56 protein-coding genes and 1 riboswitch (1 of these 57 only partly in view) are annotated in these 55125 nt (G+C 68.8%); of the genes, 31 read left to right on the top strand and 25 right to left on the bottom strand.

What is annotated here, in order from left to right:
- From GVV86_RS16375 to GVV86_RS16360, 4 genes are all read right to left on the bottom strand, one after another.
- Positions 1-793, bottom strand: partial view of a hypothetical protein gene (locus tag GVV86_RS16375; protein ID WP_159803408.1) — the 5' portion only. Its footprint begins 170 nt before the window's first position; the window shows 793 of its 963 coding nt (coding positions 1-793); its start codon is at positions 791-793; its stop codon lies beyond the left edge, outside the window.
- A 29-nt stretch (positions 794-822) separates the two neighbouring features.
- The gene (locus GVV86_RS16370) at positions 823-1452 is read right to left on the bottom strand and encodes a MerR family transcriptional regulator (RefSeq protein WP_159803407.1); all 630 of its coding nucleotides are present in this window, start codon (positions 1450-1452) and stop codon (positions 823-825) included.
- A 69-nt stretch (positions 1453-1521) separates the two neighbouring features.
- Positions 1522-1893: a DUF1801 domain-containing protein gene (locus GVV86_RS16365; RefSeq protein WP_159803406.1), complete on the bottom strand. Its 372-nt coding sequence runs from the start codon at positions 1891-1893 to the stop codon at positions 1522-1524.
- On the bottom strand, positions 1893-2276 hold the full coding sequence (locus tag GVV86_RS16360; RefSeq protein ID WP_201291489.1) for a DUF1801 domain-containing protein: 384 nt from the start codon (positions 2274-2276) through the stop codon (positions 1893-1895). Before GVV86_RS16360 ends, GVV86_RS16365 begins: the two co-directional genes overlap by 1 nt.
- 232 nt (positions 2277-2508) lie before the next feature.
- On the opposite strand from GVV86_RS16360, the gene GVV86_RS16355 reads away from it, so the two are divergent.
- A complete protein-coding gene (locus GVV86_RS16355) occupies positions 2509-3192 on the top strand; it encodes a hypothetical protein (protein ID WP_159803405.1) in 684 nt (227 codons plus the stop codon).
- 799 nt (positions 3193-3991) lie between these two features.
- Positions 3992-5260, top strand: a complete 1269-nt coding sequence (locus GVV86_RS16345) for a hypothetical protein (RefSeq protein ID WP_159803404.1) — start codon at positions 3992-3994, stop codon at positions 5258-5260.
- Between the two features lie 40 nt (positions 5261-5300).
- Here GVV86_RS16345 and GVV86_RS16340 read toward each other — a convergent pair whose 3' ends face one another.
- Positions 5301-6008, bottom strand: coding sequence for an SOS response-associated peptidase (locus tag GVV86_RS16340; protein ID WP_159803403.1), 708 nt, complete (start codon positions 6006-6008; stop codon positions 5301-5303).
- 155 nt (positions 6009-6163) lie between these two features.
- Between GVV86_RS16340 and GVV86_RS16335 the strand changes: the two genes are divergently transcribed.
- From GVV86_RS16335 to GVV86_RS16325, 3 genes are all read left to right on the top strand, one after another.
- The gene (locus tag GVV86_RS16335; RefSeq protein ID WP_159803402.1) at positions 6164-7159 is read left to right on the top strand and encodes a GmrSD restriction endonuclease domain-containing protein; all 996 of its coding nucleotides are present in this window, start codon (positions 6164-6166) and stop codon (positions 7157-7159) included.
- A 416-nt stretch (positions 7160-7575) separates the two neighbouring features.
- On the top strand, positions 7576-7923 hold the full coding sequence (locus GVV86_RS16330; protein WP_159803401.1) for a hypothetical protein: 348 nt from the start codon (positions 7576-7578) through the stop codon (positions 7921-7923).
- Between the two features lie 74 nt (positions 7924-7997).
- Positions 7998-10574: an AMP-binding protein gene (locus GVV86_RS16325; RefSeq protein WP_159803400.1), complete on the top strand. Its 2577-nt coding sequence runs from the start codon at positions 7998-8000 to the stop codon at positions 10572-10574.
- 3 nt (positions 10575-10577) lie between these two features.
- On the opposite strand, the gene GVV86_RS16320 is transcribed toward GVV86_RS16325, so the two are convergent.
- On the bottom strand, positions 10578-11408 hold the full coding sequence (locus tag GVV86_RS16320; protein WP_159803399.1) for a DUF1684 domain-containing protein: 831 nt from the start codon (positions 11406-11408) through the stop codon (positions 10578-10580).
- A 150-nt stretch (positions 11409-11558) separates the two neighbouring features.
- On the opposite strand from GVV86_RS16320, the gene GVV86_RS16315 reads away from it, so the two are divergent.
- The 4 genes from GVV86_RS16315 (at position 11559) to GVV86_RS16300 (ending at position 16544) form a co-directional block, all read left to right on the top strand.
- Positions 11559-12008, top strand: a complete 450-nt coding sequence (locus GVV86_RS16315) for a nuclear transport factor 2 family protein (RefSeq protein ID WP_201291488.1) — start codon at positions 11559-11561, stop codon at positions 12006-12008.
- 223 nt (positions 12009-12231) lie between these two features.
- Positions 12232-14565, top strand: coding sequence for a coiled-coil domain-containing protein (locus GVV86_RS16310; RefSeq protein ID WP_159803398.1), 2334 nt, complete (start codon positions 12232-12234; stop codon positions 14563-14565).
- Positions 14566-14808: 243 nt separating this feature from the next.
- Positions 14809-15957 (top strand): zinc-dependent alcohol dehydrogenase, encoded by a 1149-nt coding sequence (locus tag GVV86_RS16305; protein WP_159619362.1) that lies wholly within the window; start codon positions 14809-14811, stop codon positions 15955-15957.
- A gap of 11 nt (positions 15958-15968) precedes the next feature.
- On the top strand, positions 15969-16544 hold the full coding sequence (locus GVV86_RS16300; RefSeq protein WP_159619361.1) for a hypothetical protein: 576 nt from the start codon (positions 15969-15971) through the stop codon (positions 16542-16544).
- Between the two features lie 49 nt (positions 16545-16593).
- Here the strand turns inward: GVV86_RS16300 and GVV86_RS16295 are convergent, their stop codons facing one another.
- Positions 16594-16854 (bottom strand): GlsB/YeaQ/YmgE family stress response membrane protein, encoded by a 261-nt coding sequence (locus tag GVV86_RS16295; protein WP_159803397.1) that lies wholly within the window; start codon positions 16852-16854, stop codon positions 16594-16596.
- A 218-nt stretch (positions 16855-17072) separates the two neighbouring features.
- Positions 17073-17486 carry a nuclear transport factor 2 family protein gene (locus tag GVV86_RS16290; RefSeq protein ID WP_159803396.1) on the bottom strand — a complete coding sequence of 138 codons (414 nt, stop codon included), beginning with the start codon at positions 17484-17486 and terminating at the stop codon, positions 17073-17075.
- Positions 17487-17711: 225 nt separating this feature from the next.
- Between GVV86_RS16290 and GVV86_RS16285 the strand changes: the two genes are divergently transcribed.
- Positions 17712-18302, top strand: a complete 591-nt coding sequence (locus tag GVV86_RS16285) for a TetR/AcrR family transcriptional regulator (protein WP_246670021.1) — start codon at positions 17712-17714, stop codon at positions 18300-18302.
- Positions 18303-18338: 36 nt separating this feature from the next.
- Here the strand turns inward: GVV86_RS16285 and GVV86_RS16280 are convergent, their stop codons facing one another.
- From GVV86_RS16280 to GVV86_RS16270, 3 genes are all read right to left on the bottom strand, one after another.
- Positions 18339-20276, bottom strand: a complete 1938-nt coding sequence (locus GVV86_RS16280) for a PKD domain-containing protein (RefSeq protein ID WP_159803395.1) — start codon at positions 20274-20276, stop codon at positions 18339-18341.
- A 104-nt stretch (positions 20277-20380) separates the two neighbouring features.
- Positions 20381-21223, bottom strand: a complete 843-nt coding sequence (locus GVV86_RS16275; protein ID WP_159803394.1) for an HNH endonuclease — start codon at positions 21221-21223, stop codon at positions 20381-20383.
- A 50-nt stretch (positions 21224-21273) separates the two neighbouring features.
- Positions 21274-21780 carry a metallophosphoesterase family protein gene (locus tag GVV86_RS16270; protein ID WP_159803393.1) on the bottom strand — a complete coding sequence of 169 codons (507 nt, stop codon included), beginning with the start codon at positions 21778-21780 and terminating at the stop codon, positions 21274-21276.
- 141 nt (positions 21781-21921) lie between these two features.
- Here GVV86_RS16270 and GVV86_RS16265 point away from each other — a divergent pair, with 141 nt between their 5' ends.
- Positions 21922-22125, top strand: a complete 204-nt coding sequence (locus tag GVV86_RS16265) for a hypothetical protein (RefSeq protein ID WP_159803392.1) — start codon at positions 21922-21924, stop codon at positions 22123-22125.
- A gap of 69 nt (positions 22126-22194) precedes the next feature.
- A complete protein-coding gene (locus GVV86_RS16260) occupies positions 22195-22572 on the top strand; it encodes a hypothetical protein (RefSeq protein WP_159803391.1) in 378 nt (125 codons plus the stop codon).
- A 207-nt stretch (positions 22573-22779) separates the two neighbouring features.
- Here the strand turns inward: GVV86_RS16260 and GVV86_RS16255 are convergent, their stop codons facing one another.
- Together GVV86_RS16255 and GVV86_RS18525 are read right to left on the bottom strand one after the other, a co-directional pair.
- A complete protein-coding gene (locus tag GVV86_RS16255) occupies positions 22780-23937 on the bottom strand; it encodes a baeRF2 domain-containing protein (RefSeq protein WP_159803390.1) in 1158 nt (385 codons plus the stop codon).
- 173 nt (positions 23938-24110) lie between these two features.
- Positions 24111-24275, bottom strand: a complete 165-nt coding sequence (locus GVV86_RS18525) for a hypothetical protein (RefSeq protein WP_201291487.1) — start codon at positions 24273-24275, stop codon at positions 24111-24113.
- Between the two features lie 206 nt (positions 24276-24481).
- Here GVV86_RS18525 and GVV86_RS16250 point away from each other — a divergent pair, with 206 nt between their 5' ends.
- A complete protein-coding gene (locus GVV86_RS16250; protein ID WP_120169891.1) occupies positions 24482-24898 on the top strand; it encodes a CBS domain-containing protein in 417 nt (138 codons plus the stop codon).
- A 144-nt stretch (positions 24899-25042) separates the two neighbouring features.
- Here the strand turns inward: GVV86_RS16250 and GVV86_RS16245 are convergent, their stop codons facing one another.
- The 3 genes from GVV86_RS16245 to GVV86_RS16235 all read right to left on the bottom strand — a co-directional run bounded on the left by GVV86_RS16245 (position 25043) and on the right by GVV86_RS16235 (position 27404).
- Entirely contained in the window at positions 25043-25459 is a 417-nt protein-coding gene (locus tag GVV86_RS16245) for a hypothetical protein (RefSeq protein ID WP_159803389.1), read from the bottom strand.
- An 86-nt stretch (positions 25460-25545) separates the two neighbouring features.
- Complete coding sequence (locus GVV86_RS16240) at positions 25546-26400, bottom strand: NAD-dependent epimerase/dehydratase family protein (protein ID WP_159803388.1); 855 nt, start codon at positions 26398-26400, stop codon at positions 25546-25548.
- Positions 26400-27404: an aldo/keto reductase family protein gene (locus GVV86_RS16235; protein ID WP_159803387.1), complete on the bottom strand. Its 1005-nt coding sequence runs from the start codon at positions 27402-27404 to the stop codon at positions 26400-26402. The genes GVV86_RS16240 and GVV86_RS16235 overlap by 1 nt, the downstream gene beginning before the upstream one ends.
- A 157-nt stretch (positions 27405-27561) precedes the next feature.
- Here GVV86_RS16235 and GVV86_RS16230 point away from each other — a divergent pair, with 157 nt between their 5' ends.
- Positions 27562-28635, top strand: coding sequence for a lipid II:glycine glycyltransferase FemX (locus tag GVV86_RS16230; protein WP_159803386.1), 1074 nt, complete (start codon positions 27562-27564; stop codon positions 28633-28635).
- 40 nt (positions 28636-28675) lie between these two features.
- On the top strand, positions 28676-30409 hold the full coding sequence (locus GVV86_RS16225) for a threonine/serine exporter family protein (RefSeq protein ID WP_246199832.1): 1734 nt from the start codon (positions 28676-28678) through the stop codon (positions 30407-30409).
- Positions 30410-30411: 2 nt separating this feature from the next.
- On the opposite strand, the gene GVV86_RS16220 is transcribed toward GVV86_RS16225, so the two are convergent.
- A complete protein-coding gene (locus GVV86_RS16220; protein WP_159803385.1) occupies positions 30412-31182 on the bottom strand; it encodes a uracil-DNA glycosylase in 771 nt (256 codons plus the stop codon).
- Positions 31183-31307: 125 nt separating this feature from the next.
- On the opposite strand from GVV86_RS16220, the gene GVV86_RS16215 reads away from it, so the two are divergent.
- Complete coding sequence (locus GVV86_RS16215; RefSeq protein WP_120169905.1) at positions 31308-31604, top strand: DUF3263 domain-containing protein; 297 nt, start codon at positions 31308-31310, stop codon at positions 31602-31604.
- A 24-nt stretch (positions 31605-31628) separates the two neighbouring features.
- Positions 31629-32264, top strand: a complete 636-nt coding sequence (locus tag GVV86_RS16210) for a LytR C-terminal domain-containing protein (protein WP_159803384.1) — start codon at positions 31629-31631, stop codon at positions 32262-32264.
- A gap of 44 nt (positions 32265-32308) precedes the next feature.
- Here the strand turns inward: GVV86_RS16210 and GVV86_RS18790 are convergent, their stop codons facing one another.
- Positions 32309-33025 carry a TM2 domain-containing protein gene (locus GVV86_RS18790; protein ID WP_246670020.1) on the bottom strand — a complete coding sequence of 239 codons (717 nt, stop codon included), beginning with the start codon at positions 33023-33025 and terminating at the stop codon, positions 32309-32311.
- Positions 33026-33370: 345 nt separating this feature from the next.
- On the opposite strand from GVV86_RS18790, the gene groL reads away from it, so the two are divergent.
- On the top strand, positions 33371-34999 hold the full coding sequence (gene groL, locus GVV86_RS16200) for a chaperonin GroEL (protein WP_120169909.1): 1629 nt from the start codon (positions 33371-33373) through the stop codon (positions 34997-34999).
- A 134-nt stretch (positions 35000-35133) separates the two neighbouring features.
- On the opposite strand, the gene GVV86_RS16195 is transcribed toward groL, so the two are convergent.
- From GVV86_RS16195 to GVV86_RS16170, 6 genes are all read right to left on the bottom strand, one after another.
- Entirely contained in the window at positions 35134-35424 is a 291-nt protein-coding gene (locus GVV86_RS16195; protein WP_159619332.1) for a WXG100 family type VII secretion target, read from the bottom strand.
- Between the two features lie 106 nt (positions 35425-35530).
- On the bottom strand, positions 35531-36943 hold the full coding sequence (locus GVV86_RS16190; protein WP_159619330.1) for a sensor histidine kinase: 1413 nt from the start codon (positions 36941-36943) through the stop codon (positions 35531-35533).
- 63 nt (positions 36944-37006) lie between these two features.
- Positions 37007-37726 (bottom strand): response regulator transcription factor, encoded by a 720-nt coding sequence (locus GVV86_RS16185; protein ID WP_159619328.1) that lies wholly within the window; start codon positions 37724-37726, stop codon positions 37007-37009.
- Positions 37727-37802: 76 nt separating this feature from the next.
- Positions 37803-39443, bottom strand: a complete 1641-nt coding sequence (locus tag GVV86_RS16180) for a DNA repair helicase XPB (protein WP_159803383.1) — start codon at positions 39441-39443, stop codon at positions 37803-37805.
- Entirely contained in the window at positions 39436-41904 is a 2469-nt protein-coding gene (locus GVV86_RS16175; protein WP_159803382.1) for a helicase-associated domain-containing protein, read from the bottom strand. The genes GVV86_RS16180 and GVV86_RS16175 overlap by 8 nt, the downstream gene beginning before the upstream one ends.
- Positions 41905-41969: 65 nt before the next feature.
- Positions 41970-42218 (bottom strand): hypothetical protein, encoded by a 249-nt coding sequence (locus tag GVV86_RS16170; protein ID WP_159619322.1) that lies wholly within the window; start codon positions 42216-42218, stop codon positions 41970-41972.
- Between the two features lie 171 nt (positions 42219-42389).
- Here GVV86_RS16170 and GVV86_RS16165 point away from each other — a divergent pair, with 171 nt between their 5' ends.
- From GVV86_RS16165 to GVV86_RS16155, 3 genes are read left to right on the top strand one after another with little or no spacing between them, the layout of a single operon-like run.
- Positions 42390-42773, top strand: a complete 384-nt coding sequence (locus GVV86_RS16165) for a cold-shock protein (RefSeq protein WP_120169921.1) — start codon at positions 42390-42392, stop codon at positions 42771-42773.
- Positions 42774-42779: 6 nt separating this feature from the next.
- Entirely contained in the window at positions 42780-43583 is an 804-nt protein-coding gene (locus GVV86_RS16160; RefSeq protein ID WP_246199830.1) for a DUF3027 domain-containing protein, read from the top strand.
- Positions 43584-43625: 42 nt separating this feature from the next.
- Positions 43626-44900 carry an MFS transporter gene (locus tag GVV86_RS16155; RefSeq protein WP_159619320.1) on the top strand — a complete coding sequence of 425 codons (1275 nt, stop codon included), beginning with the start codon at positions 43626-43628 and terminating at the stop codon, positions 44898-44900.
- Between the two features lie 24 nt (positions 44901-44924).
- Here the strand turns inward: GVV86_RS16155 and serC are convergent, their stop codons facing one another.
- Positions 44925-46061, bottom strand: coding sequence for a phosphoserine transaminase (gene serC, locus GVV86_RS16150; protein ID WP_159619491.1), 1137 nt, complete (start codon positions 46059-46061; stop codon positions 44925-44927).
- 257 nt (positions 46062-46318) lie between these two features.
- Here serC and GVV86_RS16145 point away from each other — a divergent pair, with 257 nt between their 5' ends.
- The 10 genes from GVV86_RS16145 to GVV86_RS16105 all read left to right on the top strand — a co-directional run bounded on the left by GVV86_RS16145 (position 46319) and on the right by GVV86_RS16105 (position 54943).
- On the top strand, positions 46319-47014 hold the full coding sequence (locus GVV86_RS16145; RefSeq protein WP_159619319.1) for an iron-dependent transcriptional repressor DtxR: 696 nt from the start codon (positions 46319-46321) through the stop codon (positions 47012-47014).
- A gap of 365 nt (positions 47015-47379) precedes the next feature.
- Entirely contained in the window at positions 47380-48144 is a 765-nt protein-coding gene (locus GVV86_RS16140) for a M23 family metallopeptidase (RefSeq protein ID WP_159803381.1), read from the top strand.
- Positions 48145-48267: 123 nt separating this feature from the next.
- Positions 48268-48419, top strand: a riboswitch (cyclic di-AMP (ydaO/yuaA leader).
- A gap of 53 nt (positions 48420-48472) precedes the next feature.
- A complete protein-coding gene (locus GVV86_RS16135; protein WP_246670019.1) occupies positions 48473-49210 on the top strand; it encodes an NlpC/P60 family protein in 738 nt (245 codons plus the stop codon).
- A gap of 33 nt (positions 49211-49243) precedes the next feature.
- On the top strand, positions 49244-50065 hold the full coding sequence (locus GVV86_RS16130) for an NlpC/P60 family protein (protein ID WP_159619315.1): 822 nt from the start codon (positions 49244-49246) through the stop codon (positions 50063-50065).
- Between the two features lie 240 nt (positions 50066-50305).
- Positions 50306-50803, top strand: coding sequence for an HNH endonuclease (locus tag GVV86_RS16125; protein ID WP_159619314.1), 498 nt, complete (start codon positions 50306-50308; stop codon positions 50801-50803).
- Positions 50800-51420, top strand: a complete 621-nt coding sequence (gene mobA, locus GVV86_RS16120; RefSeq protein ID WP_246199828.1) for a molybdenum cofactor guanylyltransferase — start codon at positions 50800-50802, stop codon at positions 51418-51420. Before GVV86_RS16125 ends, mobA begins: the two co-directional genes overlap by 4 nt.
- A 20-nt stretch (positions 51421-51440) precedes the next feature.
- Positions 51441-51716 carry a DUF6457 domain-containing protein gene (locus tag GVV86_RS18785; RefSeq protein ID WP_246199827.1) on the top strand — a complete coding sequence of 92 codons (276 nt, stop codon included), beginning with the start codon at positions 51441-51443 and terminating at the stop codon, positions 51714-51716.
- Positions 51713-52969: a molybdopterin molybdotransferase MoeA gene (locus GVV86_RS16115; protein WP_159619313.1), complete on the top strand. Its 1257-nt coding sequence runs from the start codon at positions 51713-51715 to the stop codon at positions 52967-52969. Before GVV86_RS18785 ends, GVV86_RS16115 begins: the two co-directional genes overlap by 4 nt.
- Before the next feature lie 41 nt (positions 52970-53010).
- Positions 53011-53907 carry a formate dehydrogenase accessory sulfurtransferase FdhD gene (gene fdhD / locus GVV86_RS16110; RefSeq protein ID WP_159619312.1) on the top strand — a complete coding sequence of 299 codons (897 nt, stop codon included), beginning with the start codon at positions 53011-53013 and terminating at the stop codon, positions 53905-53907.
- A 4-nt stretch (positions 53908-53911) separates the two neighbouring features.
- Positions 53912-54943, top strand: coding sequence for an LLM class flavin-dependent oxidoreductase (locus GVV86_RS16105; RefSeq protein ID WP_159803379.1), 1032 nt, complete (start codon positions 53912-53914; stop codon positions 54941-54943).
- Positions 54944-55125: the final 182 nt, after the last annotated feature.

Raw genomic sequence — 55125 nt, 5'->3', positions numbered from 1 at the left:
GCAGCGACAGGACGATGACGATACCCATCCGAACCACCTCAGGCCGGAGCGCCGGAAGCCTGCGGGCAGCCCATGCCAGCGCGAGCGCGGCGATCGGCAGCAGCTGCAGGGCGTGCATTCCCACAAAGTGCGGGACCCGCAGGTCGCCGCCCACGGTGCTCCATCCCAGCAGGAACAGCCCGGGACCGCCGTCGGGCACCCCGACGGTGTGGGCTCCGGCGACCCCCTGGAAGTCCTCGAGCTGGGCGCTGGTCGGTGAGGTCATGAAGTACGCAACACCCATGCCGGCCAGGCCGAGGACGACCCCGGCGCGGACCGCCCACGAGACCGCGCGGTCGCCGAGCCGGCTGAGGGCCAGGAGGACGCCGACGATCAATGTGGCAAGCCAGACCACCACGATCGAAAGGGCCATCACGCCCCACAGGGTGGCGTGAAGCGGAGTCGAGACGTTGAAGTGGCTCGTGGTACCGAACAGCACAGCGCCGACAATGACCACCATTTCAATGCCAAGGGCGGCGGCCGCCACGGTGGCCACCCACCAGGCAAGTCTCCGTCCGCGGGTGAGAAGGCCCGTGAGCCAGGCGAGGGTGAGGGCGTAGATGAAAATCGAGAGGGCGAACTTCAGCGGTTTGGCCCACGCCGGAGCGCCCGTGATTTCGCGGGGATCGAAGATCAGGCCGAGCAGGCTGATGACGGCAAGCAGGGCCATGGCCCCGGCGAGGAGAAGCAGCGGACGGTGCCACGTCAGCGAGGCACGGGTTGGACGCTGGGAATCCGGGATGAGCAGTTCCATGATGTCTCCAAGGTGATCAGGGAGATGCGTTAGGGAGCGGTTTCGGTGCTCCCGGAGGGGTAGCGCTGGCTGGAAAAGTGCTCCTGCGCAGCGCGTCGAAGGGCGGCGAGGAGGGCATCGCCGAGCACGGTGCCGATTACGACGGTCTCGGCTTTGGCCAGCCGGCCCTCCCGGCGGTCAATCAGGTCGATGTCGGCTTCGCCGATGATTTCGGCCGCTTTGCGGTAGCTTTCCCGCCACGCACCGTCGGCCTCGAGCCCGGCCTCGGCCATGGCCCGGAGTGTTTGCGCCACTCCGAAACGGCCGGGGCCGTCGTGGTAGGTCAGGCCGGCGAGAAAATCATCGGCACGGGCAAGATCGGCGTCGCTGAGATCGGTTCCGTCGACGTCGGGCGAGGCGGCGCGCTGGGCGAGGCCGAAGGTCCAGTTCAGCGGCAGGTCGGAGTCGATGGCGTCTAGGACGGTTTTGGCCGAAGCGACGGAGAGCCCGCCCACCTGGGTGAGCGTGCGGATGATCCCGAGGCGCCGCACATGGGCTTCCGAGTAGGTCGCCTGATTGGCATGGGTCTTGGCCCCCGGTGGAAGGAGGCCCTCGCGCAGGTACAGCTTGATCGTGGGCTGGGAGACACCACTGGCGACACTCAGCTGCGAGATCTTCATAATGGATAGTCTAAGTATCTATAGTGGTAGTGTCCATATTTTTCGGCACCGAATCGGCTGGCCCGCGCTTTACTTGGCGGTACCGTGAAGGGCTTCGCCCAGAAGTATCGCGGAGTCAAGGAACTCCACGATTCTGCTTTTCGTCCCATCGTCCCGCGCCGAAATGGGAAGGGACCGCACCTGGCGGCCGTCGCCGATGAGGGAACCGTCCGGGTCGGGCAGCAGGGCGCCCTGCTCGAAGGTCAGCAGCAGGCCCGTCGGCCGCGGAAACAGGCCGCAGACGTATCCGGCTCCGGCATGGACGAACCCGATGGCCTGCCACCCCTGGTACACCCGCTGCTCAAGCCCCGGAGCCGCCTCGAGCAGCACGCCGCGGACCCAGAGCGCCAGCTCGGCGGCGTCGGGGTGGTGCTGGCGGAGATAGTCCGCGGCGGAGTCCACTACACCCTCATCCAGCGGTCGACGAGCCTCAGGAAGTCTTCCCGCTTCTTCTCGGCGTCGTCGGCGCTGGCGAAGGATACGGTTCCCCGGTCCCGAGCCAGCCATTGCACCAGTCCCGACTCATCGGCGAACTGGAAGCCCGCGACGTCTGCGCGCACTTTCGCGCCCCGGTGCAGGACAATCTGGAGGCGATCCGTCGGGCGGAGGTTCATGGTCACCCGGTCCGTTCCCGCGAAACCGAAACTTGGCGCCTTCCACTTAATCTGCTCGGTGATGCCGGGATCAAGAGCGAGGATCTCCGACCGAAGCACCCCGATGACCTCCTTGAAGGGGTGGCGAAGATCGCGCAGAAAGGCTGTCACGGCCGGTGATTGGTTCTCCATCGTCGTCCTCATCTCCAGACGGTACGTCGCTCCAGCGGAGGGCGTGTAGCGCAGCCTCGTGGCGGCGTGGCGCGCAACCATTCTCGCCCCACCTGCCGCCGGGCGGTAGGCCTGGGACCGTGGTGCCACCCCGGCTATCAGGACGGCACCTCGGCCCTATGCCGCGGCGTCCGGCACTTCCTAGTCTCGAAGAGGAAGCCCAGCCGGGCTCCCGACGAGAAAGGAACCTCCGATGACTTCTCCCTATCTCACCCGCTGGGTCGGCGCCGGACTGATCGCCCTGCCCGTCTCCGCGTTGGTGACCGCCTTGTCCACGCTCAAACCCCAGCCAGACCAGGAGAAGGACCCCCAGGCGTGGGCGGAATTCGTCACTACGCCGACATACCTGACCAGTCACCTGATCGGCAGCACGGGCGGCACCATCCTGGGGATCTTCGGATTCCTCGCCCTGGGTATTTACCTGGCCGGCGGGAGGGCTGCCCGGATCGCGGTGCCCGCAATGGTCATCGCGGTCTTCGCCCAGACCCTGCTGCTGGTGCCTTCGGTGATTTCAACGTTCGTCACGCCGGCAGTAGGCCACGCCTACCTGGCGGGGATACCGGAGGTCATGGAGCTTGAATTCCCTGCTTCAATGATGGCCACGTTCTTGCTCGGCCTCCTGCTCGCCTTCGCCGGGCAGGTGCTCCTCGGGGTAGCCGTGTGGCGCTCGACCGTCCTCCCCAAGTGGGCCGGGGCCCTGTGGATCGCCGCCACGGTGATCTTCTACCCGCTGGGGGTCGTGCTCGGGATGGTGACCACCGGCAGCAGCCTGCCCACCCAGCCGGTCGGCGCCCTCCTTGCGGCCGTTGCCGGCGGCTGGATTGCCTGGACCGCTGTGCATGGTCCTCGACAGCAAGGCCGGCATCCGCGTGGATGAGGCCTGCCGGGTCGACCCGTGGGCGTTGGGCCCTGGGCGGAGGGCTTTCCCTCCGGGAAACCCCGCCAGGAGCGCTGCGGCGACGCGTCTTCGCCGCCGGCACCGAAGACGACCTGCGGCATCCGAAGCGGCTGAAGATTCTCGCCATCGTCGCTGCTCACCTCAGACCCGGCCACCACCGGCAGATCGGCGTAGGGGCCGCGGGTCATTGCTGCCTCCTCGATTGATCGGGAACTAGGAGTGCTCGTCTACGGGGCTGCCCGGTTCCGGCTGCCCGGTCCGTCGATGGCGGTCCGGCCGGACTGCGGGCCGCCATCCTCACAGTGCCGCAATCCCGGCTGAATGCCCCTCGTCCACGGCCTATTTGACGCGCTGCTGCGGCGCGGCACCGGCACCGGCATGCCGGTGCCGGTGGCTAACCGTCCGGCTTCCGGCAGGCGCGGTGAGTCATCGGCGTGATTCGGGACCGATAACCATTTGGCCACAGGATCTACCGGTAACTTTTCGGCTACCCGTGAATCCGATACGCTCCGGTGATCAGGTTTAACACGGGGGGAATTGGGATGACAAAATCATCGTTTGGCGTGGAAACTTCACCGCCGACCGCTTTGAGTGGGTAATTACTTTCCCGCACTGCCCTTCCTGGAACAGCCCGGCGGCTAACCGCCTGCGGCACACGGAAGCGGCCCTTCCGCAACGAACCTCCGCTGACTCCAGTGCTCTGCCCGCGTGTTTTGTCGCGCGCCCCGGCGGTGCTCCCTGCGGTAATTCCTCCCCCCACTTTGCGCACAAGGAATCTATGAACACACGATCCGCAGGGCTGCGGACCATCGCCGCGGTACTTGCCGCAGCCGGCATACTGGGCGGCGGCCTCCTCGTACAGGCACCCCCGGCGCAGGCCGACATCCGGGAGGCCGTCCAGGAGACGAACCCCTGCGAACGCTTGAACTCAGGCCAGGTGCTGTATCCGGGGTACGGAGCAACTAGGGTCACCTTCGCGACCACGGCCCACCGAAGCAGCAGTGATGCCCTGGTCACCACCTGCGTGAGGTCGGGTCCGCGCTACGTGCAGGACTGGCAGAACCCCGGAAATGTGGGGCGCAATGGGTTTCGAGCCCCCGGTATTCCAAGCGGCCACACGGCGGCGGAGTATTCCCCGACGGGTTCCTACTCGGTCACCGAAGGCTTTGGGCTGTGGAACCCGGGCACCCGGCTCCGGTTCCGGATTCTTAACAGTCTGTCCCGCTGGGGCGGCGGGGGAGAGTATTCGGCCGATTACAACAGATATTTCGAATCGAGCTCCCATGACTTCCCCGACGAAGACATGTGGGAGTTCGCGACGCGCGCGACCGGAGATTACCGGCAGGGCGTGGTCCTGAATTACAACAGGCTCCCGGATTCTCCCATCCGGGAGGGCGCGGGATTCGCAATTTTTATGCATTCGAATCCGGCGCCGACGGCGGGATGCATTGCACTGCCTGAGGCTCTGGTTACCCGCTACCTCAAGGATGCGGTGCCCGGCGACCGGGTGATCATGGGCGCGGTGGGTGATGTCTTCACCCCCTACTCCGCCGCCCCGACCGGTCCGATCACCAGCAAGTTCACGGTGGCCGGCGGGCGGGTGGCGTTGGGCGGGCCCGTGGGCAATGAGGTCACGGGGTTGACGCGTGGCGGAAGGTCCCAGGATTTCGAGCGAGGGACCATCCGGTGGTCACCGGACGGCGGAGCGCACGTCATCCGGGGTGCGATCCGGGGTGCCTATGACCGGGCGGGCCGGGAGCAGGGAGCTCTGGGGTATCCCACGTCGGATGAGACGGGCGGAAACGGCGGGGTTTTCCAGACCTTCGAGGGCGGGGCGGTCTACTACTCCCGTGCGACCGGAGCCCGGATCTCCACGGGCCTGGTCCACGACCTCTATCTGGAAGCGGAGGCCCGGGCGGGCCGGCTGGGCTATCCGACGTCCAATCCCACTCCAATTCGAGGCGGAGTTCGGCAGGCCTTTCAGGGCGGGTCGATCACCTGGTCCCTAACCTCAGGGATCCGGGTGGAACGGCTGCCTGCCCGGTAGCTTCACGGGGCAACAGGGAACGGGCAGGCGGCGGGCGGGGCTATTCGGCCGGTTCGATGAGGTGCGGCCCGTCATTGCGGACCGATCCCACGTCCTTGCCCACGACGCGGGGGACCAGGACGGGTTCCGGGATCGCGTCGATCAGTGCCAGGACGTCCTGCTTCGCGGTGACCGCCGGATCGAGCCAGTCCGAATGGAGGTCCTTCGGGACGATCAGCGGGGAGCGGTCGTGGATGTGCCCGAGGCTGTCGGTGGCGTCGGTGGTCAGGATGGTCGCCGTGGTCAGCCACTTCTCCGGATCTCCGTCCGCCTTCTGAGGATCCGGCCAGAACTCATACAGGGCGGCGAAGGCGATCAGGTCGTCCTCCCGCTCGGGGTGGAGGTAGGTGGGAGTCTTCGTTCCGTCGGGATTCTTCTGCCATTCGTAGTACCCATTAGCGGGAACCAGGGCCCGGCGTTTGGCGGCCGCGGTGCGGAAGGAGGGCTTGTCGAGGACCGATTCGGCGCGGGCATTGATCATCCGGGCGCCGATCTTGGGGTCCTTCGCCCACACGGGGACAAGGCCCCAGCGGGCAATGTCGAGCCGGCGGGTCAGGGTGCCATCGCTGAGCCGTTCCGAGACGAAGGGGATCCCGGTCATCGGGGCAACGTTCCAGGACGGGTTCATTTCGTCCTCGAACGACTCGTCCACATTGAACGCATCGAGCATTGCCGCCTTGTTTCCCGCGATCACGAAACGTCCGCACATGCTGCCATTGTGCCGCACTCCCCGCCCGGAGTCCGCTTCCTTCCGCGGGCGTCGGGACCGAACCGTTAGCCGTACGGCGGGCCGCCGATGAGCGGGCGTGCCCGGACGGTAGGGTCGAGGCTGAGCAATTCCGCACCACCACACCCCTGGGAACCATGCACCTTTGCACCACGAGAGCCGCCGTCCTGCTCGGGGCCGCCCTGGCCGCCGGGGTCGTCGGCTGCTCGCCCGCCCTGCAGGGCGCCCCGGCGCCCGTGCCGTCGGTGGCTCCCGCCCCGTCGACCGCCCCGACGGTCGAGGTGCCGGACGAACCCGCAGCTCCTGTCCCGGACGCGTCGATGCCGGCCGCCCCGGCGCCGCCGGCCGGGACGGCGCTCGCCGGCCTCGAAGCGCTCGCCGTCAAGGGGCGGGCGCCGAAAACCGGATACGAGCGGGAGAAGTTCGGGCCGGCCTGGGCCGACGTCGATCGGAACGGCTGCGATACCCGCAACGACATCCTTGCCAAGGACCTCTCGGAGGAAACCTTCAAACCCGGCACCCGGAACTGCGTGGTGCAGGCCGGTGTCCTGAAGGACCCGTACACGGCGGTGAGCGTATCGTTCGTCAAGGGCGGGGACGCCCTTGTCGACATCGATCATGTCGTCGCGCTGGGCAATGCCTGGGAGACGGGCGCCCAGCAGCTTTCGGACCAGGACCGGCTGCGCTTCGCCAATGACCCGCTGAACCTCCTCGCCGTCGACGGCCCGGCCAACCGGCAGAAGGGGGACGCCGATGCCGCGACCTGGCTGCCGCCGAACACGTCGTACCGGTGCGACTACGTGGCCCGGCAGACCGCGGTCAAGCTCAAGTACCGTCTGTGGGTGACGGCCGCCGAACGAGGCGCCATCGAGCGGATTCTCAGGTCCTGCCCGGGCCAGCCGCTTCCCGGCGCGACCACCGCTCCGCCCGCCGGCGCCCCGGCCGGGACGCCCGGGGAAATCCCGCCCACGGGCGGACCGGGGGGACGGGAGAGCGTGCCGCCAACCGGGGAGGTGACCTACGGGAACTGCTCGGACGTCGAGGCGGCCGGCGCCGCGCCGATCACTCCGGCGGATCCGGGGTGGGCTGCCTCGTTCGACCGGGACGGCGACGGTATTGGGTGCCAGTCCTAGGCCGGTTCCGAACGATTAGCGCGCTTTCAGCCCCTCCGGACACGCCCACGGTTGCCGTTTTTCGAATTGCGTGCGACGCGGAAATTGCATGTTACGCTCCGGTAATGTCGCCAACTTTATCGGCCGACTAATGCGCCACAGACGCATTAAAGGGACGTGGAGCCGGGGCCTGCGAGGGCAGGTCGGCCGCCGAACAGCGAGGGTCTCACCATGCCATGTGCACACCACGGGTTCGCCCCTGTCGCGGCGGACGCCGCACAAACCGGCCTTCGGGCCGCCCGCTCCACACGCTTGAGGCGCACCGCGTGAGTGCAGCTCCAGGCTACGGTCCCGGGTCCGGAGCCCTTTCGGGCCGGAACGCGCTTCGGTATCGAAGCGGCGCTGAGCGCGACCCCGAAAAGTGGACGGGGAACCTCGTGGATTGCGATGCGGGCATCGCGAAGGCCAATTTTCCAGCCCAGGGAGCCTCCGGCAGCCCTTCCCTTCTCGACGTGGTGCTTGATACCGCCGACCCCGGCCCGGACGAGCTGCTTTCGGCGATCAAGGGGCTGGCGGCAGAGCTCGATTACTGCATCGTCCGCCTCGCGCAGTCTTCATCGGCAGGAATTGCCGACCGGGACCTGCGGGTTGCCAACAGTTCGGCGGCGGAGTGGGTGCGGCGGACCCTCGAGGACATCATTGCCACCTCCGCGGGAATCCGCTTCGCGGGCCGGGATCAGGTTCAGTCCTCCCCGGCGAGGGAAGGCCTTTCCGCAGCCGGCTGAACGGGCCGGTCCGGCCCCGGCGACCGACGCGGTGCCATTTTTACTTAGGTAACCCTTCCTCATAAGGTTACGCAGTGACCTCCAACCTGTTCCTCACGCGTGCCTCCTTCGCCGCCGATCTCGCCCACCACGGGGACCGCCCTGCTGTGCTGATCGATGGTTCGACCCTCAGCTACCGTGAACTGGCCGGCCGCGTTGAGGCCTTCGCCGCCCGCCTGGGCGCCCAGCGGCGGTTGGTGGCGCTCGCGGCCGCCAACGATCTCGATTCGCTTATCGCCTACCTCGCGGCGCTCACCGCCGGCCACCCCCTCATCCTCGTTCCTGCCGACAAGCCGGCCGCCCTCGAATCCATCGTGGCGGCGTACGACCCCGACGTCGTCCTGCGCTCCGGCGATTTCCTCTCCTTCGAGGAGCGGCGCCCCGGCACTGCGCATGAGCTGCACCCCGAGCTTGCCCTGCTGGTCAGCACCTCCGGCTCAACCGGTTCCCCCAAACTGGTGAGGCTCTCCCACGAGAACCTCCAGTCCAACGCCGAGGCGATTGCCGGGTACCTTGCGATCGGGCCCGAGGACCGTGCCGCGACGACGCTTCCCCTGTCCTACTGCTACGGACTGTCGGTGATCAACAGCCACCTGCTGCAGGGGGCGGGCCTGGTGCTGACAGACCTGTCCGTCGTCGACCCCTGCTTCTGGGAGCTGGTCCGCACCCACGGGGTGAGCTCCTTCGCAGCTGTGCCCTACACCTTCGAACTCCTTGAACGGGTGGGGTTCGCCGACCTTGAGCTTCCTTCCCTGCGGTACATCACCCAGGCCGGGGGGCGGCTCGCGCCCGAGCAGGTGCGCCGGTACGCCGCGCTCGGCGCTGAGCGCGGCTGGGACCTGTTCGTCATGTACGGCGCCACGGAGGCCACCGCCCGGATGGCCTACCTCCCTCCGGATCTGGCGACCGCGCACCCGGGCACCATCGGCGTCGCGGTGCCGGGCGGAGCCTTCCGCATCGACCTGGTGCCCGGGCTCGACGACGGCGAACTCGTGTACACCGGCCCGAACGTCATGCTCGGCTACGCCGAGGCGCCGGCCGACCTGGCGCTGGGCCGGACGGTTCAGGAACTGCGCACCGGGGATCTGGCGCGCCGGCACCCCAACGGCCTGTACGAGGTGGTGGGGAGGCGCAGCCGGTTCCTCAAGATCGTCGGACTGCGGGTCGACCTCGGCCAGGTTGAGCGGATTCTCGACGGCCTCGGCGTGCGGGCGATCAGTACCGGCACCGATGAGCGGCTCGTGGTCGCGATCGAGGGCGGAGCCGATGTGCGCCTGCTCGGCAAGGTCCTCGCCCAGCAGCTGGGCCTGCCCCGGGCCGCCGTCCAGGTCCACGGCGTCGACCGGCTCCCGCGCCTGTCCAGCGGCAAACCCGACTACCAGGCCGTGCTCGCCTTGGCCGCAACACGGGCAGGGGCGGTGTCCGAGGAAGCCCCCGCCGGGGATGGCCCGGAGGACCTGCGGAGGATCTACGCGGAACACCTTGAGTGCGGCGCCGTCCGGGACGATGACACCTTTGTCTCCCTCGGCGGGGATTCGTTGTCCTATGTGGCGCTGTCGGTGCGGCTCGAAAAGGTCCTTGGCTCCCTTCCGGCCGACTGGCACCTGATGCGGGTCGGGGACCTCGCTCGGCCGGCCCGGAAGGCGCGCCCGGCCCGGCGCTTCCTCGCCCCGCTCGAAACGAGCATCGTCCTGCGGGCCGTCGCCATCATCTTCATCATCAGCACCCACGTGGGCCTGTTCACGTGGCCGGGTACCGCCCACGTGCTGATGGCCGTGGCCGGTTACAACTTCGCCCGGTTTCAGCTCGCGGGGGAGGGGGTTGCCCGCCTGAGGCGCCAGGTACGGAGCCTCGGACGGATCGTGGTGCCGAGCGTGGCCTTTATCGCTTTCGCCTACCTGGTGACCGACCGGTACTCCCTGGCGAACATCGCGCTCCTGAACTCGCTGATCGGGCCCCGGCACGTGACCGCGGAGTGGCAATTCTGGTTCGTCGAAGTGCTCGTGTATGTCCTGATCTTCCTGTTGGCGCTCCTCGCGGTTCCGTGGGTGGACCGGGCCGAGCGGGGCGCACCGTTTGTCTTCCCGCTCGCTCTGACCGCCCTCGGCATGCTGGGCCGCTACGACATCCCGCACATCAGCGTGCCGCACACCGCACCCGTGCTATGGCTTGTTGGCCTGGGGTGGTTGATGGCCCGGTCGCGGACCGCCCTCCAGCGGTCAGTGGTGACGGCCATTGCGGCGCTAAGCGTGCCCGGCTTCTTCGACGACGCCGCCCGGGAAGCGACCCTGCTCGGAGGGCTCCTGCTGCTGGCCTGGCTTCCTGCCATCCCGCTCCCGCGCGGGCTCCACCGGCCGGTCGGGGTGCTCGCCAGTTCCTCGCTGTACGCGTACCTCACCCACTGGCTGGTTTTTCCCCTGCTGGAGCCGTTCAGCCCTGCGCTCGCGGTGGGCGCCTCGTTGGTTGCCGGCGTGTCGTACTGGGCGCTGACACAACGCGTCGCCGGCGTCGCCGGTCGGATAAGGGCCCGCCGCGCACGGCAGACTCTCAAGGTCCCCGCAACGGAAACGGCGTCCGCCCGCCACGGGGTGGACGCCGTCCGGCCGGGATGACCCTCAGCCGGCAGGCTGGATGTCGAAGGCCTTTTCTCCGGCCTCGATCTTCACATCAAGGCTGTTGTTCCTCACCGGCATGGCGCAGGTGCCGTAGGGGGTGAAGGCGCTTGGATAGTTGATCGCACGGTTGAAATCGAGGACCACTGTGCCGTCGGGGCGGGGCCGGCCGGTCTCCACCTTCCGCCAGTCGTCCGTCGTTGCGCCGTTGGTCTTGTCGTGGAACGTGACGGTCAGGCCGCCGAGTTTCCCTTCCTCGGCCTGCAGTCGATACTCGTGGTCGATGCCGGGAAGCCGGAACACGAGCTCACCGGCGCTGCGGTGCACCCCGTCCACGAGTGGGTTGGCGGTTCCGATCGGCATCTCGACCGGCTCCGGGTAACGCTCGAAGCGGGCAAGGACGGCGAGTTCCGGGCTGTAGTCGAACGTTGGAACTCCCTCAAACTCGGTGAACACCGGGGAGAGCGAATCGCGGGTGCGGATGGCATACTTGTTGCCGCGGACGGCAAGCTCGACCACCACGCGCCGTCCATCCTCGCCGCCGAAGGCGACCCACATGAGCGATTCCTCATTGTCGAGGCTGGCGGTGACGGTTCCTTCGACGGGGTCGCCCGTCTCTCCAAGAATCAACCCGTCGGCGGCAGCGGCCGTCAGGACCGCCTTCGTGCCGTCCGTCGACCACAGCCCAGGAACCAGCTCCATCGGGGAGGGCTCGGCCGGGAGCCACTGCAGCGACGTGAGCGTCAGCCAGCCGTGCTCCTTGGCCAGAGCGGTGTTCCGGCTGTTGCGAAATCGAAGCCATCGCTCCAGCTGGGCTTTTTCGGGGGTGCTCATACTTCCTCCAGGGATAGGTGACTACCTTCTATCAACCGCATGCCGGGGTCGGGAATTCCCCGTACGCAGGCGGGAGGCGGTCCCCGGGTGCTGCGTCCAGGCGGCATCGACCTCTGGCTGTTCACGGCCGTCCGGCGTAGCATGACCGCCATGGCTGAGCCTGAAATCGGGACTCTCATCCGGCGGGCGATGGACACCGGTGACGCATCGATGATGCGCGAGGCGTTCCTGCGCCTGGTCGGCGGTGGTCATGACTCGCTCTCGCCCGAGGCCGAATACGAACTGCGGCATCCCGATTACGTCATGGAAATGCCGCAGTCCGGGGAACGGATCCGCGGGCGGGACGCCATGCGCTCCATGGAGGAGCAGTTCCCCGCGCCGCCCGACATCACCGTCCGGCGGGTCACCGGCACCGGGACGGTCTGGGTGATCGAGGGAGTCAACGATTACGGCGGTGGAGAGCTCTGGAACGTCGTCGTGATCCTCGAGTTCGACGGGCAGGGCCGGATCCTGCGCGACACCCGCTACTACGCCAAGCCCTTCGACCCTCCCGCCTGGCGGGCCGGCCTCGTGGAGCAGATGGGTGAGTCGAGCCAATAGCGTCCGGATCGCCGGCCGCCTCCCGGCACGCCGGTGTCCGCACCGCCCCGGCACCCGGGTGAAGCTGCTGTGCATTCCCCGCGAAAGGCCAGCAGGTAGTTCAGCGCCCGCTGACCAAGTAGTCCTAACGGCTTTCGAGTAGTCGGTACTGTGTCCCGACGCAACCAATGTCCATAGATTCCTTGAGGCAACCAAATCATGTTTTTCGGTCTCAGGAGTAATCATGCGCGACTCAAACGCGACATCCGTCCTCGCCCGCCGTGTTGCAAGCGCAGTGATCCTGCCCGGCATCCTCGCAAGCGTGCTGGTGTTCGCCCCGCAGGCCTCGGCCACGACCGGCCCGACATCGGGCATCTGCAACGGGGTGGTCAACCAGCAGGCGCACCGCGGGGGCGTGCAGGAAAACCTGCTCCGGGCCGCAGCCAAGAAGAACGCGGAGCAGATCTCCAAGCTGCAGGCCGAGCGGACCGCGCTCCAGGCGACCGCCACCTCCCTCACCACCCAGATCGCTGATGCGGAGAAGGCGATCGCCGCCCTCGACGCCGAGGCCGCGCAGCTGGACATCGATGTGAAGGACGCCGAGGCGGAACTCGCAACGCTGACGGCGGACCAGGCGAGTGCCGCCACGTCGATCGAGGAAGCCAAGACGGCGCTGACCGACCTCAACGTGCAGCAGGCCGACACCATTGCGAAACTCGCGCCCCTTCAGGAACAGCTGACCGCCGCGCAGGCCGACTCCGAGAGCCTGGCGAAGCAGGCCGCAGACGTGGACGCAGACCTGGCGGCCCACCAGGAAGTGCTGAACACCGCCACCGGGGAGCTGGCCCTGCTTGACGCAGCGGCCGCCAACACCTCAGGTGCCCTGGCCGCGCAGAACGACGCGGTCGCCGCCGCCGAGACCGCGCTTGTTTCGCTGACCACGACTGCGGAGGATGCCGCCGCCGCGGTGACCGCCGCTGAGCAGGCCGTCTCCGGATCCGAGGTCGAGCTTCAGCGCCTCGTCGACTCCGGTATTGCCGCGCAGGCCGAGCTCGATGCCCAGGCGGTCCGGATCGAGGAGGCGAAGACACTCCTCGCCGCACGCCACGCCGATGCCCAGAAGGCTGCGGATGCCGTCACCGCGAAGAACGCCGAGATCACCACCGCACAGGGCGAACTTGGCGTACTTCAGGCCGATGCCATGAAGGCTGCGGACGCCGTCGCCGCGAAGCACACGCAGATCGCTGCCGCCCAGAATCAGCTCCCGTCCCTGAATGCCGACGCGACCAAGGCCGCCGACGCCGTCGCTGCCAACGCCGCAGCCGTCACCTCGATCAACGGGCAGATCACGACGCTGCAGAATGACATTGCGGCTCTGGGCACCACGATCTCGACGAAGCAGGCCCAGCTCTCGGCGGCTCAGGCCGATCGGGCGGCGCTGCAGACCCGGCAGACCCAGCTGCAGAACGACATCAGCGCCCTCAACGCCGAGATCGACGCCATCAAGGGCAATGGCAAGAAGAAGGAGGAGCTGATCGCGCTTCGTAACACCAAGCAGGCCGAGCTCACCTCCGTGACGAACCAGATCACCCAGAAGTCCGGCACCATTGCCGGCCTTTCGGGCGACCTCACTACCCTGCAGAACCAGGTCAACGCACTCAACGCCCAGCTCGTTGCGAAGCAGGGCGAAAGCAGCGCCCTGCAGCGCCAGGCTGCCCCGCTGCAGGCCGCGCTGACCGCGGCGCAGGGCGCGGTTGCCACCAAGGAGGCTGAGATCCTGGGCCTCCAAGGCCAGCTGCCCGCCCTTGGAACGGCGCTGACCGAGGCCAACGCCGCGGTGGCCACGAAGCAGGGAGAACTGACTGCCCTCCAGGGGAAGCTGCCGGCCCTCGAGGACGCCGCAGCCGCAGCCGCCGGTGCGGTGGGCGCCCAGGAGAAGGTTGTCGCCGACCTCGAAGCCGGCCTGCCGGCCCTCACCGAGGGTGTTGCGGAGGCCGAGGCGGCCATCACCGCCGAGCGGGCGGTGCTCGAGGAACTGCAGGGTAACCTTGCGGACGCCGAGGACGCGCGCGCAGCTGCGGAGGCGGCCGTGGACGCCAAGAACGCGGAGCTGACGGGCCTGCAGGATCGGCTGCCGGCACTGCAGGCAGCCGCCGACAGCGCGGCCGCGGCTGCCGCTGCCACGCGGGTCGAAATCACCAAGCTTAACGCCGATGTGGACAAGCTGGTGGCGGATCTCTCCGCGCTGAACGGGCAGATCGCTGCCAAGGAGGCCGCGGTCCTCGGGCTGCAGAACCAGGTGGCGCCGCTGCTGACCCAGCTCAATAGCCTCAACGGGGAAATCAGCGCTACGGAAGCGGCCCTCAAAACCCTCCAGGGCCAGCTGACCACCCTCGACAAGCAGGTCACCGACGCCCAGGCGGTCCTTCGGAACCTTGAGGCGCAGAAGAAGACAAACAAGGCGGCCGTCGCCGCGCAGAAGGCCACGGTCCTCTCGCTTGAAGACCAGCTCGGAGCCGTCCAGCTCAAGATCCGCTCCATCGACGGCCAGATCGCCCTCGGCGGCTGCGTGGCCTGATACCAGGGCAGCACTCAACTGAAGAAGGCCGCTGTCGGATCCATCGATCCGGCAGCGGCCTTCTTCGAGTGTCTCCCGTCGTGCCGTGCAGGGTCCGGGCAGGGCAGGCGGGCGGCCCGGGCCCGCTAGCATCAACCCGGCCATCATGCTCGGTGCGGTGCGTCCAACAAAATTCTTGACCCTCTTTCCGCGGCCGTGGAACGCTACCAACCAGCCCTCGAACTGCCCTGAAAGGCGGCGCTGATGCGAGCAATGGTGTACCGCGGACCGTACAAGATCAGGGTTGAGGAAAAGGACATCCCACCGATCGAGCACCCCAATGACGCGATCGTCCGGGTGACAACTGCGGCCATTTGCGGGTCGGATCTCCACCTCTTCCACGGCATGATGCCCGACACGCGGGTGGGAATGACCTTCGGCCACGAGTTCGTCGGCGTCGTCGAGCAGGTCGGCTCCTCGGTGCAGAACCTTAAACCCGGCGACCGGGTGATGGTTCCGTTCAACGTCTACTGCGGCACCTGCTATTTCTGCGCACGCGGGCTGTACTCCAACTGCCACAACGTCAACGCCAACGCCACCGCGGTCGGCGGCATCTACGGGTACTCGCACACCTGCGGCGGGTACGACGGCGGCCAGGCCGAATACGTCCGCGTGCCGTTCGCGGATATCGGGCCGAGCATCATTCCCGGGTGGATGGACGAAGAGGACGCCGTCCTGCTCACCGATGCCCTCGCCACCGGCTACTTCGGCGCCCAGCTCGGGGACATCGTCGAGGGGGACACCGTCGTGGTCTTCGGTGCCGGGCCGGTAGGCCTTTTTGCCGCGAAGTCCGCCTGGCTGATGGGGGCCGGCCGGGTTCTTGTGATCGACCATCTCGAGTACCGGTTGGAGAAGGCGCGCACCTTCGCCCACGCGGAGACCTACAACTTCGCCGAGTACGACGACATCGTCGTCGAGATGAAGAAGGCAACCGACTACCTGGGCGCCGACGTCGTTATCGACGCCGTTGGGGCCGAGGCCGACGGCAACTTTCTGCAGCACGTCACTTCCTCGAAATTCAAGCTGCAGGGCGGCTCTCCGATCGCGCTGAACTGGGCGATCGATGCGGTGCGCAAGGGGGGAACCGTCTCGGTGGTCGGAGCCTACGGCCCAATGTTCAGTGCGGTGAAGTTCGGTGACGCCTTGAACAAGGGGCTCACCCTCCGGATGAACCAGGCTCCCGTGAAGCGGCAGTGGCCGCGCCTGTTCGACCATATCCGCAACGGTTACCTTAAGCCGAGCGATATTGTGACGCACCGGATCCCGCTCGAGCACATCGCCGAGGGATACCACATCTTCTCGGCCAAGCTCGATAACTGCATCAAGCCGTTGATTCTCCCCGCGGCCAGCTGAAGGGAAGGACCGTGCCGTACACAGCAAAGAAGCCTACCCGCGCGAGGTCGAGCGAGGAGCTGCGCGCCGCGATTCCCGGCTGGGGCGCGGACCTCGACCCGAAAGACCGCCCCTCGGTGCCGAAGGAACAGTTCGACCCGACCCTCAACGGTGCGCGCTGGGAATTCCCCGAGCGGCAGGAAGAAAAGTGGCCCCGGGAACGCTCGATCGAGCACAAGTTCCTGACCCCGGTCTTCGGGACCTCGGTGAGGCCCAAGGGGCTGTCAGGGATGATGCGCAAATACGCCTACCGCACCTTCAGCGAAGGACGGGCCGCGCACTGGGTGATCCTGCTCGCCTCCGACCGGGTCGACGCCTGGGAGAGCCATCTGGCCTCGTTCGGAACACTGCGCCCCGACAACCCGATCACCCAGACGGGGGTCCTCAGCGAATTCTCCCGCCATCCGATCGCCTCACGTACCGGGACCAAACGCGTCGACCTCAGGCACCAGTGGATCGATCCGATTCTTGTCGGCGGGCCATGGGTCCTTGCCGGCGGGCTGAGCGTCGCCGTGGCGCGGCGGCTGCTGAGGCTCCGCCGCGCCTGACCGGGACACCGGCTCGGCGCCGGTCGCTCCTACTAACGGGTGACGCGGCTCAGCGGGTGACGCGGCGGCGCCCGGCCATGGCTTCGGCGACGCCGATCAGCAGGACGGCGGCGATGACCGAGACAATGAAGCCGAGGACATTGAGCTCAAAAATGCCCCCGGTGCCCAGGAGGCTGGCGATCGAACCCCCGATGACCGAGCCAACGAGGCCCAGCAGCAGGGTGGCGAGCAGACCGAGGTTCTGCTTGCCCGGCTTGATCAGCCGCGCGAGTGCGCCGATGATGAGTCCGGCAATGATGAATCCAATCACTGTTGCGTACCTTCCTTGCTGACGTACCCCGCTGGTGCGGGGCGCGCTGCCTGATGCAACGCCGTTCTCCTCGATCCTATGGCCCCGGCGGACCGGTGGCCGGAACGGGAGGGGTGCGCACTATCACTCGCCCCGGTTGCTGATGGTGGTGTACAGGCACTGGAGAGGAGCACTCGCCCGGGCCCGGGCCCGGGGCCCAGGTGAGCGGCGGAGGCGGCTCAGTCGAAGAACGCCTTGGACACAGCCTCGGTGTCTTCGGAGAGATGCATCCGAACGAACCTGCCGTCGGCGGCAACGAGGTGGAGGACGGCTGGGGTCACCCAGGAGCGGCCGGTGCTGCGGGCTGTATGCGCGAAGGTTGCGAAGATGACGGCGTCCTCGCCCGAGAGGACGAGCTTGTCGAGTTGGACACTGCTCTTATCAGAGTCGAAGTGCGGCCACATCGTGGTGAAGTACTCAGCGACCTGGGATCCCTTGGATCGCCTGCCCGTCCACGGCAGGTCCGGGTGGCCAGGGACGTACCAGTCGATGTCATCGGCGAACAGGGCTTCGACGCCTTCGGCGTCCTTGCTGCCCAGGGCCTGAAGGAAACGGGTGACGAGGCTCTCGAGGGATGAATCGTTATTTACCATACATTCAAGAATAACGTTTCTTGACCTTATCGTCAAATAACGCCCTATTCCTGCCTGCGGCCGGCCCCTCAAGCCGGGCACCCTGAACCTCGGGCCCCCGGGAGGTCGAGGTGGTGCCGGCCCCCCGGCGCGAGCGGTGGTCCATGGGAGAATTGAGTGGAATCACGGCTGCGGCTCGTCCGTTGATTTCCACGGACGCGTTCGATGGCAGGAGGGTGAAGGCTGATGGCGGCTCGAGGCAGGCCCCGCGAGTTTGATGTCAATGAGGCCCTTGAGCGCGCGGTCGACGTCTTCTGGCGCCAGGGGTATGAGGGCACGACCCTTGAGGACCTCACGAACGCGATGAGCATCAGCCGCCCCAGTCTGTACGCGGCCTTCGGCAACAAGGAAGGCACCTTCCGGCAGGCGATCGGCAGGTACTCACGCGTCGAGATGTCCTACGTCGATGCAGCCCTTGCCATGCCCACCGCCCGGGCGGTCGCGGAGCATTACCTGCGCTCGAACGTTGTCTCGATTACGCTGCCTGATCGACCCCGTGGGTGCCTTTCAATCCAGGGCGGGCTCTCGGGCCATCCCACCGATCAGCGGATTGTCGATTTCCTGAACGAGAGCCGCGGCGCCGGCGAGGCCCGGTTTGTCCGCCGCTTCCAGCAGGCCATTGACGAGGGCGATCTTCCCGCATCCGAGGACCCTGCCGAGCTGGCCCGGTATCTTGCCACGGTCACCGCTGGGCTTGCCGTTCAGGCCTCGGCCGGGGCGTCCCGTCCCGATCTGGCCCGGATGGCAGAACGCGCACTGGCCGCCTTTCCCCGGTGACCCTACCGGCAGCACCGGTAGGGTCGGGCGGCGGTGCTATTCCGCGAGGGTGCCCGTGATCTCCTCGAACTGGACGGTGACCGGGGCGTTGGTCGCCCCCGATGAGAGGTAGGTGTTGATACCGGCGGCCCCGGGGGTCTGGAGCCCGGGGGCGGAATCCCGGGTGTCGATCTGCCATTCCGAGGGTTCAGGTTCTCCCGACTTCCATACCTTCGCACGCAGGGTTGTCGGGCTCGTACCGGTGGCCTGGGCCCGCACATTGACGATCTCCCCTCCGGCGACCGTGAGGTCGGGGACTGGAACTTCAGGTCCGATCCGCACCTCCGCGCCGTCCCTGTTGACCCGGTCGATGAGGAAGGAAAGCTCGCCCTCAGGCGAGAATTTGAGGACCGTTCGGTAGGCTCCGGCGCGGTCGGTCTGGCGGGTGATCAGGCGCAGATACAGGCTTCCTCCGGCCGGGCGCCGATCCACCCCGAGGGCGGCACGCAGGTCCATCCTGGAGCTGTTCACCGCTTCCAGGGACGCGGCCGCTCCCGACGCGGGGGTGGCCAGCTGCATGATCCCGCTCCCGTCCGCCACAAGAAAGGCGCCCGGTTCCCCGCTGTCGGTCCAGACCCCGCCTTCCTCGGCGTCGCCCCAGCCGGTGTCCGTGGTGCGCTCGAACGGGTCCGAGAAGGTCGAGGTGGCCTCGTCACCTTCGGTCACCGAAACCCGTTTGGAGGCGGTTTCAGTGCCTGCCTTGTCCTTGACGGTCAGCGAGATCTCATAGTCCCCCGGAGCGTCATAGGTGATGGTCGGCCGGACCCCGGTGGCGGTTTCGCCGTTGCCGAAGTCCCACGTGTAGGTGCGGTTCCCCTGCGCGGGCAGGGGCGTGGAGGCGTCCAGGGCGCAGCCAAGACCCGCGCAGTCCTCGGTGAAGGAGGCCTCGCCATCCCGGCCTCCTGCTTTCCCCCGAATGGTGAAGGAGTCATCGAAGGTTCCGCCGGCCGCCTTGACGAACTCGGCCGAGATTGAGCGTTCGGTGACGGAGACATCGAGCAGACCGTGGGTGGGATTGGCGTTGGTGGCCGTGTGGGCCGCGAAGTAACCGGCCTCCGGGTCGGCGGGGTCGGCGTCGCGCAGGCCGATTCCACCGGTGCCGATGGTCGCGAACACCGTGCCCGAGCCCTGGGCGAGCGAACTGTCGGTATCGGTGATGCACTCCTCATTGAAGGCGTCGGGGACGATTTCGGCGCAGCCCTCCCCGTGCCCGATCTGGTAGGTGCGTTGGTACAGGTGCTCGTGGCCGTTGAGCACAAGATCGACCTTCTTGCTGATCAGCAGGTTGGTGAGCTCTTCGCCCGCCGAGCAGCTGTATTCGCCCAGCGATAGGCACGGCATGTGGTTCCCAACGATCACCCACGGGATGCCGCTGTCGCGGGCACCGTCGATCGCCGACTCCGTCCAGGCGTAGTGGTCCGAGCCGGGACGGTAATCCCAGGACGTTTCACTCTCGGGAAAGACCAAACCCGGGGAGATCATCACGAAGCGGGCGATCGGGTCCTCCGCCGGCACGTCGACGTACCACTCACGCCCGTAGGTCCCCACCAGCCCGGGCAGCCGGTTGGGAAGGCAGGCGGAGAAGTCATTGATATTCCCGTCACTGCCATCGCTCTCATGGTTGCCGGCGATCAGCTGGAAGGGAAAGGCCGTACCCACCTTGCTCGTGACGAAGTCACACCATTCCTGTTCCCCGCCCGGACGGCCGTAGGACAGATCCCCCAGTGCCAGGGTGAATTCCGGGGACAGTGAGGCATTCTTGGTCAGGACGGCCGCTGCCTCCTCCGAGGCGGCGAAGTCCCCCGCCGCGGTGAAGTGGATTGCGGCCGCCGGCTTGCGCTCACCGTCCTCTTCGCCGTTGAGCAGAAGGAAGCCCACAACTAGAAGGGCGAGAGCGGCGATCACTGCCGCCGCTATCCCGAAGACACGGACCATCGTTACCTCTTGTCATTGAAGGGGCCCCAGCACCAGCCTTCGACAATCGGCTCGTGACGTATCCGCAGTATATGAGGGCTTCCGCGGATCTGACCACGGCCCTCCTAGCGGGCTCCCAGGATCCGCACAGCGTCAGCCTGGGCCGTCAGCTGCTCCGCGCTGAGGGCTGTCCCCGGCAAAAACCCTGCGGCGGACCGCAGAGCGCGCAGTTCGGCCGGCGAGTAGGGGTCCGGGAGACGCCGGTGTGCCATGGAGTGGCAGTTGGGGCACAGCGGGATCAGGTCGGCGATCGGATCGAGTTCGTAGCCCGCCCCCAGCCGGGTGGCCGGGACGAGGTGGTGCACGTGCACGAAGTCCCGACCGGGCGGCCCGAAGGCCTCCTCGAAGGAAAAGCCGCAGACCGCGCAGGAGGTCCCGTGGTGACCCAGGCAGACGCGGCGGGCGGAGGGGTCCCTTTCGTACCGGTTCACCCGGGCCTGGGCCAGCGCGCCCGGGGGGAAAGTTCCGGGGGGAGGAAGAAGGGGATCTGCCTCCTCGAGGGTGCTCGTTTCAGCCCACAGGGTCCGCAGCGCCGGCCCGGCCGCGGCTGGGATCCGGCGGGAGGGACGGTTCACCCCCCAGGCGATGCCCGGGACACGCAGGGTCAGGAGGTCCAGGAGAATTGAATCTCCCCGGGGCCTCAGTGCATCGAACTCGACGAAGCCCGGAGACCCGCCCGGGCCGGCCGGTTGGGCGTCGGGGGACGAGACAACCCTGCCGTGGCCCAGAACACCGCGGTCGCCGCCTCCCTGGCTGAACAGCCACACCTCGGTTCCTGCCGTTGCCTGGCGGGGAGGAAGCACCCACCTGCAGCGGAAAAGCCCGGCCGCGGCGACCTCGTCCACAGCCGACCGGTACCCGCCAAAGGGATCAGCTCCCCGGTCGGGATTCCAGCCAAGCAGGATCATAGGGCCAGTGTGCCATGCCGGTGAGCGCTTGCGGAGGCCCGTCCGGCGGGTCAGGCCCGAACCGGCAGGAGGTGGAGGTCGACGTCGAGCCGGTGGCCGTCAATGGTCGCCGTGAGATACGAGCAGTGCGGCTGCCGCCGTCGATCGGTCGGGGATCCCGGGTTCAGCAGCCGCATGCCGGCGCCGGTGACGGTATCCCACGGAATGTGGCTGTGACCGAAGACCAGCACATCCGTGTCGGGGAATTCGCGGTCCATCCGCTGCTCCCTTCCGGTCTTGGCGCCCGTCTCATGGACGACAGCGAACCGGAGGCCCTCAATCTGTTCCCGTGCCACCAGCGGCAGCCGGGCCCGCAGGGCGTCGCCGTCGTTGTTGCCATAGCAGCCCAGGAGCCGCCGGGAACGGCGGCGGAGTTCTTCGAAGAACGAATTGTCCGCCCAATCACCGGCGTGAACCACGATGTCGGCGCTTTCGACGGCGGGCCAGAGGGCTTCGGGGAGGGTTTTCGCGCGGGAGGGGATGTGCGTGTCCGAAAGGATCAGCAGGGAGGTCGGCATGACAGGAATTGTGCCAGCTTCAACGGGTGGCCGTCCGTGACAATCAGCAGGTGGTGTGTAATGCTCTCAGTAAGCGTGCTTAGTATTTCAGTTTTGTCGAACCGGCATCCAAGGTCTGGACGTCCGAGCCACGGAGGAACTATGAACATTGATAAATCGCAGATCATTGAGTTGTTAAAGTCGCAGGGTAATTCCGATAAGGCGGATAAGGCCGAGTCCGAGCTACCCGACACTGTAGACACCGAGCAGCACGCGGGACTTCTCGCCAAGCTCGGCATCAATCCGCAGGACCTGCTGGGCAAGCTGCCCGGCGGTCTTGGCGGGCTTGGCGGCCTCGGGGGCTAATCCGCGGGGACTCAGCACATTGAAGAAGGCACCCCGCACGTCAAAGGCGACAGGGAAGGTGAACGGGCAGTGGAGACAAGTCAACTGATCTGGATCATTGTTGGGATCATCGTCGTGCTGGCGGTGATCGGAGTGGTGATAGCGCTGAGCCGGAAACGCCGGCAGGCCCACTCTGAGCGGCAGAAGGAAAAGGGCCGCCGGCAGGCAGCCGAGATTCGGGAGAAGGCCCAGGAGACTGAACTTGAGGCTCGTGAACGCGAAGCCAAGGCAGCCATGGCCGAGGCCGAGGCGCAGCGTGCCGAGGTCGAGGCCGAGCGGCTTCGCCGCCAGGCCTCAGAGCGTCAGTCGGACGCCCAGGGCCTGAGGGAAGAAACGATGAATCATGCCCGCAAGGCCGATGAGCTCGATCCCGACGTCGACACCCGCCGCCGCGACAGCGGCAGTTAGGTTCCGCCGCGACAGCGGCAGTTAGGTTCCGCCGCGACAGCGGCAGTTAGGTTCCGCCGCGACAGCGGCAGTTAGGTTCCGCCGCGACAGCGGCAGTTAGGTTCCGCCGCGACAGCGGCAGTTAGGCGTCTGGCAACCACCGCCGGAGCCCACGAAGCGGGACTCCCCAGCCTCGGCTGGGGAGTCCCGCTCTGTGTTCCTTGGGTCCTACGTCGCCGCCGGAACGGTGGGGCCGGTGGGCCAGCGCAGCAGGGCGGCGATAGGTCTTGAATCAAGCGCCCCCGGCGGATAGAGCACTGTCTCGGCGTCGGTCAGCGCAGCCGCACGCAGGATCGCGGCGAGCGCAGGGACGCTGCCAAGTGGGCCCGCTCCGGCAGTGGCTTCCTCGTCCGCGGCGATCCAGGGCGGGGCGTCGAGAGCGAGCAGCGTCCTGTCTCCCCAGGCCGTGGATTCGAGGAGCAGGGTTTCGACCTGTGCCTGCTGCAGCGCGGTGACAACCGCGCCCAGGCCGGCCGCCGAGATACCGGATCCCTGGCCTTCGTGCTCGGCGAGCCGTTCGAGCAGGTGATGCTGGTGGTCGGCCATCACCTTCGTGACGAGCCGGTCGACCTGCAGCGTGAAGGTGTCGGCATCGGATCCGCCGGTGCGCGTGTGACTGTCGACCACGCCGAGGATCGCCCGGGACTCCTCTGACACCTGGTCGGCGACGAGCTGCCGGGCCCGGATGTCGCCGGAGAGGACGACGAGCTTCGCGCGCGAGGCCGAGACGGCCCTGTCGATCTCCGCGGCGACCTCCGCGGCATTGGACTTCCAGACCTTTTCTGCGTGGTGGTGGTACCGCCCGTGGGCCCAGCCGCCGGCGTGGACCTTCCGCATGTGTTCGGTGTCGCCCTCGATGGCGGCCACGGGCTCGCCGCGGTCCGGGGCTCCCCATTCCCGGTCCGCCCTGCGCAGGTACACCTCCCCGCCGTCGCGCCCGACTTCGGCCACGACATAGGCGAACCCGCCCGGGCAGTGGCGGGCGAGCGGGCTGAGGTCGGGGATGGGCCCGACGGCGATGACGGGGGATCCGGTGACAAGCCCGCCCGGGAGGAAGTCGTCCACGGCGGCTTCACCGCCGCGGACCAGGACGAAGCGGGCCACCGGGTCGGGTAGGCCCCGGGCCGACTTCGTCAGCGCTGCCATAGCGGCCTTGATGTCCTCCTTGGGCGCGCCGTTGCGCTCCATGGCGTCCGCGACGGTGAGGGGAAGGGTGTCGTCGCTCGCGAACGAGTCGTCGGCGCCTGCGCTTCCATCGACGTAGATGGTCGTCCAGGGCCCGGCGAGCTTGTAGAGGCCCGCATGGTCTTTCACTGCTTGGGTCATTGGCAGCACCTTTCTAAATGTGCTTGTGCGCCGTCACCGGCGCAGCCTGCGTGAGGTACGTACGGTTTACCACTTGGCCCGAGCGCTGGAAAGCGCACGGATCGAAATGACGGCGGGACCGGGCTTTAAGACTTCCTGCCGGCAGCTCTGCGCGGCGGCCCCCAGCCCAGCGGTCAGGAGTCCTTGCCCGAGGGGGTGTCTCCGTACTCGGCGGCGGAGTCGTCGCCCTCGGCGGCATCCTGACTGTGTTGGCGAAGATCGGCCGGGTCCGCGGCGGGATCGCCCTCGGCGGGTGCCTCGTTGTGGGTTCGTTCCTGCGGCTCTGAGGGTTCTGACATGGCGGCGACCGGTCCTTTCAAAGGCGACGGGAGGAGGTGAGTTCCCTGAGGGGCAGTCTACGGAGCGGCCGGGCCGAGCATAACCCCCTCCAACTCCTTTGCTTCGGAGGTGCGTGGGCGGATACTACTAAGCAGGCTTACGGTTAATTGCCGGAGCCCGCGGCCGTGTCCATCGACGCGGCGCACCCAGCAGGAAGGAGAGCGTCATGCCAACCACAGCGCGAGACATCATGACCGGCAGCGTCGAATGCGTGGGCGAAAAGGACACGCTGCAGCAGGCGGCAGTGAAGATGAGGGACCTCGATGTTGGGTCGCTTCCGATCTGCGGCGAGGACGGCCGGCTCAAGGGCATGCTGACGGACCGCGACATTGTGGTGAGGTGCCTGGCCGACGGAGGCGATCCCACCAGCGTCACAGCCGGCGACCTCGCCCAGGGCAAACCGGTGACCATCGGCGCCGACGACACCGTTGAGGAAGCGATCCGCACTATGCAGGACCATCAGGTCCGGCGGCTGCCCGTCATCGACGGGCACGACCTCGTCGGGGTGATCAGCCAGGCGGACATCGCCCGCAACTACCCTGAGGACCGGGTGGGCGACCTCGTGGAACTGATTTCGTACTAGTCCCGGTTCGAGCCGGCGCGGCGGCCGCAGGCCGGCCCGGAGCCGCTTTTTCTAAGTTCTCGGCACATCGCCCGCTCCGGAACGGCGACGGCGGCCGCCTCTCCAAGGGGCGGCCGCCGTCGCTGGGGCAATTCGAAAGGACGACTACTGAAGGTCCTTGTCGTCGATATGGCTTAGCGGCGATCCGCCACTGTTGGAGGGGTCGTCGCTTGAGTCCACCTCGTCGTCCTCGCCGATGCCGAAGTCGACGTCGTCGGCTGCCTCGCCCAGGGTCGGGACGTCCGGGGGGATCTGCTCATCGCCGTGCTCCCAGCGAGCCCGCGCGGTTTCATCGCGGAGGATCTGGTCGGTGAGCAGGGAGTCATCCTCCTCGTCGTACCCCTCGCCCTGGAGCAGCGGGTCCTCCTGCCAGCGGTCCGGGTTGTCCTCGGCCGCGCCCGGGTACAGGTCAGCGTTGTCCCCTGCCAGCGGATCGAGGTCGGCCAGCGACCTTTCCTCCGCTTCGAGCTCGTCGTCGGTGATGATGGTGAGGTCCTCGTCGGGGAGGTTCTCTTCGGTCATGGTTTCACCTCTCGTTGCATGGGCACACTATCCATCCTTCATCAGTAAGCCTACTGATCTTTTTTCCCCGACGGTAGCCGCCGCCCTTACCGGGGGTCCCGCCAACTGTGTCGGGGTTCGAAGCCCAGCACCCGGCGCGCCTTGTCGATGGCGAGCAGCGTTCCGTTCCCGCCGACGTCCCTGCGGAACTCCACTCCCGGAAACACCTCGGCGGCCAGCTCCGCGCTGGAGCGGGTCATCACCGTATCGGCGGCGGCGATCAGGAAGGTGTCGAAGCCGGGCCCCGCATTCTCAAGCGCCTTCTGCACGGCCTGCGCGCCGTCGCGGCCGTCGATGTATCCCCACAGGTTCCATTTCCGCAGCCGCGCGTCGGCGTCAAAAGACGGGAATTCGTCGTAGTCCTCCGGGTCCATCACATTGGAGAAGCGAAGGGCCGTGATGCTCAGGGCGGGGTCCCACCGGGCGAGCTCGGCGGCCATCTGCTCCTCGAGGTGCTTCACCAGGGAGTAGGTGCTCTCGGGGCGTGCGGGATATTCCTCGTCGACGGGCAGGTACGGCGGATCCGTGTCGAAGGGCAGACCCTGGACGGTCTCGCTCGAGGCGTAGACGATCCGCCTGATCCCGGCGCGCCGGCACGCCTGGAAGACGTTGTAGGTGCACGCCATGTTGTTCGCGAAGGTCGCCGCGTCCGCCGTGATCCCCGGGGCGGGGATCGCCGCAAGGTGCACGACGGCGTCGAAGCCATCGTGCACGCCGTCCACGCCGAGCAGGGCGTCGAGCACCTGCCCGTAGTCGCGCAGGTCGATCCGCAGGAAACCGTCACCGCGCTCGCCGTGCTGGTCGAGCTCGAGGACCGTGTTGCCCGCCTCGCGCAAGCCGCGCACCACGCTGCGGCCCAGCTTCCCCGATGCACCCGTGACGGCGATGCGCGAGCCGCCCATCAGGCCGGCCGCTTCTCGGGGGACTGCGTGCGGGCCGGGTCCCGTTCGGCGAGTGCGCCGAGCGCCTCATCGATGGCCGCCATAACGTCCGGCTCAAGGACCACGCCGGAGGCCGCGGCGTTTGACTCCACCTGCTCCGGCCGGGAGGCGCCGATGATGGCAGAGGCGACATTCCGGTTCTGCAGCACCCAGGCGATGGCCAGCTGCGCCAGAGTGAGCCCGACGCCGTCGGCGATCGGCTTCAGCCGCTGCACGCCGGTGAGGACGTCGTCCTCCATCCAGCGCTTGATCACTGCGGCGCCGCCCTTCTCGTCCGCGGCGCGGGTGCCCGGTTCGGGTTCCCTTCCCGGCAGGTACTTGCCGGTCAGGACGCCCTGGGCCACCGGCGACCAGACGATCTGGGATAGGCCCAGCTCCTCGGAGGCCGGCACGACCTCCTCCTCGATCACCCGCCACAGCATTGAGTACTGCGGCTGGTTGGAGATCAGCTGGATTCCCAGATCCCGGGCCAGGGCATGCCCGGCGCGGATCTGGTCCGCCGTCCATTCGCTGACCCCGATATAGAGGGCCTTGCCCTGGCGGACGACATCGGCGAAGGCCTGCATCGTCTCCTCAAGCGGGGTCTCGCTGTCATATCGGTGCGCCTGGTACAGATCGACGTAGTCGGTCTCCAGACGGCGCAGGGAGCCGTCGATGGAGTCCCGGATGTGCTTGCGGGACAGCCCCACCTCGTTGTGGCCCTTGGACCCGGTGGGCCAGTAGACCTTGGTGAAGATCTCGATGGTCTCCCGGCGCTCGCCCTTCAGCGCCTCGCCCAGCACGCTCTCCGCGGCCGTGTTGGCGTAGGCATCGGCGGTGTCGAAGGTGCTGATGCCGGCGTCGAGGGCGGCGCGGACACACCGCATCGCCACGTCGTTTTCCACCTGCGACCCGTGGGTCAGCCAGTTCCCATAGGTGATTTCGGAGATTTTCAGTCCACTGTTGCCGAGGTATCGAAAGTCCATGCCCCGATGCTACCGAGGTGGAACGCTCCTGCGGGTTAAAGCGGTTCCCGCGTCGCGTCATGCGGTCCGCCTTCGGCGCAACAGTTAGACTTGGGCGGGTAAATCCGTGCGCCGGGACCCCGCCGGCCACCTCCGGGCCACCAGCAGAGAAGGCACCTTGATCAACTTCACCGCGCGTTTCGCCACGAAAGCGGAGCAGGACAAGTGGGACGACCTCGTTCCATCCAACCCGGACGGCGGAAATGTCCTGCAGTCGGCCTCTTTCGCCGAAGTGAAGTCGCATCACGGGTGGAAGCCGCGGTTCCTGGTCCTCGAGTCCGCCGAGTACTCGAGCTATAACCTGGTGCTCGAGAAGTCCTTCCCGGTCCTTGGCCGGCTCTGGTATCTGATCAAGGGTCCGGGCGCGGCCGAGCCGGCCCACGTACCGGCCATGCTCGGCGCGCTGAGAGACTTCACCGCCGCATCCGGCCTGAACGTCTTCGCGGTGAAGATTGAACCCGATATCGTCGACTCTCCGGAGGTCCGGCAGCTTTTCACCGCCGCGGGCCTGCACAAGACCTTCGACCTCCAGCCGAATGACCATACGGCCCTTCTCGACACCACGCCGGAGTCGAACCAGCTGCTGCGCAACCTCTCCTCCCGCGGCCGCAATGCCGTGCGCCGGGCTCTGCGGGAAGGCGTCGAAGTGCGCCGGGTCGAGCCGACCGAGGAAAACTTCCGCATCATGTACCGGCTGATGGCCCATATCGAGGACCGCTCGGCCGCCCGCCTGCGCTCCTTCGAGTACTACAGCCGGTTCTGGGGGAACTTCGCCGCCGCCGGCCAGGGCCGCCTCTACTTCGTCTACGAGGACGGCGAGCCCTCGGTGGGCGCGTTCATCATCAACTACGGCAGCAAGGGAACCTACAAGGACGGCGGGTCAAAGCCCGGGCGTTCGCAGTACGGGGATTCACACCTGCTGCAGTGGACGGCCATCAACGACCTCAAGGACGAGTTCGCCATCCGCGAGTACGACTTCTGCGGCACCCCGCCCGCCGACCGGCTCAAGGACACCTCCCACCCGCACCACGGCCTCGGCCTCTTCAAGACGAGCTTCTCCAAGACAGTCACCGACTTCACCGGCTGCTGGGACCTTGCTTTGAATGAGAAGAAGTATCGGCTCTGGACCGCCGTGGGGGAACGGGTGGCCCGCCAGATCTACTGGCGCCGGCACCAGCAGCCCTTCTACTGATCGAAGAACAGCCCGCGGGCAGCAAGGCAGGGAATACACCGTGGATGACAAGGCCGGCTCGAACGGGGGCCGGAAGCCCGAAACGAATCCCTCACCAGCGGCGGGCCCGCTGCCGGTGATCCAGCGACCCCTCCGTCCGCCGTCGGCCGAAAGCCCGTCGGTCGCCAGAAAGCCGGGAGGCGACCCGTCGCCTCCCGCGCAGGGCGCCCAGCGACCGGCCGGCGCCGGCGCGAAGCAGCCGCCCGCACCCGGCCCCGCGCAGCCCTCGACGCCGGGCGCCAAGTCCCGCCCGCGGCCCGCCCGGCGTCCCGCACGGGCGCCGTCGCCGACGGATGCGCTGCCGACGACGCCGCGCACCGTGCGCCCCGACCGCTCCAACGCCGCGGCGCGGAACGTACTCCGCCGCCTCGTGCAGGGGGAGGAGCCGCCCACCCAGGCGATGAGCATCGTTGAACGGCTTGCCGGCAGCCCCTACGCCAATCCCACCATCCAGGTGGGGGGACCGGACGCCAGCGCCCGCAAGACCCTCGACTTCGCCCTGAGCCTGGCCGAGACGATGTTCCGTTACGGCGCGGGAGCCCTCGAGGTCGAGACAAGCATCATCGCCGTCACCGCGGCCCTCGGCCTTGACCACATCGAGGTGGACATCACCAACCAGTCGGTGGTGATCAACTACTCGGCCAAGGACCAGACGCCCACCACGGTGCTGCGCGTGGTGCGGTCCTGGACCAACAACTACGCAGGACTGACGGCGATCCACCAGCTCGTCTCCGATATCGCCGCCGGTGGTGTCTCACGCATCGAGGCCGCCCGCCGCCTTGAGCAGATCACCCGACGGCCCAAGCCGTTCCCGCGCTGGATGGTCACCGCCGCGTTCGGGATCTTCGGTGCGGCCATTGTCGCCTTCATCGGCGGGGGAGTGCTTGGGGCCCTGATCGGGCTGGGCAGCTGTATCCTCGTCGATCTTCTCTCCCGCCAGCTGGGCCGGTGGAGGGTGCCCGAGTTTTTCTCCGTGGCCACCTCCTCGGCGATGGCCACCCTGATCGCCATGCTGTTCTGGTGGCTCGAGGTGCCGATCGCGCCGTCGCTGGTGGTGGTCGGCGGCATTCTGCTGCTCCTGCCCGCCGGCCGGCTGGTCTCAGCCACCCAGGACGCGATCAACGGGTTCCCGGTCACCGCTGCGGGACGGTTCCTGTCGGCGCTGCTGATTTTCGGTGGGGTGGTCTCGGGAATCGCCGTCGCCCTGGTATTCGGTGCGGCCATCGGCATCCCGGACCTCGAGCTGATCGCCGCGCCGACATCGCCCTACCCCTGGCCGGTGATCGCGGTGCTGATCTTCATTGCCGTGGCGATGTTCGCCGTCACCGAGCAGACCGACCTTTCGCTTGTGGTTCCCACGGCCCTGGTGGGCACCGCCGGCTACGTCCTGTGGATTTCGGCGATCAACGCGGGCGTGGGGTACCGGCTGGCGCCGGCGCTGGCAGCCGTGCTGATCGGTGCGCTGTCACGCATCGTGGCGCTTCGCATGGGTGCGCCCCAGCTGGTGCTGGCGGTGCCGGCGGTCATGTTCCTCTACCCGGGCCTTTCGATCTTCCGTGCCATGTACATGCTCACCACCAACACCGGAGTTCCGAGCGCCGGTGCGCTGGGGCTGTTCAACGCGTTCACCGTCATCCTCGCCATCGCCGGCGGCGTGGTGCTCGGCGACAACCTCGCCCGGCCGCTCACCCGCGGCCTCGGCAGCAACGAGCGTCGGCGGAACCGCAGGCGGTAGCCTCAGACCGCCAGCCAGTCCACCGGGTCTGCGCCCTGCTGCTGCAGAAGGGCGTTGACCCGGCTGAAGGGCCGTGACCCGAAGAAGCCCCGGGAGGCGGAGAGCGGGCTGGGGTGCGCCGACTCCACTGTTGGGATATCGGCGAACAGGGGCTTGAGTTTCAGCGCCTCCCGGCCCCACAGGACGGCGACCAGCGGTCCTCCCCGCGCCACGAGCGCTCGCAGCGCCGCGTCGGTGACGTCCTCCCAGCCCCAGCCGCGGTGCGACGCGGGTTCGCCCGCCCGCACCGTCAGTACCCGGTTCATCAGCAGGACGCCCTGCCGGGTCCAGCCCGAAAGGTCTCCCGTGGCGGGGGCGGTGACGCCGAGGTCATCCGCGAGTTCCTTATGGATATTGACGAGGCTCCGGGGCAGCGGCCGGGTGGCCGGGTCGACCGAAAACGCAAGGCCGACCGAATGCCCGGGCGTCGGGTAGGGATCCTGACCTACGATGACGACCTTCACCCCGGCCAGGGGGCCACTGAAGGCCCTGAGGATATTTCCGGGCTGCGGAAGGATCCGGTGGCCGGCGCGGCGGTCCTCCTCGAGCCGCGCGGCCAGGCGGTGGAGTGTCGGTTCCTGGGGCGCGAGGGCGGGCGCCCAGTCCTCGGCGACGACCGTTCGGACCGGGACGGGGGCGGCAAAGGAAAAATCCGGACCGCCCGAGGCTCCGCCCGGCACGGCCGGCTCCGGGGCCGGGGGCAGCGGGAACAGGGGAACATCCTCGTAGCGCATTCCCTCATTCTGGCCGATCGGCGCGGGGCTCCGGGAACGTGCGGGCGGGCCGGGCGGTGAATGACAGGTATGTCATTCACAATTACCATGGGTGGGGAAGCATTACCTAGAACGAGGAGCGGCGCGTGAGCGAGCCAGCGGGGGCCCCTGCCCCAGCCCCCGGCAGCAGGGGCGTCCTCAGCGAGCGGGAACAGCAGATGCTGGCGCTCGAGCGTGAGTGGTGGAAGTACTCCGGAGCCAAGGAACAGGCGATCCGGGACCTCTTCAACATGTCCGCCACCCACTACTACCAGGTTCTCAATGCGCTGATCGATTCGGAGGCGGCCCTCGCCCACGACCCGATGCTCGTGAAGAGGCTGCGCAGGCTGCGGACATCGCGCCAGCGTGCACGCTCCGCCCGCCGCCTCGGCGCCGACATCTGACCAACGCAAGGATCCCCTCACCGCATGAGCAAGTACCCCCAGGACGAGTTTGACCGCATCCCCGAGACGGCGTCGCGCCACGGGGTACACCGGGAGCGGCTTGTCGCCGTCCGGGGAAGCGGCCTCGGGTTGAAGATCGCCGTGGGAGTTCTTGCTTTGCTTGTGGGCCTTGCCGCCTACTTCCTGCTCCCGCGGATTGAGCTGGGCGGGGCGGGGTCTGCTTCCGCGGCCAATGCCGGCGCGGCCGCGGACAGCAGCCCTGGGCCCACCGGATCGTCGACGGACAGGCTGCGCTCGCCGGAACCGGGATCCCCGGGGGCCACCGGCACAGCCGCAGCGTCCACGCCGGCGACGTCGGCACCTCCGCAGGACCCGAAACCGACAGTCGATAAGGCGCAGAAGGTAAACGTGCTCAACAGCACCGGCGTCCCCGGGCTCGCCGGAACAGTTGCCGGGCGCCTGACCGCCGACGGCTGGACCGGCGCCCTGCCCGGAAACTGGGCCGGCGCCCCGCTCGAGGGGTCGGTCGTTTTCTACAACGGGGCGGAGCAGCGGGCCGGTGCCGAAGCCGTGGCCTCCGCACTGGGGATCGCCGCGGTGCAGGATGGTGCCGGCGTGTCGCCGGACCTCACGGTGGTCATCGGACCCGAGTTCCAGTAGTCCGGCAGCGACCGGCCGGTCTACGTACCGGCCGGCCTGCTCCCTTACTCCTTGAGGGGTACGCCCTTGGCATCGCGTCGGAAGGATTCGGTGCCCACGAGGATCATGATGCCCTCGATGAAGCCCCAGACGGCCCCCAATCCGAAGGTCACGATCGTGACGGCGATCTGGGCGATGCCGATACCCACGTATCCGAGATAGAACCTGTGGATACCCAGGGAGCCGAGCAGGATTCCGAGGAGTCCGGCCACAAGCCGCGACTTCTGCTCGGGATAGCCCGAGCCGTACGGGTAGCCGGGAGGGCCGTACGGCTGGCCCTGCTGGTACTGGCCCTGCTGGTACTGGCCTTGCGGGTACTGGCCCTGGAACTGGCCCGGGGGATACTGCCCGCCCGGGGGCGGGCCCTGCTGAAACTGGCCCTGCGGGTACTGGTTCCCCTCATACGGGTTCTGCTCGTAGGGGTTCGGCTGGTAATCACCGTACGGGGCGGGTCGGGAAGGATCCTGCGCATAGGCATCCTGGGAGAACAGGTCCCGGGCGTAGGGATCCTGGCGGGGGCTTGAGGGCGCTGCGGGCTCTGGGTAGGCATCGCCGTTCTCCGGGAGGTTGTCCTTCCGCTCGAACAGCTGGGCCTGCGGGTCCACGGCGGTATCGTCGTGTTCCCGCGCTCCGCCCGGCAGGGGGTACCCGTCCGGCTGCGGGGCCGCTGCGTCCGGCGCAGGGTCCGATTCGGAGCGGGGCTGGTCTGGGGTCGTTGACACATTTCTCCTTGGTTGTTGGTGCTGCTTCTACGCTATGCCCGGGTGAAAGGCTGCGCATCAGGTAGAACCCCGGATCCGGCCCCCGGTTTTCAGGGTCATCCCCGGCCGTTCGGGTTCCGGCGGCTTGCACTCGTGCGGTGGGAGTGCTAATTATTGACTTAGCACTCGAACCCGCTGACTGCTAAGTCATGGGCATCGAGCAAAGCAGGCATACCACTGTGGTGAGGGTGCACCCGGAGCGTAAAGAGATCGTTTCCGGGAAAGCCCGTCCGTCGCGGGCACCGCAGGCTGGTGACCACTCGTTTGCTGAAATGCATAACTGTCCCCGAAAGGACCTAAGCCGTTATGGCCAAGATCATTTCTTTTGATGAAGAGGCCCGCCGCGGCCTCGAGCGCGGGTTGAACATCCTCGCTGACGCCGTCAAGGTGACGCTGGGCCCGCGTGGCCGCAACGTCGTCCTCGAGAAGAAGTGGGGCGCCCCCACGATCACCAACGATGGTGTCTCCATCGCCAAGGAAATCGAACTGGACGACCCGTTCGAGAAGATCGGCGCCGAGCTGGTCAAGGAAGTCGCCAAGAAGACCGACGACGTCGCAGGCGACGGCACCACCACGGCGACCGTCCTCGCCCAGGCCCTGGTCAAGGAAGGCCTCCGCAACGTGGCCGCCGGCGCCGACCCCCTGAGCCTCAAGCGCGGCATCGAGAAGGCCGTCGCGGCTGTCACCGAGGAACTGCTTGCCTCCGCCAAGGAGATCGAGACGAAGGAAGAGATCGCCGCCACGGCTTCGATCTCCGCTGGGGACACCCAGATCGGCGACTTGATCGCCGAGGCGCTCGACAAGGTCGGCAAGGAAGGTGTCATCACCGTTGAGGAGTCGAACACCTTCGGGCTCGAACTCGAGCTCACCGAAGGCATGCGCTTCGACAAGGGCTACATCTCCGGTTACTTCGTGACCGACGCCGAGCGCCAGGAGACGGTCCTCGAAGACCCGTACATCCTGATCGTCAACTCGAAGATCTCCAACGTCAAGGATCTCGTCGCCGTCCTCGAGAAGGTCATGCAGTCGGGCAAGCCGCTGCTGATCATCGCCGAAGACGTTGAAGGCGAAGCACTCGCCACCCTCGTGGTGAACAAGATCCGTGGCACCTTCAAGTCCGTCGCCGTCAAGGCTCCGGGCTTCGGCGACCGCCGCAAGGCACAGCTGGCCGACATCGCCATCCTCACCGGTGGCCAGGTCATCGCCGAAGAAGTCGGCCTCAAGCTCGAAAACGCCACGCTCGACCTGCTGGGTCAGGCCCGGAAGGTCGTCGTCACCAAGGACGAGACCACCATCGTCGAGGGTGCTGGCGACGCCGACGCGATCGCCGGCCGGGTCGCCCAGATCCGCGCCGAGATCGACAACTCGGACTCGGACTACGACCGCGAGAAGCTGCAGGAACGCCTGGCCAAGCTGGCCGGCGGCGTTGCAGTCATCAAGGCCGGTGCAGCCACCGAGGTCGAGCTCAAGGAGCGCAAGCACCGCATCGAGGACGCTGTCCGCAACGCGAAGGCCGCCGTTGAAGAGGGAATCGTCGCCGGTGGCGGCGTTGCCCTGATCCAGGCCGGCGCCAAGGCGTTTGCCAGCCTCGAGCTCTCCGGCGACGAGGCAACCGGTGCGAACATCGTCCGCGTTGCCATCGATGCTCCGCTGAAGCAGATCGCCTTCAACGCCGGTCTCGAGCCCGGTGTTGTCGCCGACAAGGTCCGCGGCCTGCCCGCCGGCCACGGCCTCAACGCCGCAACCGGTGTCTACGAGGACCTGCTCGCCGCAGGCGTCAACGACCCCGTGAAGGTCACCCGCTCGGCGCTGCAGAACGCCGCGTCGATCGCCGGGCTGTTCCTGACCACCGAGGCCGTTGTCGCGGACAAGCCTGAAAAGGCTGCCCCCGCAGGCCCCGGTGCCGACGAGATGGGCGGAATGGGCGGCTTCTAGTCCCCACCCGCGGCTCTCGAGCCGACTAGGAGCGGCATCCCCTTTCGAGGGGGTGCCGCTCCTTCGCGTTAATGAGCGTCAGCGCCAGGGCGGTGGCCGCGGCGGGGGACCGCCGGTACTGCGGTGACCGGGTGTCAGGGAAGGAACATCCGTGCGTTGGTCAGTTCCGCCTCGGCGTAGTGGCGGCCCGCTGCGGCGAGCGCTTCGTTGATGGCGGCCAGGGATTCCTCGACCCTCGCCTGCGTTCCCCGCCACTGGGCAACGAGGGCCTGGAAGTTGGAGGCGGCCTGGCCGGTCCACAACGCCTCGAGCTCCCGCAGCCCCGCCTGCATCGAGTCGACCTCCGCCTGCAGCCTGCCGATGGTTCCCTGCACCTGCGCGCTGCGAGCGGCAAGACTGTCGGTGTCGACGTTGAAATGTGCCATGGAGTCCTCCTGGGCAGGTTCCCTTCCGGCGGGTGCCGGTTTCGAAACCGTAGGTCACCGCGGGCCGGGCGGGGCTCCTCCCGGTCCGGTTGGGGACAACCGGACCTCAGGCGGGGTCTGTGGAGGAAAACTCATGGGGGTGCTCGTCCACGGCGTGGGGCAGGCGGATCGACAGGGTCGCTCCGCCGCCCGGAGTCTCCTCGAGCCTCACCGTGCCGTCGTGCTGGGCCACGAGCGCGGCGACGATGGCGAGCCCCAGCCCGGTACCTCCGGTTTCCCGGTGCCGGGAGGAATCGGCGCGGTAGAAGCGTTCGAAGACGCGCGCGGCGTCCTCTTCGGAAATCCCGGGCCCGTGGTCGCGGACCTCGATCACCGAGTCGCTCCGTCCGTGGATGACGGGGGCGACCCCGACGGCGACCTCGATGGGGGATCCCTCGGGGGTGTAGCGCAGCGCGTTGGTCATGAGGTTGCCCACCACCTGCCGCAGCCGGGCTTCGTCGCCGACAGTGGGCGCCGGACGTGGTGCACCACCGTCGAGCCCGGTGACGGTGATGGTGCGGTCGGGCGCGATGGCCCGGGCGTCGAGGGCGGCGTCATTGCCGAGGACCATCAGGTCGATGGGCTTCGCCTCAAGCGGCCGCTGCTCGTCGATCCGTGCGAGTGTCAGCAGGTCCTCCACCAGGTGGCCCATCCGGATGGCTTCGCTTTCGATCCGGCCCATGGCCGCCGCGACGTCCTCCTCCTTCTGCAGCGCTCCGTGCCGGTACAGCTCCGAGAACCCGCGGATGGTCACCAGGGGCGTGCGCAGTTCGTGGGAGGCGTCGGCGACGAACCGGCGCATCTTCCGTTCGGATGCGGTGCGCGCGGCGAAGGCCCGCTCGATGTGGGCAAGCATGGCGTTCAGGGAGCGGGAGAGGCGCCCGACCTCCGTGGCGGGCCGCTCGACGTCGACGCGGCGCGAGAGGTCCCCGGCGGCGATGGCGGCGGCGGTGCGCTCCACCCGGGCCAGTGGGCGGAACTGGCGGGTCACGGCGACGAAGGCGATGGCCGAGGCGATCATCGTCGCCACCAGGCCCACCGTGAAGATGATTTCAGAGGCCTCCTGGACGGAGTCGTCCACGGTGGTCATGGGGGAGGCGATGGCCAGGGTCTGCGGCCCGTCCTCGTACTCGAGGACCTTCACCCGCCAGCCCGGGCTGTCCGGTGCGGTGCCGCGCACCTCGAACGCCTTACCCTTGAGCCTGTTTACCTGCTCGGAGGTGAGGTGCGGAAGCCGGGGAACGTCGGACTCAGCGGCCGAATGGGAGGTCTCGAGGATGGTGCCGTCGGGGCCGAGGAGCGCCCCGTAGAAGCGCAGAAGCGGGCGGTCGCTCGCGCTGCGGTCGTGGAAGAAGGCGTTGGAGACGTTCTGGGCGTTGGCGGTCAGGTCCCCGTCCATGCGTTCGATCAGCCCGTTGCGCAGCAGCGAAACCGTCACGATCCCGGTGATGCCCACGGTCACCACCATGAGCAGGGTCATGATGGCCACCAGCTGCGAGCGCAGCGAAGCCGAATTCCACCGTCGAATCAAGGGCCCTGCTACCTACCGTCGGTCCGTGGAGCGCAGGAGATAACCCACGCCCCGCTTTGTCTGGATCAGTGCCGCCGCGTCGGCGTTCTTGTCGATCTTCCGGCGGAGGTAGGAGATGTACGACTCGACGATCGAGGCATCCCCGTTGAAGTCGTACTCCCACACGTGGTCGAGGATCTGCGCCTTGGACAGCACCCGGTTGGGGTTCATCATGAGGTAGCGCAGCAGCTTGAACTCGGTAGGGGACAGTTCGATGATCTCCCCGGCCCGGCGGACCTCGTGCGCGTCATCGTCGAGTTCAAGGTCGTCAACCCGGATGACGGCATCGTCGTCGGACAGGGGCTGGGTCCTTCGCAGCACGGCCCGGATCCGGGCGACCACCTCATCGAGGCTGAAGGGCTTGGTGACGTAGTCGTCACCGCCGACGGTGAGGCCGGTGACCTTGTCTTCGGTGTCGTCGCGCGCGGTGAGGAAGACCACCGGGAAATGCCTGCCCGCCGCCCGGAGGCGCCGGGTGACGGTGAAGCCGTCCATGTCGGGAAGCATGACATCGAGGACTGCGAGGTCGGGGTTGTGGGCCTCGGCCGCGGCGAGGGCCTCCCGGCCGTTGCCGGCGGCGACGACGTCGAAACCGGCGAACCGCAGGGAGGTGGACAGCAGTTCACGGATGTTCGGTTCATCGTCGACGACGAGGAGCTTCGCTTCGGGGGTCGGTTTCTTCACCTGCGCCATTATCCGCTCGTTTTCTGGAAATTGTCTGGACGTCCGCTGGATGCCGCCCCGACGTAGGCGGGCGCCCCCTCCGGCGTCACCCGGCGAGTCCGGCGGCGTCGAGGATCCGGTAGGCGTAGCCCTGCTCGGCGAGGAAGCGCTGCCGCTTGGCGGCGAAATCCTGGTCGAGGGTGTCGCGGGCGACGACCGTGTAGAAGCGGGCGGCGCGTCCGTCGGCCTTGGGCCGCAGCAGCCGGCCCAGGCGCTGGGCCTCCTCCTGGCGTGAGCCGAACGACCCCGAAACCTGGATGGCGACCGAGGCCTCGGGCAGGTCGATCGAGAAGTTGGCGACCTTGGACACCACAAGGGTCGAAATCTCCCCGCTGCGGAAGGCCTCGAAGAGCCGCTGGCGCTCCTTCACGGCGGTGTCGCCCTTGATCACCGGCGCGTTCAGCCGCTCGCCGAGGTCATCGAGCTGGTCCAGGTACTGCCCGATGACCAGCAGCTGTTCACCCTTGTGGGCGGCGGCGAGCTTCTCGACCACGCCGGACTTGGTATCCGACGTCGCGCACAGCCGGTACTTGTCGCCGTCCTCGGCCATGGCGTAGGCGACCCGTTCGTCCCGGGGCAGGTCGACGCGGACCTCGACGCAGTCGGCCGGGGCGATGTACCCCTGGGCCTCGATGTCCTTCCAGGGGGCGTCGTAGCGTTTCGGGCCGATCAGCGAGAAGACCTCGCCCTCCCGGCCGTCCTCGCGGACGAGGGTGGCGGTGAGCCCGAGGCGGCGCCGTGCCTGAAGGTCGGCCGTCATCTTGAAGATGGGAGCCGGGAGCAGGTGGACCTCGTCGTAGACGATCAGCCCCCAGTCGTTCTTGTCGAGCAGCTCAAGGTGCGGGTAGAGCCCGCCGCGCCGGGTGGTGAGGACCTGGTAGGTGGCGATCGTCACCGGCCGGACCTCCTTCAGGGCGCCGGAGTATTCGCCGATGTCCGACTCGGCCAGTGAGGTGCGCTTGAGGAGTTCGTCCTTCCACTGGCGGGCGGAAACGGTGTTGGTGACGAGGATCAGGGTGGTGGTCTGGCTGGTGGCCATGGCCGCCGCCCCGACGATGGTCTTGCCGGCGCCGCAGGGCAGCACCACCACCCCGGACCCGCCGGAGAAGAAACTGTCGGCCGCAAGCTTCTGGTAGGGACGCAGCGACCAGCCGTCCTCGGTCAGGGCGATGGGGTGGGGGGTGCCGTCGACGTAGCCGGCGAGGTCTTCGGCCGGCCAGCCCAGCTTGAGCAGCAGCTGCTTGAGCTGGCCGCGCTGCGAGGAGTGAACGATGACGGTTTCACCGTCGATGCGCGGGCCAAGCAGGGGTGCGATCTTCCTTGCGTGCAGGACCTCCTCCAGCACCGGATAGTCCGTGGTGCGCAGGACCAGCCCGTGCTGGGGGTCCTTCTCCAGCCGCAGCCGCCCGTAGCGGGACATCGTGTCCTCGATGTCGATCAGCAGGGCGTGAGGGACGGGGAAGCGGGAGTACGTCAGCAGGGTGTCGAGGACCTGCTCGGCGTCGAGGCCCGCGGCGCGTGCGTTCCACAGCCCCAGCGGGGTCAGACGGTAGCTGTGGACGTGTTCGGGGGCGCGCTCCAGCTCCGCGAAAGGCGCAATCGCATGGCGCGCCTCGGCGCCCTGCGGGTGGTCGACCTCCAGCAGGAGGGTCTTGTCGCTCTGGACAATCAGCGGTCCATCAGCCATCGGAGGTCCCTTCGATAATTTCAACGTCCATCACCCGGTGCACCGAGACAACCTTCTCGACCTGCCGCACCGGATCGAAAACCCGCACCCTGCCGCCGGAGACCGACAGGGGCACGAGGACCTGCCGGACGGCGTTGCCCTGGCTGTCGGCGGTTCCGAGGCGGACCGGGGAGCGTTGCCGGATGGCGGTGCGCAGCGTTTCGAGTCCCAGCAGGGTTTCCCCTTCGACGCCCGCCGCCCGGTCGGGCGCCTGCCGGGGGCCGGCCCGAAGGGAATCCACCTGGGCGGTGATCTCCTCCTCGGTGATGGACCAGGGGCCGGGCCGGGCGCGCGTAGGCCCTGCAGGCAGGGCGGACGGTGGGCTCGACGGTGGGGCGGGGTCCGAGGGAGGGGCGCCGGCGCCGGGCGGGGTCGGGTGCTCGGGGGCGGGCGTGTAACCAAGGTCGCGCAGCAGCGCTGTGAGCTCGTCGGCGCCGGCGCGGGCCGCCACGACCGTCGGAGCCAGCCGGACCGCGCCCAGCGCCGCGGCCCGCGGGTCGGCGAGCAGGGCCTCGACGGCGGCGTCGTCCTCGGTGCGCAGGTAGCTGCCCGCGCTGCCCACCCGGAGGGACCCGTATCGGGCGGCGGTGTCTTCGACGAGGTAGGTGAGGGCCTGGGGCAGCTCGGTTGCCGAACGGCGGGTCAAGAAGGCGAGGATCGACGCTGCGTCCTGCCCGGCGTCAAGAGCCGGGCGGAGTGAGGCCGCGGAGAACCGGTAGGTTGTGGCCGGCCCCCGGCCCTCCGGCGCCGCCAGCAGCAGCAGCTCCCGCGCCACCGCCGGGTCGAGGTAGCCGGGGGCGACGGCGGTGAGGTCCGCCTGGACGACGAAATGGCTCACGGGCGCCGGGAGTGCTTCCCGGACCGCGGCGGCGGCCTCCGGCAGGCGGTCCTGCTGCACGAGCTCCCCGATCGGGGTCAGGGCGCCGCCGCCGAAGAGCCCGAGTGCCTCCGCCTCCGCGAGGATGCCGGGGACGAGGCGTTCGAACCGCCGTCGGAGCCGCGGCTGGTGCCAGGCGAGCCGCGCGGTCAGGGACGGGGCGTCGACGCCCGGGGCGCCGTCGTGCTCAGCGGTCAGTTCGACGGCGGCGTCGAGGACCCGCCGGCGCACGCGGGGTGCGTCGGGGCGCGAGGCCTCGGCGGCCAGCGCGTTGATGGTGGCTCCGTCCGGGGACTTTGTCCCCACCATCGCGGGGGCGCGCTCGAGGTCGAGCCATCCGCCGGCCAAGGCCAGCCACAGCGCCTCCCGGTCGCCGTCGGCGGCTGCGGCCGCTCCGGTGGGCTTCCACCGTGAGTCGTCGACATCGAGCCCGAGCAGGCCCGCCCCGGCGGCGAGTTCGAGGAGCCACGGCGTGGCGGCCGGCTCGACCTGCAGCGCCTCGGTCAGCCGCTTCACCTCCCGTACGCCGACGCCGCCCGAGCGCAGGGTGGCCACCGGGGTGGGCCCGCCGGGGGCCAGCAGGGCATCCACGATGCGCAGGGTCTCGGCGACCGCGCTGTGGGCGGCGTTGTCACGGACCGCCGGGCGCACCGGGCGCATCTCGGGATCCGGTGGCGCGGCCTGCAGCGAGGCGGCGACCCGGTGCCCGCGCACCGCCCGGCCGACGCTGCGGGGCAGTTCGACATGGGCGACGTCGAGCGGGGCGAGCAGCCCGTGTCCGAGCAGCCAGTCCACCGGAGCCGCGGCGTGCCCGGGCCGGTACCCGGCGCGGGCGGCGGCGGGAACGACGCCCACGGGCGCTCCGGCGAGCCGCTCAAGCAGCTCCGCGGTGCCCGTCGGGGCCGTGGCCAGCAGGAGTTTCCAGTCCGCCGGACGTCCGACGGCGTCGGACAGCTCGCGGGCGGCGGCCTCAGGATCGGGGGTCGGACCTAGGGCGATACCGAGCGACCGGACCCGCCCGGCCGCCTCCACGAGCTGCCCGCCAAAGCCGGGCAGGACGCGGACGAGGGTTTCGAGGGGCCGGCCCAGGCCGGCGGGGTAGGGTCCGAGCGCCTCGGCCAGGGCGCCGACGGGAACGTAACCGGAACCGGCCGGCGTCGAGCCGTTCGACGCTCCGTCCTGTGGCCCTGCGTCCTGCGACACCGGGGGAGCCTGCAGCAGGGCCCGTGCGGTGAGCTGAGCCAGGACCGGCTCGAGCACCGGGGGTTCCGCGCCGCCGAGGAGGGCGCCCAGGGTGGCGGCGTCCACCCCGGTTCCGCCGGTGTCCTCGGCGGCGATGAGCACCGCCTCGAGGACCTGGAGCTGCGGTTCGGTGAGGTTCTCCAGTGCCCGCTGGAGGCTGGCGCGCGTCGAGGCCCGGGCGGCCAGTGCGGCGAAGTCCGGCACGGGCGGCAGCGACAGATCAGGGCGTGCCGATAGGAGGCTGCGCAGATCGGAGTCGCTGCGGGCGGCCAACTCGTCGGCCAGGGCGCGGATTGCGGACATTAGCTCAAGGTTACCCGGCAGCTGGCGGGAGCCGGCGCGGTGACCGGGCCCGGGGCTTTCCCGCCTCAGCTCCTGCGGCGCGTGATGACCGCGCCGAGGACCAGAGCGACCATCAGCAGGAAACCCAGCGGCAGCAGGATGAACGCCGCGTAGACGAAGCCCGGCCAGGCAGATCCCTGCAGCCAGGCTCCCACCAGGACCGCAATCAGCGAGGCCAGGCCCAGCGCAGCGCAGGTGACGGCGGCGAGCATCAGGGCGGTGCGCCCGCGCTGCGGTGCGGCGGCCGGCGGGGCCGGGATCTTGGAGGCTTCCATAACGCTTACAGCGTACAAGAACGCCCGCGCACACGAGTAAGCGCCAAGGGGATATTCTTTTATCTTAAAGACCTCCCCGGCAATGGCCGCCAGGGCAGAATCCTGCCGCAGCGCCGGGCTCCCCAGACAGCAGGCGGACACCGCCCCAGCAGACCAAGAAGAGGTAACTACGTGCCCATCGGCAAAGTGAAATGGTTCGACGCTGAGAAGGGCTTCGGCTTCGTCGCTACCGACGACGGCAAGGAGGTCTTCCTCCACGCTTCCGCCCTGCCTGCCGGCGTGACCGAGGTCAAGGTCGGCACGAAACTGGAATTCGGAGTCGCCGATGGCCGGCGGGGGCTCCAGGCCCTTTCCGCCAGGATCCTTGAGGCCGCGCCTTCGGTGGTCAAGGGCACCCGCAAGAAGGCCGACGACATGGCGGTCATCACCGAGGACCTCATCAAACTGCTCGACGGTGTGTCCAACGGGCTGCGCAAGGGCCGCTACCCCGAGAAGTCCCACGCGTCGAAGGTCGCTGCCGTGCTGCGCGCAGTCGCCGACGACCTGGACGCGTAGGCCGCCGTGATCCCCGCCCGCACCGACACCCCGGAGACCGATCCCGCTCCCGCCACCGACGCGGTCGACGCCGGTGCTCCCATAAAACGCCGGCCCGTCCGTCGGCAGGCCAAACCCGACACCGTGCTCGCCGCTGCGGTCGATTTCGCGCGGGAGGGCGTCCTCCAGGTGGCCCCGGCCGAGCAGGTCGGCGGCCACGTCACCTCCTACCCCGAGGGTGAGCGCCTCACGACCCACCGTTTCGAGGCTTTCGTTCCCGGCTACGGGAACTGGCACTGGTTCATCACCCTGGCCCGCGTGGCCCGCAGCAAGGAGCCGACGATCTGCGAGGTTGGCCTGCTGCCCTCCGAGACGGCACTGCTGGCACCGCAGTGGCTGCCCTGGTCCGAACGGGTGCGCCCCGAGGACCACCAGGACGCCGCCGACTCGCCGGCTCCCGGCGGGGCGGCCGCCGAACCGGCCGCCCAGGATTCGGCCTCCGTGGAGCCGGGTCCGGGCACCGACGGCGGTAGCGACGAGCCGGGCGCTGACCGGGCTGCCGACGACACTGACCGCGCCACCGACGACGCGACCGACGAGTCTGCGGCCGAGGACGGCACCGATCAGGTGGCGGCGGACAGCGGCACGGACCAGCCAGAGCTTAACAACGCCGCCGACGAGCCGGAGCCTAGCAACGCCACCGGCGACGGCGGTTCCGAGCCGGGCGGGGCGGCGTCGTCCGAAGCCGCAGACGTCCCCTCCGGTCCTGCCGCCGAACCGGCCGCCGGGCCCGCCCTCGCGGAGCCTTCCACCCCGGGCCGGGACGACTAGCGCCTTGCCTCCGACGGGTTCGGACGGTCCGGGAGTGCGCTGATGAGCACGTTCCGGTCGATGCGCATCCCGAACTACCGCCGGTGGTTCATCGGCGCCTCGATATCCAACATCGGCACCTGGATGCAGCGCACGGCCCAGGACTGGCTCGTCTACGACATCCTGACCGACCAGAACGCCTCCGCCCTCGGCATCGTCCTGGCGCTCCAGCTCGGCCCGCAGCTGCTGATCTCGCCCCTGGCCGGGCTGGTCGCCGACACGGTTGACCGCCGGAAGCTGCTGCAGGCGACGCAGGTTCTCATGGCGGTGCTCGCCGTCGGGCTCGGCCTGCTGGTCGTGCTCGGCGTGGCCGAACTCTGGCACGTCTATGCCTTCGCCCTCGCCCTCGGCGTCGTGTCCGCCTTCGATGCGCCGGCGCGGCAAAGCTTCACCTCGGAGCTGGTGCGCGATGAGTACCTGCCCAATGCGGTGGCCCTCAACAGCGCCTCCTTCAATGCCGCCCGCCTCGTCGGCCCCGCAGTGGCGGGGCTGCTGACCGCCGCCGTCGGGCCAGGGTGGGTGTTCCTGATCAACGCGCTCACCTTCGGCGCCATGGTTTACACCCTGATGGCGCTCCGCATCCCCGACCTGCAGGTCCAACCCAAGTCGCCACCGGGCAAGGGACGCATCCGGGAGGGCTTCCGGTATGTGCGGGGCCGGCCCGACCTGATGATGGTACTGCTCACGATCTTCCTTGTCGGTACCTTCGGCCTGAACTTCGCGGTGTTCATCGCCGCCATGGCCCGCACCGAGTTCGGCCAGGGCGCCGGGGTGTTCGGAGTGCTGTCCTCGGTCATGGCGATCGGGTCGGTCGTCGGGGCGCTGCTGTCGGCCCGGCGGGAGCAGCCCCGGCTGCGGTTCGTCTTCGGTGCCGCCGGCGCCTTCGGCACGGCATGCGTCCTCGCGGCGCTTGCACCCAACCTGATCCTGTTCGGCCTCGCCCTGGTCCCCGTAGGCCTGTTCGCCCTCACCCTCCTCACCAGCGCCAACGCCTACGTTCAGACCACGACGCAGCAGGTGATGCGCGGGCGGGTGATGGCGCTGTACCTGGCGATCTTCCTGGGCGGGACGCCGCTCGGGGCGCCCGTCGTGGGCTGGGTCTCGGACGCCTTCGGGCCGCGGTGGAGCCTGGGCGTCGCCGCAGCCTCGGGGCTGGTGGCGGCGGCCGCCGGGCTGTTCTGGGCCTGGCGGTACCACGAGGTCCGGATCCGGTACGACCGTTCCACGCCCCGGCGGCTGCGGATCACGCACGAGACGCCGCAGGGCCCGGGGGACTGACCCGGGGCACGCCCGCGCGGGACCTCACTCGGTCGGACCGTCCGCCGGGAGCCTTTCGATGACGTAGTCGATGCAGGCCAGCAGCGCCGAGACGTCGTCAGGATCGATCGAGACGAAGGTGGCGATCCGCAGCTGGTTCCTGCCGAGCTTCCGGTAGGGCTCGACGTCGACAATGCCGTTAGCGCGCAGCACCGACGCGACCCGAGCGGCACGGATCGGCGCCGCGATGTCGATGGTGGCGATGACGTTCGAGCGGTCCTCCGGGCGCTGGACGTACGGGGTGGCGAGGGGGGAGGCCTCCGCCCAGGAGTAGACGCGCCCGGCCGAGTCGGCGGTGCGGGCCGCCGCAAACTCCATGCCGCCGTTGCCGAGAAGCCATTCGACCTGCGCGTTCAGCATCACGAGGGTCGCCAGGGCCGGCGTGTTGTAGGTCTGGTTCAGTCGCGAGTTCCCGATCGCCGTCTGCAGGTTCAGGAAGTCGGGAATCCACCGGTCCGAGGCGTCAATGCGCTCGGCGCGCTCCAGCGCGGCGGGGGAGAACAGGCCAAGCCACAACCCGCCGTCGGAGGCAAAGTTCTTCTGCGGGGCGAAGTAGTAGACGTCGGACTGGGAGACGTCGACCGCCAGTCCGCCGGCGGCCGAGGTGGCGTCGATGAGCACCAGGGCGCCGTCGTCCGCGCCGGCGACGCGTTCGACGGGCGCCGCGACCCCCGTCGAGGTCTCGTTCTGCGGCCAGGCATAGGCATCGACTCCTTCCTCCGCGGCAGGAAGCGGCCGGCTGCCGGGCTCGGAGGAGCGGATCGAGGAACGCTCAAGGAAGGGCGCCTTGTCGGTCGCGGCGGCGAATTTCGAGCCGAACTCTCCGAAGGAAAGGTGCTGTGCCTTCGACTCCACCAGCCCGAAGGCTGCAGCGTCCCAGAACGCGGTCGAACCTCCCACTCCGAGGACCACTTCGTAGCCGTCCGGCGCCCCGAAGAAGGTGGAGAGGCCGTCGCGGACGGCACCGACGAGGTTCTTCACCGGCTTCTGCCGGTGGGAGGTGCCAAGGATCGACGGGTTGGCTTCGGCGAGGGCCCTCAGCTGCTCCCCGCGGACCTTCGATGGGCCTGCGCCGAACCGGCCGTCCCGGGGCAGCAGATCGGTGGGAATCGACAGGTCCATAGGCTCGCTCACTGGTCCTCCGTGCGGATCGTGGGTTCTGGGGCAACGCGCCTCATTCTGCCCCAGGACCGGTGCGCCGGGTTATTTGTGAAGTCCGGCACGGCCCCGGGTGCGGGGGCTCACTGGATTGCCGGGGCGCATGGTGCATGGGTTAACCTGAGGGGGCGTAGGGACGCGGTCGGCCCCACCCGGACGTGCTGCAGCACGCGTTATCCTTACCTGCCCCGCACTGTGCCGTACCTAGGAGCCGAACGGTTATGACGGATCTCATCGATACCACCGAGATGTACCTGCGGACCATCCTTGAGCTCGAGGAAGAGAACATCGTTGCCCTCCGGGCCCGCATCGCCGAACGGCTGCGCCATTCCGGTCCGACGGTGTCCCAGACGATCGGGCGGATGGAACGCGATGGGCTCGTCGTCGTCTCGGGCGACCGCCACCTCGAACTGACCGAACTCGGCCGGCGCCGCGCCACCGGGGTGATGCGCAAGCACCGCCTGGCCGAACGGCTGCTGAGCGACGTCATCGGCCTCGACTGGGCGTATGTGCACGAAGAGGCCTGCAGGTGGGAACACGTGATGAGCGAGCGGGTCGAACGGCGGCTCTACGAACTGCTCGGCCAGCCCTCCCAGTCGCCCTACGGCAACCCGATCCCCGGCCTTGAGGCCATCGGAGGGGTGGCCTCAGAATCCACGACCGACGGTGTGACAACGCTGCTGGCGGCAATGGACGACTACCGGCCGGGCTCCTCGGTCACCCTGCTGCGCCTCGCCGAGCCGATCCAGGTCGACCCGGAACTCCTCTCCCAGCTGGCCGAGGGCGGGCTGCGCCCCGGAGCCTCCCTTAACCTCGAGTCGGTGGGCGGATACGTCTCGGTCCGGGTTCCCGGCGTCGAGGGTGCTCTCGAACTGCCGCCCGAGGTCGCCGCGCACGTCTTCGTCGCCGTCGCCTAGCGCAGACAGGCCTTCCGTCGTCCGCCCGGCTGGGGCGGGGGCCCCGGGCCCCCGGCGTTCCGCCGACCTGTATGCCGGCCTGTGTGCAGTACCGCGTGCACCCCGTCGCGCCGCTCTGGTTCGCCAGCCTGTGGGCGCGCCGCGTGCACCCCGTCGTGCTGCCCCGTTTTGCCGCCGGGGCATGATGCTGTGAGACTGTTCCCGATCGTCTCCTGATCCCCGCGCAGCCGCGGGGACAAGCCCGCCACCGGCGCCGGCCCGCAGGAGCGCACAGCATTTCCGCTCCCGGGACGCGTCCGCCGCTGCGGCGCCCCCGGTGCGGCCTGCCCGGTGCCGGGCGGGCATCGGCAGTGAAAGGGGACAGCATGCCGAAACACCGGGTGTCAGGCCGCCGCCGCGCGGAACCCGCCCAGCCCGCGCCGCGGCCGCGGGACGCGCACCGGACCAGCCGGCGCCGCAGCGGCCGGTGGGCCGGCGGCTCACCGGACCGGGCCGGACAGAAGCTGGCGATGGCCGCGGCCGTCTCCGGGCTGGTCCTGACGGCGGCCCTGCCGACCACTGCCGCAGGCACCTCGGCCTCGGCCGCCGGGACCGTGCCGGCACCGCAGGAGGTCCGCGCCCCGGAATCGGCAAGCATCAGCTTCACCCCCGTTCCCCTTCGAGGTTCCCAGGACTTCGACACCCAGCTCCGGGCAATCGTTGCCGCCTCGGACCGCCCGGGAGTGCCGCTGGGCGTGAAGGGCTCCCTGAGCGGGCCGCTCGAGACCCTCAAGGGCACCTCCGGGTTCGGCCACCGCGTCAGCCCGATGACGGGCCTCGCTGGGGAGTTCCACTCGGGGCAGGACTTCAGCGCCGCCTGCGGCACTGAGGTCCGCGCCGCCGCCGACGGGACCGTGATGTCCGCCGGGTGGCACCCCTACGGCGGCGGCAACCGGGTCGTCGTCGACCACGGCAACGGCCTGGAGACGACCTACAACCACCTCGCCTCGATGGAGGTCGCCAAGGGGGATTTCCTCGCGCGCGGAGCCGCCGTCGGAACCAGCGGCAGCACCGGCTCCTCCACCGGATGCCACCTCCATTTTGAGGTTCTGATCAGCGGGCGTCCGGTCGACCCGATGGGCTGGCTTTAGGGGCGACACACCTGTCGTGATCTGAATGTGACAATTGGGTCAGATGTGAGGTACGGTACTACTCGTGCCAAATCGTTATAGATTCGGCGCCCTCAAGCAAATCGCCTAGCTCTGCCATTGCCTGAGGTCCGTCCGCACAATTCGCATGGCAGAGGCGGGGGAACCAATTTTTGGGTTTCGTTTAGAAATCCTTGGGGTTAAGTCGCTGATTTCAGCGGCCGGGTGACTCCCATCCGAATCCGACAGCTCACCTCGCAGGCATTGGGAGAGGCAATCAAACGTGTCCAATAGCTCTTCTCTGGGGCGCCACCGCGCCGTCCAGGCTCCTGTGAATCCGCTAACGGCTCTCTCAAAGGCCGTCACCTCGAATGCCGGCTCGGTCGGCCGCCAGGCCGCCGCCGTCGTCGCCGCCTCGGGCCTCGTGCTCGCAGCCGGCCTCCCGGCCCACGGCTCCTCCACCGCCGAGCGCGAAGTACAGTCCTCCTCCTCGCTGAGCGTCACCGCTCCGGAAACCGCGGCCGTCAGCGCCGCGGCCACCGCCGCCGTCTCGTTCGAGCGTGAAGCCGTCACCGTGGCCCCCGCGCCCGTCGTCGTCGAAGCGCCGGTCGTAGAAGTCCCCGCTGCGGCCCCGGTCGTCCGGCCCGCAGTCGCAGCCCCCGCCGCTCCGGCTCCTGCCCCCATGCAGGTTGCCGCCGTCGCCGCCCCGGCTCCGGCCCCCGCCGCTCCTGCCCCCGCACCGAAGCCCGAGGTTCCCTCCTCCGGCATCGGCGCCGCACTCGTCGGATCCGCCTATTCCCAGATCGGTGTCGCACAGGACTGCACCGCGATGGTCGAGAAGGCCCTCCGCTCGGTTGGAAAGTCTGTGGGTGACCTCGCCCCCGGCCAGTTCTTCCAGTACGGCGACGTCGTCGGAACCCCCGCGGCCGGCGACCTTGTCATCACCGGCGGCCACGTCGCCATCTACGTCGGAAACGGCCAGGTCATCAGCGGTGGCCTCAACGGCCTTAATACCGGTCTTCACTCCCTGTCAGATCTGCCTGGCGCAAGCTTCGTCCGCGTTCGCTAGAACCCCTCTCTCAACACCTTCTGGAGATCTCCCATGTCTAATCGCGCCTCCATTGCCCGCCACCGCGGCGCAGCGCAGCGTACGGCTACACTCACCACCCTCGCCAAGGCCGTCAGCGACAACGCCGGCGGAATGGGCCGCCAGGCTGCCGTCGTTGCAGCCGCGTCGGGACTGGTCCTCACCTCCGGTGTGGCAGCGAACGCCGCCGACCTGCAGCCCGAGCGTGAATCCTTCACCTCGACGCTCGAGGTGACCGCGGCGCCGGCCGCCGTCGTCGCCGACGTCAACGCGAAGGTGGCGTTCAACCGCACCCCCGTGAAAGCCGTCGCCAAGCCGGTCGTCGTCGAAGCACCGGCCCCGGCCCCCGTGGCAGCCCCGGCTCCCGTGGCCGCCCCCGCCGTGGCCCCTGCCGCCCCCGCCGTCCAGGCGCCGGCACCCGCCGCCAAGGTCGTCACCGCAGCGGTTGCACCCGCCCCGGCTCCGGCTCCTGCTCCCGCGAAGCCCGCCGCCCCGGCAGCTCCCTCCGGCAAGGCAGCGACCATCGCCGCCGCCGCCAAGGCCCAGCTCGGTGTCATGCAGGACTGCACCCGCCTCGCCAGCAACGCCCTCGCCGCAGCGGGCATCAACTTCCACGGCTGGCCGGCCGGGTACCTTTCCCTGGGCCGCACCGTCGGCGCCGCCGAAGCCGTCCCCGGCGACCTGATCTACTACGCCGACGGCGGCATGGGCATGGCCCACATCGCCGTGTACATCGGTGGCGGCCAGGCGGTCCACGGTGGCTTCAACGGCAACACCACGGTCATCGCACCGGCCCAGCTCGGCTCGGGTCCCGTGTTCATCCGCGTCGGCGGCTGATCTCCGCGTTCAAAAGGACGGGCCGGCGGGGGAAACCTGCCGGCCCGTTGTTCGTTAACAGTGTCCGTCCCGCGGTGCGGCGGCGGGAGTGGGGTGCACCCTGCGATCCAGGCGATGACAGCGATGTGTTCCCGCCCGGGCGCCGGGCGGCTACCCTAGGCATTGTTAATTCGTAGAACTTATCCCGAACATCCGGGGTGGCAGCCGGCGGCGGGACATAGTCCGCAAAGAGGCATGCGCATGCGCACTCTCGTTTTGAACGCAGGATTCGAGCCACTGGCGGTTGTGACGTTCCGCCGCGCCCTGGTGCTGGTGCTGACGGGGAAGGCGAGCGTCATTGCGGAGGACGACGAGCCGGTCGTCGGGCCGACGGAGATCCTCGGGCGGCCGTCGGTGATCCTGCTGAACCGGTACGTGAAGATCCCGTACCGCCACGACCTGGCTGTCACCCGGAGGGGCGTCCTGCGGCGCGACAACCACCTGTGCGCCTACTGCGGGAAGACGGCGACAACCATCGACCACGTGGTGCCCCGCTCGCGGGGCGGCGGGGACACCTGGGAGAACATGGTGGCCTGCTGCCTGCGCTGCAACAACACGAAGGGGGACAAAACGCTCGCCAGTCTCGGCTGGCGCCTCCGGTTTGTCCCCAAGCCTCCCCGCGGGCCGCTGTGGCAGCTTAAGGAACTGGAGAAACCGGCGCCCTCCTGGAGCGAGTACCTCTCTGAATGGGCCGCGTGAGCGGAACCGTCCCGCCGGCGTTCGACGCCGTCATCCTGGCCGGCGGCAGGTCGAACCGCCTGGGCGGTACGCCGAAGGCCTCCCTGCGCATCGCCGGGGCGACCCTTCTCGAGCTCACCGTGCGGGCGGTCGCCGGCGCCGGCCGGATCACCGTCGTCGGCCCGGAGCCGGCCGCCGGGGTGCGCCCGGCGCCGGGTGCCCCGCCCGTGCGCTTCATGCGTGAGGACCCGCCGTTCGGCGGGCCCGCCGCGGCCCTGGCCGCCGCGCTGGCGCAGCCGGAGCCGGCGGGCTCCACCGCCCCCTGGCTGATGGTGCTAGCCTGCGACATGCCCCGGTCAGGGCAGTTGGTCCCCGCCCTGCTCGCGGCGGCCGCCGATGCCGGCACCTCCGTGATGGCGTCCGACGGAGGCCGGGACCAGCCGTTGGCCGCGCTGTACCGGCGCAGCGACCTCGAGGGCGCGGTGGCGGCCGCGGTCCAGGCCGGCGGTGTGGAAAATCTTTCGATGAAAGCCCTCCTTGCTAGGGTGAGTGTTCGACCGGTCCCGGTTCCACCGGGCACGACACTCGACGTCGACACGTGGGCCGATGCACGGGCCCTCGGGGTCGACGACGGCTAACCAACCCCGGGAGGGCCCTCATGGACGAGCGCGATCAATTACTTTCTCAGTGGTGTGAGAACCTGCTGGCCGCTTTTGAGCTTGAGGAGTCCCGGGTGGACATCAACGCGGTCCTGGCACTCGCCGGCAAGGCCGCCCACGCCGTCGTGCGGCCGGCGGCACCGCTGACGACTTTCGTCGCCGGCTACGCGGCCGGGCTTGCGGCGGCCAGCGGCCAGGCCTCGGAGGAGGTCGCCATGCGCTCCGCCCTCGCCCTCGCGGCCCGGCAGTGCGACGCCGCAGGGGCCGGCTCTTGAGCGCTGAGGCGGGGCGCAACCTCGGCTGGGAGGAGGCCCGGCAGGTGGCCCACGCCGCGGGCCAAGCCATGCCGTACCAGATGGTTCCGCTGGCCGATGCCCTCGGGCAGACGCTCGCCGAGCCGGTCACCGCGCTTCAGGACATTCCGCACTACGCCTCCTCGGCGATGGACGGGTGGGCCGTCAGCGGTCCGCCACCGTGGACCTTCGTCCACCCGCCGGTTGAGGACCCGCGCAGGCTGAATGCCCCGCACAGCGACTCGGGCACTATCACGCTTGAGCCGGGCCAGGCCACCTTCATCCTCACCGGCGGCACGGTGCCTGAGAACACCACGGGGATCCTGCGGACCGAGCACGGGCTGGTGCGCGGGGACAGCCTGGACCGCAACTCCCTTGCCCGCGCCGACGAACCGGCGCCTGGGGAGCACATCCGCCCCGCGGGCGAGGAGGCGGCCAGCGGCTCGACCGCTATTCCCGCCGGCGTCGTCCTGAACCCGGCGCAGATCGCCCTCGCGGCGGTGTGCGGCCACGACACCCTGGCGGTCCTGAGGGCCCCGCGGGTGTCGCTGCTGATGACCGGGGACGAGGTGATCGAGGCCGGGCTGCCGCAGCCCGGACAGGTGCGCGACACCTTCGGGCCGCAGCTCCCGGCGTTCGTGGCGATGCTCGGCGGCCACGTCGATGTTGCGGGCCGGGCCCGCGACGACTTCGACGACGTCGTACACGCCATCAGCTCTGAGGCCACCGACGCCGCCTCGCTCGCCCGGGCCTCGGGCGACGTGCTGATCACCACCGGCGGCACCGGAGGGTCATCCGCCGACCACATCCGGCGCGCCCTCGCGGCGCTTGAAGCCGAGCTGATCATCGACGGGATCGCCATGCGGCCGGGACATCCGACCCTGCTGGCCCGGCTGCCCGACGGGCGGTTCCTGGTGGGACTGCCGGGCAACCCGCTCGCGGCGATGATGGCGATGCTCACCGTTGCCGGGCCGCTGATCGCCGGGCTGCGGGGAGCGCCGCTCCCGCCGCTGCGCCAGGTGCTCAGCGGCGCCGACTTCGAGCCCCTGCCCGGCAGGAGCAGGCTGGTGCCGTACCGCACTGAGGCAGGGCGGGCCCAGCCGAGCACCCACCAGCGCTCCGGGATGCTCCGGGGACTGGCCCTGGCCCACGGGGTCATGGTGGTTCCACCCGCCGGCTGCGCCACCGACCAGCCCATGCAGGCGCTCGACCTGCCATGGCCCACTCCGCAGTGATGCGGCTACCCTCGAGATAGACCATCTCAAGGAGGCTCACCATGAACCGGGTCACCCAGCGGCGCCGCATCACCACGTTCCGCGCAACGGCGGATCCCCGCCGGCGCGAGGACGCACTGGCGGGGGAGGAACCCCTCGAGATCCGGCTGGGCGGGTCGGCCTTCACCGTGACCATGCGGACCCCGGGTGACGACTTCGACCTCGTCTCCGGCTTCCTGGTCTCCGAAGGCGTGGTGTGGGAACCCGGACAGCTGCCGAGCCTTCGGTACTGCGCCGGGGTGGACGAGTCGGGCCAGCAGACCTTCAACGTGGTGGAGGCGCAGCTGCGGCCGGGAACGGTGCTTCCCGACACGGCCCTTGAACGCCATGTCTACACCTCGAGTTCCTGTGGCATCTGCGGCACCGCCTCCATCGACGCGGTGCGCAAGTCCTCGCGCTTCGACCTGAGGGCCGATACGGCTGGGGTTGACCTCGAGGTGCTGCTCGGGCTGCCGGACCGGCTGAGGGAATCCCAGAAACTGTTCGACCGTACCGGCGGAGTGCACGCCGCCGGCCTGTTCACGGCCGACGGCGAACTGCTGTGCCTGCGCGAGGACGTCGGCCGGCACAACGCCGTGGACAAGGTGGTGGGCTGGGCACTGCGCGAGGGCAGGCTTCCCCTGGCGGGTACCATCCTCCAGGTCTCCGGACGGGCATCCTTCGAGCTGGTGCAGAAGGCCCAGCTCGCCGGGATCCCCATCCTGGCCGCCGTCAGCGCGCCGTCATCGCTGGCGGCCGACCTGGCCGACGACGCCGGCATGACGCTGGTGGGCTTCAGCAGGGGCTCCTCGCTCAACTGTTACTCCCACCCGGAGCGGATCCGGGCCGGTGCCGATGCCGGTGCCGGTGCCGCCGCGGACGCCGGTCCGGCGGGCCGTTCGGTGCCGGCCGCCGGGTAGTCCCGTGGAACTGGGCGTCTTCAGCTTCGGCGACCTCCACCCCGATCCGGTCACCGGAGAGCGGGTCTCCCCCCAGGCGCGCATGGCGCACCTACTCGAACGGGTGCGGCTCGCCGATGAGGTGGGCCTTTCCTACTTCGGCATCGGCGAACACCACCGCCCGGACTATGCCGTCTCATCGATCATTCCGGTGCTCTCGGCCGCGGCGGCCCAGACGACCTCCATCCACGTCGGCTCCGCCGTGACCGTCCTGAGCACCGAGGACCCGGTGCGGGTGTACCAGCAGTTCGCGACGCTTGACCTGCTCTCCGGCGGCCGGGCCGAGCTGACGGCTGGGCGGGGATCCTATATCGAGTCCTACTCCCTGTTTGGTGCCGCGCTCGAGGACTACGACGCGCTCTACGAGGAGAAGATCGGCCTGCTCCTGCAGCTCGACACGCAGGAGCGCATTACCTGGAGCGGACGGTTCCGGCCCGCACTCAGGGACGCGCTCGTCCTGCCGCGCCCGCCCTCGGGTCACCTCGACATCTGGATCGCTACCGGTGGAACGATGACGTCGACGGTCCGGGCCGCGCGCCTGGGCCGCCCGGTGATGTACGCAATGCTCGGCGGGACGGTCGGGAACTTCGCCGAGCACGCGCAGCTGTACCGGGCCACCGCCGCGGAGGCGGGGCACGATCCGGAGAGGCTGCGGGTCGGGGTGAGCAGCGTGGGCCTGGTGCTGCGGGAGGGCGCCCGGGAGCTGTTCCGGCCGTACTGGCTCGATACGATGACCCGAATATCGGCGGAGCGCGGATTCCCCACTCCCAGCGGCCTGACATACAACATGCAGGCGGCGCGCGCCGGTGCGGTCTTCGTCGGGACTCCGGAGGAGGTGGCGCAGAAGATCGCGCTCACCTCCGCCCAGATGCAGCACGACCGCCACATCTTTCAGTTCGATTTCTCCTCGGTGCCGCAGGCGAAGGTCCTTGAGTCGATCGAACTGCTGGGGACAGAGGTGCTGCCGTTGGTGCGGCGCGAGCTCGGAACCGCCTGACGGTCCCCCTCGGGGTGCGTGCGTCCCGCCGAGTGTGCAGTTAACCACGCTTCGGCGCCGGCAGTCTCTAGTTTTTAGCGCAACACCTTGAGGAACGGGGTGTGGTGTGGGTAAGAAGATTGGGTGGGAGACGCGGGCGGCGGCGTATCGGGCGCTGATCCGAGGCGTTTCGACGGTCCGGG

It is taken from the genome of Arthrobacter zhaoguopingii (assembly GCF_009828595.1).
Taxonomy (GTDB): Bacteria; Actinomycetota; Actinomycetes; order Actinomycetales; family Micrococcaceae; genus Arthrobacter_D; species Arthrobacter_D zhaoguopingii.
Note: the sequence above shows the minus strand (reverse complement) of the source record. Positions and strands in the feature narration are given on the sequence as shown.

Bases quoted from the DNA above. Each gene is read 5' to 3' on its own strand.
- GVV86_RS16370 (WP_159803407.1), bottom strand. From the start codon at position 1,452: ATGAAGATCTCGCAGCTGAGTGTCGCCAGTGGTGTCTCCCAGCCCACG.
- GVV86_RS16360 (WP_201291489.1), bottom strand. From the start codon at position 2,276: ATGGAGAACCAATCACCGGCCGTGACAGCCTTTCTGCGCGATCTTCGC.
- GVV86_RS16355 (WP_159803405.1), top strand. From the start codon at position 2,509: ATGACTTCTCCCTATCTCACCCGCTGGGTCGGCGCCGGACTGATCGCC.
- GVV86_RS16345 (WP_159803404.1), top strand. From the start codon at position 3,992: ATGAACACACGATCCGCAGGGCTGCGGACCATCGCCGCGGTACTTGCC.
- GVV86_RS16340 (WP_159803403.1), bottom strand. From the start codon at position 6,008: ATGTGCGGACGTTTCGTGATCGCGGGAAACAAGGCGGCAATGCTCGAT.
- GVV86_RS16335 (WP_159803402.1), top strand. From the start codon at position 6,164: ATGCACCTTTGCACCACGAGAGCCGCCGTCCTGCTCGGGGCCGCCCTG.
- GVV86_RS16320 (WP_159803399.1), bottom strand. From the start codon at position 11,408: ATGAGCACCCCCGAAAAAGCCCAGCTGGAGCGATGGCTTCGATTTCGC.
- GVV86_RS16315 (WP_201291488.1), top strand. From the start codon at position 11,559: ATGGCTGAGCCTGAAATCGGGACTCTCATCCGGCGGGCGATGGACACC.
- GVV86_RS16310 (WP_159803398.1), top strand. From the start codon at position 12,232: ATGCGCGACTCAAACGCGACATCCGTCCTCGCCCGCCGTGTTGCAAGC.
- GVV86_RS16305 (WP_159619362.1), top strand. From the start codon at position 14,809: ATGCGAGCAATGGTGTACCGCGGACCGTACAAGATCAGGGTTGAGGAA.
- GVV86_RS16290 (WP_159803396.1), bottom strand. From the start codon at position 17,486: ATGGTAAATAACGATTCATCCCTCGAGAGCCTCGTCACCCGTTTCCTT.
- GVV86_RS16285 (WP_246670021.1), top strand. From the start codon at position 17,712: ATGGCGGCTCGAGGCAGGCCCCGCGAGTTTGATGTCAATGAGGCCCTT.
- GVV86_RS16280 (WP_159803395.1), bottom strand. From the start codon at position 20,276: ATGGTCCGTGTCTTCGGGATAGCGGCGGCAGTGATCGCCGCTCTCGCC.
- GVV86_RS16275 (WP_159803394.1), bottom strand. From the start codon at position 21,223: ATGATCCTGCTTGGCTGGAATCCCGACCGGGGAGCTGATCCCTTTGGC.
- GVV86_RS16270 (WP_159803393.1), bottom strand. From the start codon at position 21,780: ATGCCGACCTCCCTGCTGATCCTTTCGGACACGCACATCCCCTCCCGC.
- GVV86_RS16265 (WP_159803392.1), top strand. From the start codon at position 21,922: ATGAACATTGATAAATCGCAGATCATTGAGTTGTTAAAGTCGCAGGGT.
- GVV86_RS16255 (WP_159803390.1), bottom strand. From the start codon at position 23,937: ATGACCCAAGCAGTGAAAGACCATGCGGGCCTCTACAAGCTCGCCGGG.
- GVV86_RS18525 (WP_201291487.1), bottom strand. From the start codon at position 24,275: ATGTCAGAACCCTCAGAGCCGCAGGAACGAACCCACAACGAGGCACCC.
- GVV86_RS16250 (WP_120169891.1), top strand. From the start codon at position 24,482: ATGCCAACCACAGCGCGAGACATCATGACCGGCAGCGTCGAATGCGTG.
- GVV86_RS16245 (WP_159803389.1), bottom strand. From the start codon at position 25,459: ATGACCGAAGAGAACCTCCCCGACGAGGACCTCACCATCATCACCGAC.
- GVV86_RS16240 (WP_159803388.1), bottom strand. From the start codon at position 26,400: ATGGGCGGCTCGCGCATCGCCGTCACGGGTGCATCGGGGAAGCTGGGC.
- GVV86_RS16235 (WP_159803387.1), bottom strand. From the start codon at position 27,404: ATGGACTTTCGATACCTCGGCAACAGTGGACTGAAAATCTCCGAAATC.
- GVV86_RS16220 (WP_159803385.1), bottom strand. From the start codon at position 31,182: ATGCGCTACGAGGATGTTCCCCTGTTCCCGCTGCCCCCGGCCCCGGAG.
- GVV86_RS16210 (WP_159803384.1), top strand. From the start codon at position 31,629: ATGAGCAAGTACCCCCAGGACGAGTTTGACCGCATCCCCGAGACGGCG.
- groL (WP_120169909.1), top strand. From the start codon at position 33,371: ATGGCCAAGATCATTTCTTTTGATGAAGAGGCCCGCCGCGGCCTCGAG.
- GVV86_RS16195 (WP_159619332.1), bottom strand. From the start codon at position 35,424: ATGGCACATTTCAACGTCGACACCGACAGTCTTGCCGCTCGCAGCGCG.
- GVV86_RS16190 (WP_159619330.1), bottom strand. From the start codon at position 36,943: ATGACCCTGCTCATGGTGGTGACCGTGGGCATCACCGGGATCGTGACG.
- GVV86_RS16185 (WP_159619328.1), bottom strand. From the start codon at position 37,726: ATGGCGCAGGTGAAGAAACCGACCCCCGAAGCGAAGCTCCTCGTCGTC.
- GVV86_RS16180 (WP_159803383.1), bottom strand. From the start codon at position 39,443: ATGGCTGATGGACCGCTGATTGTCCAGAGCGACAAGACCCTCCTGCTG.
- GVV86_RS16175 (WP_159803382.1), bottom strand. From the start codon at position 41,904: ATGTCCGCAATCCGCGCCCTGGCCGACGAGTTGGCCGCCCGCAGCGAC.
- GVV86_RS16170 (WP_159619322.1), bottom strand. From the start codon at position 42,218: ATGGAAGCCTCCAAGATCCCGGCCCCGCCGGCCGCCGCACCGCAGCGC.
- GVV86_RS16155 (WP_159619320.1), top strand. From the start codon at position 43,626: ATGAGCACGTTCCGGTCGATGCGCATCCCGAACTACCGCCGGTGGTTC.
- serC (WP_159619491.1), bottom strand. From the start codon at position 46,061: ATGGACCTGTCGATTCCCACCGATCTGCTGCCCCGGGACGGCCGGTTC.
- GVV86_RS16145 (WP_159619319.1), top strand. From the start codon at position 46,319: ATGACGGATCTCATCGATACCACCGAGATGTACCTGCGGACCATCCTT.
- GVV86_RS16140 (WP_159803381.1), top strand. From the start codon at position 47,380: ATGCCGAAACACCGGGTGTCAGGCCGCCGCCGCGCGGAACCCGCCCAG.
- GVV86_RS16130 (WP_159619315.1), top strand. From the start codon at position 49,244: ATGTCTAATCGCGCCTCCATTGCCCGCCACCGCGGCGCAGCGCAGCGT.
- GVV86_RS16125 (WP_159619314.1), top strand. From the start codon at position 50,306: ATGCGCACTCTCGTTTTGAACGCAGGATTCGAGCCACTGGCGGTTGTG.
- GVV86_RS18785 (WP_246199827.1), top strand. From the start codon at position 51,441: ATGGACGAGCGCGATCAATTACTTTCTCAGTGGTGTGAGAACCTGCTG.
- fdhD (WP_159619312.1), top strand. From the start codon at position 53,011: ATGAACCGGGTCACCCAGCGGCGCCGCATCACCACGTTCCGCGCAACG.